Genomic DNA, 55,928 nt, shown 5'->3' with positions numbered 1-55,928 from the left:
AACAAGCAACCCGCTCATCATATCGTGATTTCTTTAGAACGAGGAACTTCGTCGCCAGCAGCGCCGCCGCCCTCGTCAGTGAGCGGACTTATAAGGGAACACCCAGAACATAGTCAACACCAACATCAACAGAAATTACAGAAAAATCGGAAGTGTTTGATTTTATGGGAGAATTTCGGTTTGCCACCAAATGATGGTCAATTCGAGCACTCTGGTGGATAACGCGAACACGCAGTCAGGCCGCAGACCCTTAACTTACGCTCGCGCTAACGATCTTCATTCTCAGGCTCTGCTTCAATCGTCGCTGCATCGGCTCATCGAGATAGCGCGTCAGGAACCAAGCCAGACAGGTCGCAAAAACCGTAAAAGCTATCCCTGCGCTATAAGCCAAGCCCTCGTTTCCAAGCCACGGCATGAGAAACGTGATCCAAGCGAGCAGTGGAATGTGAAGCACATATAGGCCGTAGGACGCCGTCCCGAGAAATGTCGAAATAGCTGCCAGCGATTTGCCCGGCGTGTATCTGCTAGCCACGATCAACAGTGAAGGCCATGCCAACAGGACGATGAAAAGATCGAAGAGCGGGCGAATGTCATCGTCGATAGGAACGAAGAGAACCGCACAGACCAGAGCGAGACAGATACATGGAATTATGCGGTTGAACTGCTGATGACCAGTGTGGAAACGATAGATCAAAACTCCGGCAAAAAACGAAAAGAATACTCGCGCCATTCCGGCATACATCTCATGCCATCTGAAACCTGCGTGCAACTTTCCGAACTGATGTGCCGCTATCGTCAATCCGAGCACGCTAATCACCAATAGGATAGCAATTGCCCGGGTACGAGCGTGAACACCCCACCGAGCATAGACGGCGTTGGCTACCAGTTCGTTGAACAGCGACCATGCCGGGCTGACTAGGAAAAGCGCACCATTAAGAGTAAGTGTGAATGGAGTTGGAAGAAACAGCATGCCCGTCATCAGCGCAAATGCAAGCTCTCCGAGATCGATGTTGCGGTGAAGATCATCTATTGGTGTGGGTAAACCTTCCAGAAAAAGATAGACGAAGAAAGCCGCCATCAACACCAGCGCAACTATGTAAAGTGGGTAAAGCCGGAAAAATCGCGCTACCATGAACCTCACTGGCGATACCGTTCCGTTTTGCAACCGCTTACCGTAGGCATGTGCCAGAACGAAGCCGCTGAGGGCAAAGAACAGATCGACCGCGAGATAGCTCGACGCTTCCGGGCGACCAAAGAAAAACTCTGCATGTCTATGAACGATTGCCACTGCTGCGACACCACGAATTCCGTCCAGCAAAACAAAACGTTCAGGCATCGATCTGGCTGTCATTGAAAAAACTCTGTTTAAAGGCAGTGCCGCCTCAACACATGGCCTCGGAATTGGTTCAGCGCACGATCTAACAAGAGCGCGATTACGCTTTGCTTCGCATCGAAACGCGATACTTCTTGGGCTGAACTGAAAACCTTTCCGTGAATGCCTGATAAAAGCGCGAAACTGAACCGAAGCCGGATTCAAATGCGACGTCGGTTATCGACAGGTCCGTGGCGATGAGCAATGACTGCGCCGTATCGAGCCGATGGCGAATGATCGCCTGATTGATGGTCAATCCCACCGCACGTTTGAAGATCGACATGGCATAATTAGGATGAAGCCCCGCGTCTGCGCCAACGTCTTCAGCGGAAATACTCTCCAATGCATGCTCGGCAATGTATCTTAGCATACGCTCAACATGCTCTATCCGCTCGCTGTCATTGACCCCAAGGCTCGCGATAGCCGATCCCTCCTCTCGCAGATCGCGCCAGCCATCCCGTTCTATGCGAAGAACGCGGGCGGTCAGTTCGTTGCGTACGATCTCGATCAGCCCTTCGTCGCCTGAGCGAAGTTCATCCCGCCATCGCTGAAAAATCTCATGATCATAGGAGCGCAATTCCGTAGCCTCTATCATTGCGCCGCGAAAAACGGCATCGCGAAAGCGTGTCAGGTTGGCCAGCCCCAGAAAGAAAGACATGGGAATATACAGGCAAACGAACTGCGTACCCTCTTCACGGTCAATGACTTGATGCGGAATCATTCCCCAAAACAGGCAGAGACGTCCCTTATCCAGTGTCAGTTCGCGACCATCGAACCAATAGGTCATGTGTCCTTCGAGAACGAAGTTCAGCTCAACCTGGCTATGCATGTGGGGACCCGGCATCACCTGCACATAGGATGCCTCTCCACCACAGAAGCGATGATCTCCAAAAACCACGAGCGGATGGCGTGGATCGTGATCAGGATGCGCCGGAATAGATTCATCTTGGGAAAGCGGTCGAACGTTCGGCATACCTTAGGATTCCGGAAAAAATATCATAAAACGCGGTAGAATATTGCTGTTTTGCCACCAATGATCAAGCCAAGCTGCATTCAGGATGAGGTGGTGGTATTCAATTACCTTTCATTCGGATTTATCAACGGTCATAGGGAGGAACACATGACCCTTTTGAAAAGCCTCAGCGGGCTCGCGCTTTCGGTAGCGATGTTCTCGACCGCCTTCGCAGGCGAGATCACGATCAACTCCGATCACTCCGATCCTGTGCCCAAGAAGGCGATGGAAGAGCTGATTGCGGACTTCCAGAAGGCGAACCCGGATATCACGGTGAAGTGGAATAACTTCGACCATGAGGGTTACAAGTCCGCGATCCGAAACTTCCTGACTGCCGACGCACCGGATGTCGTGGCATGGTACGCGGGCAACCGCATGGATCCTTTCGTAAAATCCAATCTCCTGCTTGATGTCACAGACGTATGGCAGGCGAATGGCCTCGACGATCAGTTGAAGTCTGCGGCTCCCTCGATGACCATCGACGGCAAGAAGTGGGGCGTTCCCTACACTTATTACCAGTGGGGAATTTATTACCGGAAGGACATCTTTCAGCAGCAGGGCATTACACCGCCCAAGACATGGGATGAGCTTCTTGCCGCATCGAAAAAGCTGAAGGATGCTGGCATCACGCCGTTCACCATCGGCACCAAAGCACTTTGGCCGACAGGCGGCTGGTTCGACTATCTCGACCTGCGTGTCAACGGCTACGACTTCCACATGCAGCTGACGTCGGGCAAGGTTCCCTACACCGATCCACGCGTGAAAGCCGTGTTCGAGAAGTGGGCGGAACTTGTGAAGCCGGGCTATTTCATCGAAAACCACGCGGCCATCGACTGGCAGGATGCCGTCCCTCAAATGGTGCAGAGCAAGGCTGCTATGTATCTGATGGGTAACTTCGCAGTTGCCACGTTCAAGAGCGGTGGACTGAAGGAAGAGCAGATCGGCTTCCTGCAATTCCCGGAAATCACTCCTGGTCTCCCTCCCGCCGAAGAGGCACCAACGGATACATTCCATATCCCTGCCGGCGCAAAGAACAAGGAAGATGCCAAGAAATTCCTCGCCTATGTCGCCTCTCCGGAAGTTCAGTCCAAGATGAACGCGACACTCGGCCAGCTGCCTGTGAACAACAAGGCACAAAAGCCAGAAGATCCATTCCTGGAAGTTGGCTTCACAATGCTCTCCAACGCGCAAGGACTGGCCCAATTCTACGACCGTGACGCACAGGCTGAAATGGCCAAGGCTGGCATGGAAGGTTTTCAGGAATTCATGGTCAAGCCCGACAAGATCGATGCGATCCTGACCCGCCTCGAGAAGATACGCGCCCGCGTCTATAAATAGGACTCCGTCCTCCCAACGCCGGATGGCATGAGAGTGATCTTGTGACATCCGGCAACCTTTCCATGACATTTGCCAGAGCGCAAAAACGCTCTGACGTCTGATTTCAACGCATCATCCAGACGCAAGCTGCAACCGCGGTTTTACTGGAATGCCCAAGAGGTGCCGCCATGAGCAACACCGTTTCTTCCGCGCCCGGTTTTTGGAAGCGTAACCAGCAAAAGCTTGCGCCCTGGCTATTTCTTGCCCCCGGCATGCTGATGTTCTTGATCTATGTTCTTATCCCGATCTTCGAATCGATCTGGATCAGCTTTCATGATTGGGATGGACTGGGAGAAAAGGTTTGGATCGGCCTCGGCAATTACGCTGAGCTTTTGAGCGATGACACGTTTTACGTTGCGCTGAAGAACAACGTCATCTGGCTGGTGTTCTATCTGCTATCGATTCCGGCCGGTCTCGCAGTCGCGTTGTTTCTCAATCAGTCGGTTCGCGGTATACGGCTTTACAAATCTCTTTTCTTTTTTCCATTCGTGCTCAGCCAAGTCGTCGTCGGACTGATGTTCACCTGGTTCTACGCACCGGATTTCGGCCTGTTTTCACGATTAATGGAATGGCTGACCGGCGAGCAGATCGCGGTTCTGGCGGATGAGCGCTTCGTGACCTATGGCATCATCATTGCCGGTCTCTGGCCGCAGACTGCCTATTGCATGATCCTTTATCTGACGGGTTTGAACAACATCAATCCTGAACAGGTGGAGGCCGCACGCATGGATGGCGCGCGCGGGCTTAAGCTTCTGTGGCACATTATCCTGCCGCAGCTTGCACCCGCAACCTTCATCGCGATGGTCGTCACCGTGATCGGATCGCTGCGATCCTTCGACCTCGTGTCCGTTATGACCGCAGGTGGCCCTTATGGGTCAAGCCAGGTCTTGTCTTACTTCATGTACGAACAGGCGCTGTCCGAATATGGCTTCCGCATGGGCTACGGCGCATCGATTGCTGTCGTTCTGTTCCTCATCATGATGATTTTCATATCGCTCTTCATCGTTCGCATGCTGAGCCAGGAAAGGAACGCCTGATGTTCCCGGCACCCATCCAAAAAGCCTCTCCGCTGGCGCAAACTGCCTACAAGGCGCTGCTACCCATCGCCCTGCTCCTCTGGTTGCTGCCGCTGATCGGCGTGGCGATCACCTCGGTCCGTCCGGCGGGCGATTTGGCCGCGGGCAACTACTTCGGCATTCCCTCCGGCTTTGCAGGCATCGAAAATTACACCGCCGTCTTTCGGGATTCTCCCATCGGGCTCTACATCCTGAACTCGTTCAAGGTAACGATCCCGACCGTCATCGGTGCGGTGGCACTTTCCTGCCTTACGGGCTTTGCGCTTGCCGTCTACAAGTTCAAGGGCAATCTTGTTCTGTTCTTCCTTTTCGTGGCGGGCAACTTCATTCCGTTCCAGATCCTGATGGTGCCTGTCAGGGATATGACGTTGCGGGCAGGTCTCTACGATACGACCATGGGCCTTGTGCTTTTCCATGTTGCTTTCCAGACCGGCTTCTGCACCCTCTTCATGCGCAATTTCATCAAGGGCCTGCCGTTCGCGCTGATCGAATCCGCACGCGTCGAAGGCGTGTCCGAGTGGCGGATTTTCCGCTACATCGTGCTACCGCTGATGCGTCCCGCCATCGCCGCTCTTTCCGTTCTCGTCTTTACCTTCGTCTGGAATGATTATTTCTGGGCGACGGTTATGGTGCAGGGGCAACATGCCATGCCTGTAACGGCTGGTCTTTACTCCCTCAACGGGCAATGGGTTGCCGCCTGGCATCTGGTTTCGGCTGGCTCGATTGTGGCCGCACTTCCACCTGTCGCCATGTTCTTTCTCATGCAGAAACATTTCATTGCTGGACTTACGCTGGGAGCGACAAAGGGATGAGCGACATCGTAACCATTGGCTCGGACGGTTTTACCCTCAGCCTTCGCCTGCCTACGCTTGGCATGCCGGAAATTCTTTCCTTTGGAAATGATGCCGTTGCTTCGGATGCATTGTTTGAGGTTGAACGATCCAGCCGCGTGAACGGCATGGATGTCGCCGTACCGTCTTCGGTTCTGCTACCAACCGGCGGAATGGGCTTTTTCGGTTGGCCCGCGATTGCCGGGCATCGTCAGGGTCGCGACTTCGTCCTTCAGTTTGGAAACTGGAGCGTGGAGAATAAAGACGGTGCGACCACACTCAGCGGTAATGACGGTATCGCGAAGATCGACATCGCGATCAAACTCAGAGCCCACACTTCGGGTCTTGTTTCCATGGCGACAGTTTTAACGAACCGTAGCGAAACGGAATATCAGTTGGACCGCTGCATGGCAGCAACATTCCTGGCGCCCTCTGGCGACGTGGAATTGACGAGCTTTACCGGCATGTGGGGTCGCGAGTTTCAGACCCGCAAGGAAAAGCTCGGCAATGGCATCTGGTCTCAGGAGAGCAGACGCGGGCGTACCTCGCATGATCGTTTCCCCATGCTTCTTGTCGAGGGTGGTGAGCAGCGTTTCGGTGTAACGCTTGGCTGGAGCGGCAACCATCAGGTGGTCATCGACCGCACGGATGACGGGCAGCGCCTGATACACCTCGGCGAACTTTTCGAGCCGGGCGAAATCATTCTTGCGTCCGGCGAAAGCTATCATAGTCCTGTCGCCTACGCAGGGCCAGACACGAGCGCGTTCCAAACCTTCCTACGCGACGAGCTTCTCGATTGGCCATCCGGCGAAATGCCCCCTCGCCCGGTTACGCTCAACACCTGGGAAGGCAACTATTTCGACCATAAGATGAGTTCGCTGAAGGCGCAGGCGACAGCCGCCGCTGAACTCGGTATCGAACGTTTCGTTCTGGACGATGGCTGGTTCGGAAAACGCGATGACGACACGACGAGTCTCGGAGACTGGGATATCGATGCGCGTAAATATCCCGAAGGCTTGAAACCTCTGGTCGATCACGTCACTGCATCGGGCATGCAGTTCGGCATTTGGTTCGAGCCGGAGATGATTAATCCGGTCTCGGAACTCTACAAAGCGCATCCAGACTGGACGCTGCAGATCGAAGGCAGGCCGCTTCTCCAGTCCCGTACTCAACTTGTACTCGACCTGACACGAAGAGAGGTTTCCGACTACCTCTTCGGAAAAGTCGATGCCGTGCTTTCCAATCACGCCGTCTCCTACATCAAATGGGATATGAACCGAGACCTCACCCATGTCGGTGGGCGCGATGGCAGGGCCAAGACGTCTGCGCAGACCCGTGCGGTCTACGCGTTGATGGACCGCGTTCGTTCAGCGCATCCAGATGTCGAAATCGAAAGCTGCGCATCCGGCGGCGGTCGTATCGATTATGGCGCTCTTAAACGCACACACCGCGTCTGGACTTCGGACTGCACCGACGCTCTGGAGCGGCTGGAAATACAGCGTGGAGCCTCCACCTTCATTCCGCCGGAAATCCTCGGGAGCCACATTTCCGCATCACCGAACCATCAGACAGGCAGACGCCATAGTCTGGCTTTCCGTGCGCTCGTCGCCATCGCCTATCACCTCGGCGTCGAACTCAACCCGCTTGAACTGACCGACGAAGAGCGAGCCGAACTCAAAATCTATATTGAGACCTACAAGCGCCTGCGTGCCCTGCTGCACAAGTCTGGCGCGAATTTCCAGATCGACCCCGTTGATGGCCGATATGCCTGGGGTGCGGCAAGTGCTGAAAAGATCGTCGTAATCGTCGCCCAGGGACCGCAGATGGTGGGCGAACAGCCCGCCCCGCTGAAACTGCCAGAAAGTATCACTAACTTCGGCGGGCTCTGGAAAATCACCAACACACTTCCGGCAGAGCCGGAATTCATTCGAATCTCCGAGGGGCAGAAAAAGCTGCTTTCCGGCGAAATCAGCTTCGAGCTTTCGAGCGTGGGCCTCTCCGGTCTGCCGCTGCCGATGCTGAAACCGGAAAGCGCACTTTTCCTCGAACTGGAACCTGTAAAGGGAGGCACTATCAATGGCTGACGTAAGCCTGCGCAACGTAAAAAAGGAATTCGGCGCGCTCAGCGTCATTAAGGGCGTGGATCTGGATGTCAAGGATGGCGAATTCTGCGTGTTCGTCGGTCCTTCCGGCTGCGGAAAATCCACGCTTTTGCGAATGATCGCGGGGCTTGAGGAAATTACCGCCGGTTCGCTCGCGATCGGCGGGCATGACATGACGAAGATCGGTCCATCCGACCGTGGCGTGGCCATGGTGTTCCAGTCCTACGCGCTTTATCCACACATGAGCGTTGCCGATAATATCGGCTTCGGCCTGAAAATGACCGGCCACTCCAAGGAAGTCATTGCCGAGCGCACCTCCCGCGCAGCGACAATGCTCCAACTCGACGCTCTGATGGAGCGGAAGCCGGGGCAGCTTTCCGGCGGACAGCGCCAGCGCGTCGCCATCGGTCGCGCCATCGTTCGCAACCCGGAAGTCTTTCTGTTCGATGAACCGCTTTCCAACCTCGATGCGGCCTTGCGTGTTCAGATGCGCGCCGAACTTTCAAAACTGCATCAGGATTTGAAGGCAACGATGATCTACGTCACGCACGATCAGGTCGAAGCCATGACCATGGCGGACAAGATCGTGGTCCTGTCTGCTGGAAAGATCGAGCAGGTCGGTTCGCCTCTGGAGCTTTATCACCGTCCCGCCAACCTATTCGTCGCTGGCTTCATCGGTTCGCCGAAGATGAATTTCCAGCACGTACAAGCGTCGAAGGCAGAAGACGGTAGAACCTCCATCACTCTGCCTGGCGGAACTGCGCTTAAGCTGGATGCGGTGTCGCACACCGGGGATTCCACCTTGGGTATTCGCCCGGAACACATCAGTGCTGCCGGCGAGGGTGACGTCATCATCGAAGGGACCGTTCGTCTTGCGGAGTATCTGGGCTCCGAGACGCTGTTCTTTGTTTCACTCGCCGATGGCTCGGAGATTTCGGTGAAGGCGGATGGTCTCGCTTCCGCCAGACCGGGTGACACGATCAAGCTCGGTATCAATCCAAAGGCCTGCCATCTGTTCGATGCGAATGGTCTCGCGGTCATCAATGGGGATCTGACGAAATAATGCTTGGTGTATGCTACTACCCTGAACACTGGGACGAAAATCGCTGGGCAGACGATGCTCGCCGCATGCGCGAGCTTGGAATTTCTTTCGTCCGCATCGGCGAATTCGCGTGGTCGCGACTCGAGCCTTCCCGAGATAATTTCGATTTCGGCTGGCTTGACCAGGCAATGGACGTGCTGACGAAAGCGGGGCTCAAGATCGTGCTCTGCACTCCAACAGCAACCCCGCCGAAATGGCTGGTAGACGAGAGCCCCGATATTCTGCCTTACGATGAAAAGGGTCATGTTCGCGGCTTTGGCTCACGCCGTCATTATACATTTTCGTCCGAGACCTGGTGGCGCGAAAGTGCGCGCATCGTGGAAATCATTGCCAAACGCTACGGTGAGCACCCCGGTCTCGTCGGTTGGCAGACGGACAATGAATATGGCTGCCACGATACGATCCTGTCCTGGGGCGCTGAAGACCTCAAGGCTTTCAAACGCTGGCTCCGCCTGCGCTATCAATCACCGGAACAGTTGAATGAGGCCTGGGGTGCTGTTTTCTGGTCCATGGAAGTCAACAGCTTCGATGAGGTTTTCCTACCCAACCTGACAGTCACCGAGCCCAACCCGGCAACGCGGCTGGATTTCTGGCGCTTCCATTCCGATCAGGTCGCTGCCTATGACAAGATGCAATGCGACCTCATTCGCATGTATTCGCCAGACCGCTGGATCACCCATAATTTCATGGGCTTCGTATCGGATTTCGATCACTTCAAGGTCGCGGATAATCTCGACCTAGCATCGTGGGACAGCTACCCCATCGGCTTTGTGGAAAAGTTCCCCTTTACGGAAGAGGAACGTAACCGCTGGGCGCAAACCTCTCACCCGGATATTGCTTCCTATCACCACGATCTCTATCGCGGTGTCGGACGTGGCCGCTTCTGGGTGATGGAGCAACAGCCCGGCCCGGTAAACTGGGCCCCATGGAACCCCGTGCCGAAGCCAGGTATGGTGCGGTTGTGGACATGGGAAGCACTGGCGCACGGTGCGGAAGTGGTCAGCTATTTCCGCTGGAGGCAGGCACCTTTTGCGCAAGAGCAGATGCATGCGGGCCTCAACATGTCCGGGCTCGATGAACTGTCTCCCGGCGGTCTCGAAGCACAGCAGGTCGCCGAAGAACTCAAGACATTCGGCGCCTTACCTTCGACAGAAAAGGCTCACGTCGCGCTCGTCTTCGATTACCAGAGCTACTGGACGACGATGATCCAGCCGCAGGGCAAAGATTTCCGCTATGAGGAACTTTGCTTCCGATGGTATGAAGGTCTGCGTCGCCTCGGTCTCGATGTCGATTTCGTCCGCCCTGGCGCTTCTCTGGAAGGTTACAAGCTCGTTGTCGTGCCCTGCATGACAGACGTGGACGTTGCCGCAGAAGCGGCACTCAGAAAAGCAACCGGAACGATACTCGTCGGAGCCCGCACCGGCTCGCGCGACCGTAACTTCGTCATTCCGAAGAATCTGCCTCCAGGTCTGCTCGGTGAAAAAACCGGCAACCGTATCATTCAGGTTTCCACCCTGCGCCCTGGCCTTACCGAGGCGGTAACGGGTGCGATCTCAGGCGCTGCCATCCGATGGCGGGAGACGGTTCAGACATCGGCAGACGTGCTCGCTCGTTTTAGCAATGGCGATCCGGCTCTGACCGAAAAAGACAACATGCTCTATCTTGCATGCTGGGCAGATCAAGCACTTCTGTCATCGGTACTGACCCTCGTAGCGGATAAGGCGGAGCTGAAAACAACGCCCGTGCCGGACACTATTCGCATCCGTCGCCGTGGCAACATGACCTTTGCCTTCAACTATGGCACTGAGCCATGGATGTTGCCGGACAACGCCAAGCCTATGCTTGGCACGCGCGAATTGGCACCACAGCAGGTTGCCGCCTGGATCGAGACGGCCGCGTAACGCGGCCTTCTCGTCTCTTCATGCTGCTGATATCGATGAGATGTTTCCTGCAGCTATCTCATCGATTTTGTCAGTTTTGTTGGGGCATCAGGATTTGCAGTTTCACATCCGTATCCCGCGCCTCCACGGCGCGGTCAAATCCCGCAATGCTTTCTTCGAACGGTAAGGTCGCAGAAATTAGTGGCTTGAGATCGACCTTTCCGGACCCTATCAGGGCGATGGCGCGATCATATACATTGGCGTACCGAAAAACGGTTTCTACGCGCAGCTCCTTTGCTTGAAGTCCCACGATATCGACCGGCACCGGATCGACCGGCATACCCACCAGCACGATTGCACCTCCGGGCCGCGCCAATTTGGCCATACCGAGAATTGCCGGAGCGGCACCGGAGCATTCGAAAACGATATCGCATCCCCAACCTTCCGTGGCCTCCGTTATGGCGTCCGGCAGAGAACGTTCCCGGATATTTACGGTCTCAATACCCGCGTAAGCGGCAATGATGTCGAGCTTGGGCTGTGCCAGGTCGGCAACGATGACTTTGGAGCATCCGCCAGCCAGTGCAGCAAGCGCCACCATCATACCGATCGGCCCCGCTCCGGTAACCACGGCGACATCTCCTGGCTGAATGCGCGCTCTCAATGCTGCCTGCATGCCGATGGCGAAAGGCTCCACCATTGCGCCTTCCCCGAAAGAAACATTGTCCGGCAGTTTATAGGTAAACGCTGCCGGATGGATGACCTCTGGCGTGAGGCAGCCGTGGATGGGCGGGGTTGCCCAGAAAGTCACTGCCGGATCGACGTTATAGATACCGAGTTTGGCCGCGCGCGATGCAGGATCGGGAATACCGGGTTCCATGCAAACCCTGTCACCAACCTTCAGATTTGTAACATCGGCACCGGTCTCGATGACCGTACCCGATGCCTCATGTCCAAGCACCATTGGCGCGTTGACAACGAAATGACCGATCTTGCCGTGTGTATAATAGTGAACGTCAGAACCGCAGATTCCGACCGTATGAGTTCGAATACGCACGTCTTTCGGGCCTAGCGCGCCGGGAATATCGAAGTCGCGCAACGACAGTTTCCCTTTTTCCTCCAGAACCAAAGCCTTCATTCAATTCTCCTCCACGGACTGCCCATCGGGAATTACTTATAAGAACGTGATGAAACGGAGTCTTTACGAAATTAAATCCAAATCGCTTGAACTGTTAAGTTTTCCAGCACGATTGAAATATTCACCGGCAACGATTACAGTGCGTTGTGAACGGTTTTTGCCAGCCAGTCCACGAAAACGCGGACCTTGTTGGTAACGTGACGTGTTTGTGGGTATACGATGTATACGGGCATGGTCTCGTTTTCCCATTCCGGCAGCACTTGAATGAGTTCGCCACGTTCCAGAGGTTCACGTGCCATGAATTTAGGAAGCTGCGCCACACCCATACCCGCCAATGCAGCTGTCAGATAGGTGCGGCTGTCATTTGCAGAAATGATATAGTTTGGAGTGAGTTCAACGCTTCTCGCTTTATTGTCAAATGACATTGGGTAGACTTTACCAATCGTGGCGCTGAAATAGCCCACCGCAATATGACTGTCTTGGAGGTCCTCGGGTCGCTCCAGCACGCCGAATTTCTGGATGTAGCTAGGAGATGCGAATGTGGCGAGTTCCAGGTCGCCTACTTTTCGGGCGATCAGCGATTGATCCTGCAATGTCCCTACGCGAAGTGCGCAGTCGACATTTTCGGCAATGTAGTCAACCAGACGGTCTCCCACCCCGAGATCCAGCCTGATTTGTGGGTAACGCAGATGGAAGTCGCACATATTCGGAATGACCATGGTATCGGCAAAGGCACCCGCCATTTCCACGCGCAGTCTGCCCGATGGCTGGACATGCGCGTTTGACATGCTTCCATCAAGCTCTTCTATTTCCGAAAGAATTTGGGACGCCCGTTCGTAATAAAGCGCACCGTCGGTCGTTAACATCACGCGACGGGTCGTCCGGTTCAACAGCGTCGTCTGAAGATGCCCCTCTAGCGCCTGCACCATGTTCGTAACGGTCGTTTTCGGCATGCCAAGCGCAGCGGACGCCCGGCTGAAATTGCCTGTTTCGACGACACGAGTAAAAACTCGCATGGCAGCCAATTGATCCATCTGCGCCTCCGTGTTGCGATTATCCTCTTAATTGGAACAGTGTTTTCAAAATCGACGACTTGATCAATTTTCTCCGAACAATAATATGCATTCCAGATTTTGCAAATGGCTTTCGGGCGTTATGCAACGCAAGGGACACCGGAACGATGCAGACGCAGTGGCAACAGATAGGGAGCGGCACTGGGCCCAAACCGCCCCTGTTGGTGCGTCGGTACGAAGGCGCGCAAACAATGCGAAACCCGCCGGTGGTCCTCTACCTTCGTGGCGGTTCGTTTTTGGAAGAACGTTCGGAATATCCAGAGTTGCCGATTGCGCGCGCATTGGCTGACGAAGGGGTCGTCGTCGTTGAGGCGAATTACAGCAAAGCTTCGGGCAACGAATTTCCGATGGTGATCGATTTCGCTTATGAAGCGCTCGATCATCTGGACAGAGAAAGGAAAACATTCGGCAGCGCCAAGTCGCCGCTTTTCGTGGCGGGTGAGGAAGCTGGCGGCAACGTGGCTGCGGGTCTAGCGATAAAAGCCCGTGACCGGATGCCCGGCAAGCTCGCCGGTCAGGTTCTGTTGTCTCCGATGATCGATCCGATGATGACCACGGAGTCGTTTCGTGATGCAGACCGGATTGGAATGCGCCAACGCTGGGCAGATGGATGGAGCCACTATCTCGCAAAAGCATGTGGTTTCTTTCACCCCTACGCCGCACCCTGCCAGTGCACCAGACTAGACAGGGTTGCGCCAGCCTTGATCTTCACAGCGGATGACGATCCGCTGCGAGATGAAACCGTTGGATATGCCGAACGCTTGAAAGCTTCCGATGTCTGCGTCCGGCAACATACCTTCCCATCCGGCATCGGCTGGACGGGTCTTTATCGTGGAGACGGAGGCCAATGGGTTTCGTCCGTCTGTTCGGAATTCATGACATTCGTCAAAGACTTAAAACATTAACATACCCGTGAAATTCAATTGAGAAACTGATCGGCTCTACCCAAGGAGCCAAGGAGAGATCCATGACGCTGAGTAACAAGCGCCGGGCCCTGACGGGTGCCGGCATAGGGCTTGCTGTGTCCGTTGCAGCAGCAGCATTCCTGTTCGAAATGCCAGGCCACGGCGACGCCACCGCCGCATCCACCCCGGCTGAGCAACCGGCGGTGCCGGTGACGGTCGCAAAAGTCGAGAGCCGTGAAATCATGCGCTGGGAAGAGTTTTCCGGAAGACTTGAGGCTGTCGACCGGGTGCAGATTCGCTCACGCGTTGCAGGCCAGATCAAGGCGGTTCACTTCCGCGAGGGCGCACTGGTCAAGGAGGGCGACGCGCTCTTTACCATAGATCCAGCACCTTATGAGGCAGCGATGGCGGGTGCGCAGGCACAGGTCGCCTCCGCTGAGGCGCGTGTTGCACTCGCCAAGACGGAATTGGACCGAGGCCATCGTCTATCCGACAATCGCACGATTTCGCAAAGCGATCTCGATCAACGGCAGAGCTCCTTCACGGACGCGGACGCCCAGCTGCGTGCTGCGCGCGCAACGTTGAAAACAGCTGAACTGGATCTCGGATACACCGATATCCGCGCTCCCGTTTCGGGCCGTGTCGGCAAGATCGAAATTACCGCGGGCAATCTCGTTGCAGCAGGTTCCGCTTCGCCAGCCCTGACGACGCTTGTATCTGTCGACCCGATCTATGCCAGTTTCAATGCCAGCGAAGCCATCGTGATGCGGGCGCTTTCCGAGTTGCCAAAGACCGATGGAGCTCTTCCCGCTCTCGAAAAGATCCCCGTCGAGATCGGCACACTTGCGGACGAGGGTACGCCGACCAAAGGTACACTTCACCTCATCGACAATCAGGTCGATAGCGCGAGTGGCACAATTGGGGTTCGCGCCGTTTTTGAAAACAAGGACGGCAGGCTGATCCCTGGACAGTTCGTTCGCGTCCGTATGGGCGAACCGCAGACTGAAAGCCGCATCCTGATCAGCGACCGCGCAATCGGCACCGATCAGGACAAGAAATTCGTCTTCATCGTCGATGCGGAGAACAAGGTGAACTACCGACAAATCAAGCCGGGCACGTCGGCTGAAGGCCAGCGTATCATAGAAAGCGGCCTTGAAGTCGGTGACACTATTGTCGTGAACGGTATGCAGCGCATTCGTCCCGGGGCGACGGTGGCCCCGCAGACTGAAGAGAAAGTTGTGACCAACCAGTAACTTATCGGCAGGGCAGCCGAAGAAAACAGTCCGGCGCCCTCCCTTGAAGTGCACAGCAAGGCAAATTCCGGTGGCAACCGCCGCCGGACAGTCCTTCCTATTTCCAGATTTCAGCCGGAGAGGGCTTTGAAATGAACATCTCCAGATTTTTTGTCGACAGGCCGGTCTTTGCCGCCGTGCTGTCGATCCTCATCGTGGTGGCGGGCCTGCTCGGCATGCGCGCTCTACCGATTTCAGAATATCCGGAAGTCGTACCGCCTTCGGTTGTGGTGCGGGCCACCTATCCTGGTGCAAACCCGAAGGTGATCGCCGAAACCGTTGCCACGCCGCTGGAAGAGCAGATCAACGGCGTCGAAGACATGATCTACATGTCCAGCCAGGCAACGTCCGACGGCGTGTTGACGCTGACCGTGACCTTCAAGCTGGGAACCGACCCGGATAAGGCACAGCAGCTCGTGCAAAACCGTGTGTCGCAGGCAGAACCCCGCCTGCCCGCGGAAGTCCGCGCACTAGGCATCACCACCGTCAAAAGTTCGCCAGACTTCATCATGGTAGTGAACCTCGTTTCTTCCACAGATGCCTATGACATCACCTATCTGCGCAACTACGCGACGCTGAACATCAAGGACCGTCTGGCCCGTATCGAAGGCGTCGGTCAGGTGCAGGTGTTCGGCGCGGGCGACTACTCCATGCGCGTCTGGCTCGACCCGCAACGGGTGGCCGAGCACGACCTTGCCGCTGCCGACGTCACGGATGCCATCCGCTCACAAAACGTTCAGGCCGCAGCTGGTGTCATCGGCGCCTCGCCGAGCGCCAACGGGGTCGATCTTCAACTGAACGTCAACGCTCAAGGCCGTCTCTCCACGCCTGAAGAATTCGGCAACATCATCGTAAAAGCCGGTGCGAACGGTGAAATCACCCGCCTGCGGGATGTCGCTCGCATCGAACTCGGCGCTGCCGATTATACGCTGCGGTCGCTGCTCGACGGAAAACCGGCTGTTGCCGTCGCTGTCTTGCAGGCTCCCGGCTCCAACGCTCTAGAAATAGCCGACAACGTCCGCGCCACTATGAACGACTTGCAGCTCGCTATGCCGGATGGCGTCAAGTTCGAGATCGTCTACGACACCACGAAATTCGTGCGCTCGTCCATCGACAAGGTGATCGACACGCTTCTCGAAGCCATCGCTCTTGTGGTTCTTGTCGTGATCCTGTTCCTCCAGACATGGCGGGCTTCGATCATTCCGCTCATCGCCGTTCCGGTTTCGATTATCGGCACGTTCGCGGTGATGTATGCGTTCGGATTCTCAATTAACGCACTTACCCTATTCGGCCTCGTGCTCGCCATCGGCATCGTGGTGGACGACGCCATCGTGGTCGTTGAAAACGTGGAAAGAAACATCGAAGACGGACTTTCTCCGCGTGAAGCGACTTATAAAGCGATGCGCGAAGTCTCGGGCCCGATCATCGCCATCGCGCTCGTCCTCGTCGCGGTGTTCGTACCTCTTGCCTTTATCACCGGTCTTTCCGGTCAGTTCTACCGACAATTCGCACTGACGATCGCCATATCAACCGTCATCTCCGCCATCAATTCGCTGACGCTCTCTCCGGCGCTTTCCGCGCTTCTCTTGAAAGAGCATGGCGCAAAAAAGGATTGGCTGACGCGCGGCATGGACAAGGTCTTCGGCTGGTTTTTCCGTGGCTTCAACCGCGCTTTCGGCTCAGCGTCCAATGGTTACGGAAAGACGGTGGGCGGGCTCGTCTCCCGAAAAAGCGTCGTCATGCTGGTCTATCTGGCATTGGTTGGTGCGACCTACAGCGTGTTTACCGCGGTTCCAAGCGGCTTCGTGCCAAGCCAGGACAAGCAGTACCTGATCGGCTTTGCCCAGCTTCCCGATGGAGCCACGCTCGATCGTACCGAAGACGTCATCAAACGCATGAGCGATATTGCGCTTGAGCAGCCCGGTGTCGTCCACGCTATCGCGTTTCCCGGTCTGTCCATCAACGGTTTCACCACCGGCTCCAACGCAGGTATCGTCTTTGCGGTTCTCGATGATTTCGAAAACCGCAAAACGCCGGAGCTTTCCGGCAATGCCATCGCCATGCAGCTGAACCAGAAGTTCGCTGGCATTCAGGATGCATTTATCGCCATGTTCCCGCCACCGCCGGTCAACGGCCTTGGTCAGACCGGTGGCTTCAAACTGCAGATCGAGGACCGCGCCGGTTACGGATATCAGGCCCTTGATGAGGCCGCCAAAGCGGTCATCGCCAAGGCATATCAGACACCCGAACTCGCTGGAATTTTCTCCAGCTACCAGATCAATGTGCCACAACTCTATGCCGATCTTGATCGCGCAAAGGCAGAGCAGCTAGGCGTTTCGGTTACCGATGTTTTCCAGACCCTGCAGATTTATCTGGGCTCGCTCTACGTCAACGACTTCAACGCATTTGGCCGAACATACAGCGTTCGCGTACAGGCTGACGCGCAGTTCCGCGCGCAGGCAGAAGACATTGGCAGACTAAAAGTACGCTCCTCCAACGGACAGATGATTCCGCTTTCCGCGCTGCTGAAGGTGGACGCAACGACTGGCCCGGAACGCACGAACCGCTATAACGGCTTCCTCGCGGCTGACATCAACGGCGGTCCTGCACCCGGCTTCTCATCCGGTCAGGCAGAGGCGGCTATGGAGAAAATCCTGAACGAAACCCTGCCCGCTGGCGTGGAATTCGAGTGGACGGATTTGACCTATCAGCAAATCCTCGCAGGCAATTCGAGCATCATCGTCTTCCCGCTTGCGCTTCTCCTGGTCTATCTTGTTCTTGCCGCACAATATGAAAGCCTGACGCTTCCGATTGCGATCATCCTCATCGTGCCCATGGGCGTTCTGGCGGCCATGACAGGTGTCTGGCTGACGGGAGGGGACAACAACATCTTTACACAGATCGGCCTTGTCGTCCTTGTCGGGCTTTCCGCGAAAAACGCGATCCTGATCGTAGAATTCGCAAGAGAGCTGGAATTCGAAGGCAGAAAGCCCGTCGCTGCCGCCATCGAAGCCAGTCGCCTTCGTCTGCGCCCGATCCTCATGACCTCGCTTGCCTTCATCATGGGCGTGGTTCCGCTGGTCATTTCGACTGGTGCGGGCGCGGAAATGCGCTCTGCAATGGGTGTTGCGGTCTTTGCAGGTATGATAGGCGTTACATTCTTCGGCATCTTCATGACGCCGGTGTTCTACGTGCTTGTTCGGCTGCTAAGCGGCAACCGACCGCTGATACAGCACAAGACGGAAGAGGCCGCGAATAGCGACTACCACCTCGAAAAAGCCAGCTAAAAGCAAAAAGGGCGCCGGTCAAAACCGGCGCCCTTCCTTTTATATCGTGGCTGACTCAGGCGACTTTTGCCAGATCGCCATGCGGATCGAGAACGAACTTGGTCGCCGCGCCCTGATCGAAGGTTTCGTAGCCCTGTACGGCGTCTTCCAGCGAAATGATCCTGGCGTTGACGATATCGGCAATCGGCAAGCGATCATGCAGAATGGCTTGCATCAGCTGACGATTATATTTCAGCACAGGCGTCTGACCCGTGTGGAACGACTGTGCTTTCGCCCAAGCGAGGCCGAAGCGGAGGGAAAGACTACCCTCCTTTGCAGCAGCATCCACCGCGCCTGGGTCTTCCGTCACATAAAGACCCGGAATACCGATGTTACCGGCAGCGCGGGTGATTTCCATCATCTGGTTCAACACGATGGCAGGCTGCTCGCCGCCAGAATGACCACGCGCTTCGAAGCCGACGGCATCGATAGCGCTATCGACTTCGTTGGTGCCGACGACTTCGGCGATCATGTCGCCCAATCGGTCGCTCTTGGAAAGATCGATAGGTTCAAAGCCGACCTTGGCGGCATGGGCCAGACGATCCTTGTTGAAATCGCCGATCATGACGACTGCCGCGCCAAGAATGCGGGCGGATGCCGCAGCCGCAAGGCCGACCGGGCCAGCGCCCGCAACATAGACCGTCGAGCCAACGCCGACGCCTGCCTTGACCGCACCATGGAAGCCGGTTGGGAGAATATCCGAAAGCATCGTGAGGTCGCGGATCTTGGCCAATGCCCTGTCGCGATCCGGTATCTTCAACAGGTTGAAGTCGGCATAAGGAATGGTGACATACTTCGCCTGTCCACCGATCCAGCCGCCCATATCCACGTAACCATAAGCACCACCCGCGCGGGACGGATTAACGGTCAGGCAGACGCCAGTGTCCTGCGATTTGCAGCAACGGCAACGGCCACAGGCAACGTTGAAGGGTACGGATACGATGTCGCCGATTTCCAGCATCTCGACATCGACGCCTTTTTCGATGATTTCACCAGTGATTTCGTGGCCAAGCACGAGGCCCGGCATTGCTGTTGTGCGCCCACGAACCATGTGCTGGTCGGAGCCGCAGATGTTGGTGGAAACGACCCGGAGAATGACGCCATGCTCGATGCGGCGACCATCCGGGGCTTCAAGCTTCGGATCATCGATATCACGCACCTCTACCTTGCCCGGTCGCAAGTAGACTACGCCACGGTTCCTGCTCATCTGCTTTTCCTCCTGTGTCATGCCATCGATAGAAAATCCACGGCAACTGAAATCCAGCCGCTCCTTCGGCTGTGCAAAAAAGGATCGGAAGGTAGCGACGACCTCAACTCAGGGAATCTGCGACTACGCCTCCATCGCACCGGTTGCGCATACGACCGGGGCGTCCTCTTCGGTTACAGAAGACCATGGAATGATGGCGCACATCATCGGAAATACGACGCCATCTGGACGGGTGGCGACAGAGTATGCTGGCCACTCAAGACAACGCGCTGCAACCGGCATTATCGGAGACTGTGACGATGCCAGATCGCCAACCGTTGCAAGCTATATCTGCTGAAGCGTGATGGTGAGGGAGGCTAAACAACCGGCTTGAAAATAGCCCCTCAATGATCGCTTACCGTTTAGCAGCACTCTCTTTAACGAAGTCGAAACCTAGCACAGCCGCTCCTACAATTCCGGGCTCTATGCTGCATTCAGCCTTGACGACAAGTGGTCGTTGAAAACGTCTCAACACGCGTTGGCGCACCGCTTCATCCAGAGCGGTAATCAGTGGCAACGAATTGGAAAGCCCGCCACCAACAGGAATGATGGTGGCGCCTACGGTGTTGACTACGAGAGCAAGCGGTCCAGCGAGGATTTCAACATAGAATTCAACGGTTCTTCTGGAGGTTTCATCACCGGAACACCAGCCCTCAAGAATGCCCTCGGCGGACAGGTCAACGCCGGTGAGATGACGGTGCAGCTTTTCGATGCCTCGCGCGCTTCCGATGGCGTCAAGGCAACCATCTAGACCACACCCACAGCGGAATCGGGGTAATTCGACGGGTGGCTTGCCGACCCGCGTGGCGGCAATAGGTCCATGGCCCCACTCTCCCGCAAAACCGCCAGAAGCGTTGATAAGTTTGCCATTGATGACAAGACCTCCACCAACGCCTGTCCCGAGGATAGCTCCAAAAACAACGGAATGCCCCCTGCCCGCTCCAGCACCGTATTCAGCCAGCGCACAGCAATCGGCGTCATTGGCAATCAGCACCGGTCGCTTCAATGCGGCCTCAAGATCATCTTTCAACAGCCGACCATGCGCACAGGGAATATTGGCGATGACCGCCCGTTGCGTGTCAGTGTCGACGACCCCGGCAATCGATATCGATACGCAGTCAGGAGTTTGACCTATCTCCTCAATGACCGACCGCAATACATTCACGAAAGCGTCGAAGTCGTGAACAGGCGTGCTTCTTCGGGCAACGGGACGGATGTCATCGATCGACCAGGCTCCTGCACCCTTGATGGTCGTTCCGCCAATATCAAAACAAACGATCACGCCTGCTCTCCCGAACCGAATTTTCCAACACGTTTTCTATGACCGGACTTCGCTGGCTTTACCAGCCATTACAGCACCTTGCTTCGTAAAAGAACCAGCAGGACACCGTCACCTAGCCCTACCCCAACGGGACCAGCCGAGAACGTGTTTGACAAGATTTGGAAACATGTCTAAACATGTCTGACATATATAGCGAGACATGCTATCACATTCAGGAGGAGCGAGCCGATGATCATAACCGACGTGGAGGTGCGGGTTTTCCGCACGACGACACGACGCCACTCGGATAGCGCCGGTCATGCGCATCCGGGCCCTGCTCATCAGGTCGAGCAGGCGATGCTGACCATCCGCACCGAAGACGGGCAAGAAGGCCATTCCTTCACCGCGCCAGAAATCGTCCGTCCTCACGTCATCGAAAAATTCGTGAAGAAAGTTCTTATCGGCGAGGACGCACGCGACCGCGAGCGTCTTTGGCAGGATCTGGCCCATTGGCAGCGCGGTTCCGCAGCACAGTTGACGGACAGAACGCTGGCCGTGGTCGATTGTGCATTGTGGGACCTTGCAGGTCGTGCGCTCAACCAACCTGTCTACAAGTTGATTGGCGGTTATCGCGACAAGGTTCTAGCTTACGGCTCCATCATGTGTGGTGACGAATTGGAAGGCGGCCTTGCAACACCTGAAGACTACGGTCGGTTTGCTGAAACGCTCGTCAAGCGTGGCTACAAGGGCATCAAACTTCACACCTGGATGCCGCCGGTGAGCTGGGCGCCGGACGTGAAGATGGATTTGAAGGCATGCGCTGCCGTTCGCGAAGCGGTCGGCCCGAATATTCGCCTGATGATCGACGCGTTCCACTGGTATTCCCGCACAGACGCTCTTGCATTGGGCCGTGGCTTGGAAAAGCTGGATTTCGACTGGATCGAAGAGCCGATGGACGAGCAGTCTCTTTCATCCTACAAGTGGCTTTCCGACAATCTCGACATTCCCGTCGTGGGTCCGGAAAGTGCGGCTGGCAAGCATTGGCACCGTGCCGAATGGATCAAATCCGGCGCATGCGACATTCTCAGAACCGGCGTCAACGATGTCGGCGGTATCACACCTGCTCTCAAGACCATGCATCTTGCCGAAGCATTCGGCATGGAGTGCGAGGTCCACGGCAACACCGCCATGAACCTGCATGTTGTTGCGGCGACGAAGAACTGCCGCTGGTATGAACGCGGCTTGCTGCATCCGTTCCTTGAATATGACGATGGTCACGATTACCTGAATTCGCTTTCCGATCCGATGGACAAGGACGGCTTCGTGCATGTGCCCAATCGTCCTGGCCTTGGCGAAGACATCAATTTCAACTTCATCGAAAACAATCGGGTACGGTGATCGTCGATGAAAACTATCCTGGCTTTCGGCGATAGCTTGACGTGGGGCGCAGATCCGGCAACGGGCTTGCGTCATCCGATAGAAAGCCGCTGGCCGGAAGTGCTGGAGCAGGAACTCGGCGGCTTCGCAAAAGTAATCCCCGAGGGTTTAGGCGGGCGCACCACCTGCTATGACGATCACACTGGCCCTGCGTGCCGGAATGGTTCGAAGGCGCTGGCGGTTTCACTTGCAAGTCACATGCCGCTCGATCTCGTCATCATCATGCTGGGAACGAATGACCTGAAACCAATGCATGGCGGTGTCGCAGAAGTCGCGATCTCCGGCATGCGGCGGCTGGCACAGATCATCGAAACTTTTCCCTACAAGCCGAAGGGTGCACAGCCGAAACTGTTGATCGTCGCACCTCCGGCATGTGTGGAAGGTCCGAATGGAAAGCCCGCAGCCGGACGACGCATTGCGGAGTCCGAGCGGCTATCGCCCCTTCTTGCTGCGCTGGCGCGCGAGGTAGACGCAGCATTTTTCGACGCGGGTACCGTGGCGAAATCTTCTGCCATCGACGGTGTCCATCTGGCGCCGGAAGAAACGGCAGCAATTGGACGGGCGCTGGCAGCACCGGTTCGCAGCATTCTGGAATAAAGCCGGAAGCCCCACGGAGGAATGGGGTGAAATCTAACTAGCAAGGGCGTTGCTGAAACAGCGTCCACATGGGAGGCAACATGAAAAAGTTTTTTGCATCCGCAGTATTCGCCGCTCTTTTGATCGGCGTGGCTCCTGTCGGTGTCATGGCGGAAACGCCCAAGGACCAGTTGGTGGTGGCAACCACCATGAGCAATATCCTTACACTTGACCCCGCCGCCATCACCGGTCGCGAAACGGTTCAGGTTCTCAACAACGTCTACGACACGCTGGTCGAGCTTTCCGCCAAGGATCGCAGCGTGCAGCCACGTGCCGCAGAAAAGTGGGAAATCGCGGAAGATCGCATGTCGATCCGCTTTCATCTGCGCGACGGCCTGAAATTTGCGTCCGGCAATCCGGTAACTGCCAACGACGTGGCATGGAGCCTTAAACGTCTGCTCGCTCGCAATCTCGCTCAGTCGTCCTTCCTCAAAACGCGCGGCTACAAGCTGGAGGATGCGGACAAGCTGTTCGTAGCTGAAGATGAACGCACATTTGTTCTCAAGCTCCCCAAGCCGGATGACCCGAACCTGCTACTGATGATCCTGGCCCAGAATGGCCCGGGCACCATCATCGACAGCAAGACCGCGCTTGAAAACGAGAAGGATGGCGATCTTGGTGCTGGCTGGCTCACGCTGAATTCCGCAGGTTCCGGCCCCTATAACCTGACCCAGTGGAAGTCGAACGAATACATCATTCTGACTCGTAACGACGATTACTGGGGTGAAAAGCCAGCGATGAAGCGCGTGTTGATGCGCCATCTGCCTGAATCGCAGTCCCAGCGCCTCATGCTGGAAAAAGGTGACATCGACGTCGCCTATTCGCTTCAGGCACCTGATCTGAAGTCGCTGGAAGCAGACAAGGGCGTCAGCATCGAATCCGTTCCCGGTTCTGGCTTCTATTACCTTGCGGTCTCCATGAAGGACGAGCGGTTTGCCAAGCCGAAGGTTCGTGAAGCGCTGCGCTACCTCATCGATTATGAAGGCCTCGACAAGGCTGTGATGCCTTACTATGGCAAGCTGCATCAGCGCCCCATTTCCACCGGCTTTCTAGGTGCCTTGCCTGACGAGGGCTTTAAGCTCGACGTGGAAAAAGCCAAAGCGTTGCTTGCTGAAGCGGGTTATCCGAACGGCTTCAAGACGACACTCCGTGTCCTCTCCGAAGACCCGTTCATGAAAGCAGCGACGGCGATCCAGAACACGCTCGCACAGGCAGGCATTCAGGCCGATCTGATCAGCGGTTCGGGCGACCAGATTTACGGTGCAATGCGTGACCGTAAGTTCGAGCTTCTGGTTGGCCGCGGTGGCGGTGGACAGCAGCCCCACCCTGACAACAACCTTCGCTCCATGGTTTACAACCCCAACAATGCCGATGAGGCAAAGTTGACCAACTATCAGGGATGGCGCACCAGCTTCTACGACGAGAAGCTGAACAAGATGATCGAAGATGCGCTCGTTGAGCGTGACCAGGCGAAACAGGCCAAGGCTTACGAAGATATCCAGCATTACATGGATGACGTCGTGATCTCGATCCAGCCGTTTTCCGAAGTCATCGATACAGCCGGTTTCCGCAGCGACGTCAAGGGGTTGATCGTTAGCCCATGGGTCACGCGCTTCGAAGAAGTGACAAAAGAAAGATAGTCTCCCAGGACTGAACATGTGAGGGGCGGGTTGAACAACCCGCCCTTATATCTTTAAAGCGCAATGCGTCCTGCCGCATTCTAAAAGCGGCACTGGGCGCGGTGCGCGAGATGCTTGCAATATTTTTTGCATCCACTAACATGCCTGACAACTTCGCGACATGTGGGAGCGCCAATGCAAAAGGAAAGCCTTTTGGACAATCAGCATGTTGGTTCGCTTGCCTCCAAAATCAGCATGGCACTCAAGCGCGATCTGGCGGAAGGCGTCTTCCAGCCGGGAGACAGGCTGCCGAGCGAGAGCGAACTGACCAAGGAATATTCGGTCAGCCGAACGGTCGTGCGCGAAGCCATCGCTATTTTGCGGGCAGACGGGTTGGTGCAGGCACGCAAGGGTGCTGGCGTCTATGCGCTGACACCGCCTCAAAAGCACGACCTCCCCTTCACCAACCTCAAGCTGGAACGCATTTCCTCGGTCATCGAACTGCTGGAATTGAGAACCGTATTCGAGGTGGAATCAGCCGCATTCGCAGCCGCCCGGCGCTCTGCCGCTCAGCTTGAAACGATTCTGGAAGCGCATCACCGTATTGGCGAATGTCTCAGCAATGGCAGCTCGACGCGGGATGCCGACTTCGATTTTCATCTGGCAATCGCACAAGCCACCCAAAACGCCCGTTTTCCGGAGTTTTTGCAACTCATTCGTTCCGGCATCATCCCGCGTGGCGAATTGCAGGGCGCGGCGCCCGGTGCGCGGCCCAAGGATTACAACCTGCATCTTCAGGAAGAACACGGGAACATTGTCGATGCGGTTCTGGAGGGCGACCCTGAACGCGCCCGCGAAAGCATGCGTGCTCATCTTCGCGGCAGCCTCGACCGTTACAAGGCACTTCTGAGATCGCAGTCGGTTCATTCCGATACCGTGCCCGCTGGCTTGAAGCCCTAAACACGGCTTGCGCTGCTTTTGGGGCACTAGTTGGCGCCCCCAAGACTCATTGAGCGTAGCGGGATGGCGAGGTTTGAAGAACATTAAATTTTTCTCAACAAGCTCCATACGCCTCCGATTGCTTGACAGCATGACGCTCTTGTGACAAGTTCGCCAAACTTGTCAGACAAGGAGTAGGAAGCTCCACCGCTGACGAACGGAGGAAATCATGTCGATACGGCGTCTGCGCTTCGGTAGCGCAGCCGGGCAAGCTGGCACCATTGCCATTACGCTGCTCGGTTTGCTTCTGCTCACATTTTTCATAGGTCGGCTTATGCCCGCTGATCCTGTCCGCGCCATCGTCGGCGAAGACGCGACACGCGAAACCTATGAACAGGTTTACCGTTCGCTGGGTCTTGATCGCCCTATCTGGGAACAGTTCTTCTATTATCTGAGAGATGTTTTCACCGGCAATTTTGGCGTATCGATCCGCACCGGTCAGCCAATCATCCAAGACATCCTGCATGTGATGCCCGCAACGATTGAGCTGGCGACCTTCGCCATCATTATCGGCGCGGGCCTTGGTGTGCCGCTCGGCGTGTTCGCAGCCGTCAATAAGGATAAGTGGCAGGACCACGTTGTTCGCGTCTTCAGCCTGTTCGGCCATTCCATGCCGATCTTCTGGACCGGTATGATCGCACTGATCGTCTTTTATGCTCACTTGGGCTTGGTCGGTGGCAGTGGCCGTATGGACCAGTTCTATATTGGTCTCGTGGAAGAGCACACGGGCTTCCTACTTATCGACAGCCTCATTGCAGGCGACATGGATGTATTCTGGTCGGCGATAAACCATCTTATCCTGCCCGCTTCCCTGCTCGGTTATTCCTCCTCCGCCTACATCACCCGAATGACACGCAGCTTCATGCTGGACCAGCTGGGTCAGGAATATGTCACCACCGCACGGGTCAAAGGACTGTCCAGCAGACAGACGATCTGGCGTCATGCATTTACCAACATCCGCGTTCAGCTCGTCACGATCATTGCGCTGGCCTATGGCTCGCTACTCGAGGGTGCCGTTCTCATCGAAACCGTGTTCGCATGGCCGGGCTTCGGTCAGTATCTGACAAGCAACCTGATCATCGGCGACATGAACGCCGTGATGACCTGCGTACTCATTGTCGGTGTCATCTTCATCGGACTGAACCTGTTGTCTGACATCCTGTACCGAATCTTCGACCCGAGGACACGCTGATGACTGCGAAAACCGAAACAATCCGCCTTCCGGCTTCGCTGAATGCCCTGAAGAACATCGTGCTGTTCCTGCTGAAAAGCCCGACGTCCACTTTCGGTCTGGCCGTTCTGTTGCTGTTGATCATCACCGCTATTTTCGCGCCGTTAATCGCCACACACGATCCCTATGTGCAAAGCCTGACGAATACGCTTCAGGCACCGGGCAACGGCCACTGGTTCGGCACGGACGAGCTAGGCCGCGATATCTTCAGCCGGCTCGTCTATGGCGCGCGCATCACGTTGACGATCATCTTCCTCGTCTCGATCGTGGTCGGACCGATCGGCCTCATCATCGGCACCGCGTCCGGTTATCTTGGTGGCAAGTTCGATACGGTCATGATGCGCATCACCGATATCTTCCTGTCGTTCCCGAGCCTCATCCTGTCGCTCGCCTTCGTTGCGGCGCTGGGGCCGAGCCTCAACAACGCGATCATCGCCATCGCGCTCACCTCCTGGCCGCCGATTGCGCGTCTAGCCCGCGCTGAGGCCATGACGTTCCGCAATGCGGATTATATTGCCGCCGCACGGCTTCAGGGCGCATCCTCGACACGCATCATCGTCAAGTCGATCATGCCCATGTGCCTGCCTTCGGTCTTGATCCGTCTGACATTGAACATGGCGACTGTTATTCTGACCGCAGCAGGCCTCGGCTTCCTCGGCCTAGGCGCACAGCCGCCGCTGCCGGAATGGGGTGCGATGATTGCGACCGGCAGACGCTACATGCTGGACAACTGGTGGCTCGTCACCTTCCCCGGCGTTGCGATCCTTTCCGTCAGTCTCGCATTCAACCTGCTGGGCGATGGTCTGCGCGATGCGCTCGATCCGAAACAGATGAACCGGAGATAAGCCATGGAACAGTCGATCCTCGACGTCAAAAATCTCCGCATCCGCTATGGCGGCTCGCCTGTGGATGCCGTGCGCGGTGTTTCCTTCACGCTTGGCCGTGAACGTCTCGGCATTGTCGGCGAAAGCGGCTCCGGCAAATCGACGGTGGGACGGGCGCTGCTACGCCTTCTTCCCGGTGCGACGATTACTGCCGATACGCTTCGCTTCGAAGATACAGAGCTTCTGTCGCTGACGGAAAAGCAGATGCTCAAGGTTCGCGGGCGCCGCATGTCCATGATCCTTCAGGATCCGAAGTTCTCGCTCAACCCCATCAAGAAAGTTGGGGATCAGGTTGCGGAAACTTATCTCCGCCACTTCAGCTGCCCGAAGAGCGAAGCGAAGGCGAAAGCCATCGCCATGCTGGAAGCGGTTAAAATTCGCGATCCGGAGCGGGTCTTCAACCAATATCCGCATGAGATTTCCGGTGGCATGGGTCAGCGTGTCATGATCGCCATGATGCTTCTTGCCGATCCCGATCTCGTCATTGCCGACGAACCGACATCGGCGCTCGATGTGACCGTGCGTTTGCAGGTTCTCAATATTCTGGATGATCTTGTGCGCAATCGCGGCATCGGCCTCATCATGATCAGCCATGACTTGAACCTCGTGCGCAATTTCTGTGATCGCGTGCTGATCATGTATGCGGGTCAGGTTGTTGAAACCCTCTCCGCGAAAGAACTCGACAAGGCGCAGCATCCCTACACGCGCGGCCTGCTGGCTGCACAGCCACGCATCGGTGGCACCCGTGCGCCGCTCGCCGTACTCGACCGCCGTCCCGAATGGCTGGAGGAGAAAGTCTGATGTCAGTTTCCGTCGATATCAAAGATCTGTCGATCACCTTCGGGGAAGGCCCTGCCGCAGTAAAAGTCCTGCCCAGCGTGTCGTTCTCAGTCGCGCCCGGCGAATGTTTCGGCCTTGTTGGCGAATCCGGTTCGGGCAAATCCACCGTGCTGCGTTGCGTCTCCATGCTCACGGACATCTGGGAAGGCGAAGTCAAGATCGCTGGGAAATCGGTGCGCGACATGCCGCTGATCGAACGTTGCCGCACGCTTCAGATGGTGTTTCAGGACCCTTATGGATCGCTTCATCCACGCCAGTCCGTTCGCACGGTTCTCAGTGAACCGCTGACGATCCATAAGCTGGGTGACAAGGAAGATCGCATGAAGAAGGCGATCACGGATGTGGGCCTGCCGATTTCCTTCCTCGACCGTTTCCCGCATCAGCTTTCCGGTGGTCAGCGTCAGCGTGTGGCCATTGCCCGCGCGCTCGTTCTGGAGCCATCGCTGCTTCTGCTCGATGAGCCAACCTCCGCGCTCGACGTTTCGGTTCAGGCCGAAATTCTTAACCTGCTCCAGCGTCTGCGCGACGAACGCGGCTTCACCTACATCATGGTGACCCACGATCTGGCCGTGGTCGATCACATGTGCGACCGCTTTGCCGTGATGCTGCGTGGTGAAGTGACGGAAATCCTTCCGCGCGATGCCATTCCCGGCAACAAGGCAACGCATCCATACGCACGAGAGCTTATCGGCGCATCGCTGGAGTATGAAGGCGCGCTTTAAGCGGACGCCTGAACGGACAGAAACAAAGCCGTCGCTCTCAAAAGCGCCGGCTTTGAGCTTTTTATTCTCCTAAAATACACAAAACCGTGACATTCGGCCTTGAATACGCGGCCCTAAAGCGTGAAAAGCACTGATCTTTATAGAGAATACCCGGAGATCAGTATCATGGCGCGTGTAACCAATGTCGGCTTCCAGCCGGAGGTCACGACCTTTTCCATCATCGCTGCCGCCAGCTTTTGCCATATGCTCAACGACATCATGCAATCGCTGCTGACCTCGCTCTATCCTTTGCTGAAGGCCAATTACTCGCTCGATTTCATGCAGATCGGCCTTCTCACCTTCGCCTTTCAGGTAACGGCGTCACTGTTACAGCCAGCGGTCGGCATTGCGACAGATAAGTGGCCCATGCCATTCTCCCTGCCGGTCGCGATGCTGTCCACCTGCACCGGCCTTCTGACGCTCGCCTTCGCACACAGCTTCCCGATCCTGATTATTGGCGCATGTCTCATTGGCATCGGCTCGGCCATTTTCCACCCGGAAGCATCGCGTGTTGCGCGTGTGGCATCCGGCGGGCGGCATGGCCTGGCACAGTCTTTCTTCCAGGTTGGAGGCAATACCGGCACCGCAATCGGGCCGTTGCTCGCCGCCTTTATCGTCATTCCACGCGGACAGGAAAGCCTCAGCTGGTTCTCGCTGATTGCTCTGGCGGGCTTTGCTGTTCTGTCATGGGTCAGCGTCTGGTACAGCCGCCACCGCCGCAGCACCGTTGGCCGCGCACCGGTCAGCAAGGCTTTTCCGTTGCCGCGCAGCAAGGTCATGACGACCCTTGCCGTTTTGATCGTTCTGACCGCAACGAAGAACGCCTATCTCGCCAGCATCTCCAGCTACTTCACCTTCTTCACCATCGAGAAGTTTGGCCTGTCCGTCCAGCATGCGCAGGTTCTCCTGTTCCTGTTTCTCGGAGCCTCTGCCGCTGGCGTTTTCTTTGGCGGACCTATCGGAGATCGTTACGGCTCTCGCGTGGTAATCTGGTTCTCAATTCTCGGCGTCATTCCTTTCGCGCTTTTGCTGCCCTATGCCAACCTGTTCTGGACATCCGTCCTCGTCGTTCTGATCGGCTTCATCTTCTCTTCCGCCTTTTCAGCAATCGTCGTCTTTGCGCAGGAACTGGTGCCGGGTCGAGTCGGACTGATCGCCGGCCTGTTCTTCGGCTTCGCTTTTGGTTTTGGCGGTATTGGCGCTGCCGTTCTCGGCATCTTTGCCGACCGGGAAGGCATTGAATTCGTTTACCGCATCAGTTCGTACATGCCGCTTCTCGGCCTGTTGACGGTGTTGCTGCCGAAGCTGCCCAAACGTCGGTAACGTGTTAGAAAACCGGCAAAATACCTAGCATCTTGCGCGATAGGAAAAATATGATTAAGTTTGTCATAATACTCCTTTCGCCCTTGGTACAATCTTCGCAGACGACACTCTTGCCCGGTTTCTCCGGCAGCTAGTCTTTGCGCTGAACCGATGGGCATCCGCTCACGCAGAATGCCGATGACCTATCTCCATTCCATGACCAGCTACACGACCGGCATCCGGGCTCTACAGCCCGCCAAATGGCGTGGGCTGGACGGCGTGATGAGCGTGTTCTGGGATGCCGAAGGGCAATCAGGGGCAACGGGCTACTACCTGTCACCAGATCCCCGGATCGTCATATTCTTCAATGACGTCTCCGCGCACATCCGAATGACCAATCAGGACAACGGTGCGGCAGAGCGGTATCGCCCGATGACACGTGTGGTCTATGTACCTGCCGGTATGCCATTATGGACGCGGTTCGATACTTCGCATCGTTTTTCTCACCTCGATCTTCATCTTCACAAAGACCGGTTGGTCCGGTTTCTTACCGGTCATGTCGGCGCATCCTCGGCAACGGCCGCGATACGCCGTCCAGTCGAAGTCGAGGAGGTGACGGCGATTGAAACGCTTGCAAGCCTGCTGGTAGCGGAAATTTCGGCACCGTCCAAACACCCCGCCTTTGCGGAAAGTCTTGTCGGCAGCATTGTTGCCGGATTGCTGGACATCAAAGGCGAAGAGCAGGAGCAGATCAATAGCCGCCTCACACAGGCGCAGATGAACAGGCTCATGGCGTCCATCAACGCGTGCGGCGACTTCAAGATGACTGTCGGGGAGATGGCCGCAACAGTTGGTTTGTCGGAAAGTTGGTTCGCCAACGTCTTCAAGCAGACAACCGGTAAGACCCCATTGCAGTGGCAACTTGGCAAACGGATCGAACTTGCCCAGAAGCTTCTGGCCGAAAGCGATCTGGCCGTTGCAGAAATAGCGGCGCAATTGGGCTTTTCGGATCAGGCACACCTGACGAAAGCATTCCGCCAGATTGCCGGAGACACTCCGGCATCCTGGCGTCGTTTACGCACCGTAGGTCGCTGAGAAACTCCCACCCTGTTCGATGGATGGAATGAAACCTCACCAGGTTTGGCGCAGGGTTGCATAAATCGCCCGGCCCGGATTGTAATACTGGCCCCCGCCATCCTGGTTGGCGATGTGCTTTTCATCAAACAGATTGCTGGCATTGAGTTGGAGCGTCGTGTTCTCCTTGATCTTGTAGGAGAATGCAGCGTCGAACAAGATTGCGCTTTCTGATGTAAGCGTGTTCGCAAGATTGGTAAAATAGTTATCCGTGTAGCGTGCACCGAGACCGAACGTCATGTCACCGCGTGCGCCTTCACCTTGAAGGGTATAGGTTGTCCAAACAGACGCCAGATGCTTTGGAACACGCATCAGCCTGTGGCCATTGTTTACACCACCCGGTTCATCAATATTGGAGTCGATGTAGCTGTAGGCCGCAACCAGATCGATGTTGTCCGTCAACTCCGCCTTTGCCTCAAGCTCCAGTCCACGATGGCGAATTTTTTCTACAGTCGTCGGGACATAAGTCACATACATGGAGTCATAGACGGAGAAGTTTTCTTTGGTCAGATCATACAGCGACGCTGTGAATGTCGCTGGCAAAGCATCCGGCTGGTACTTTACACCAACTTCATACTGCTTTCCGGTCGTCGGTTCGTTGCCAACAGCAGGGGGCGCTACCGACTCCGAGTAACTTGCAAAGGCTGCAAGTTCCTCGGTTATCTTATAGCTAACGCCGATTTTTTTGCTGAATTCACTATGGTTTTCGGAAGTCCGCGCACCGGAAGACAAAGCAGTTTGGCTTAGATCAAGCCAGTCGTTACGCAGACCAAGGCTTACGGTCAACCTATCCCAAAAAACCAAATCCTCTTGAAGATAAATCGCCTTTGTTACCTGATCATTGCCATTGCCGGGTGTTAGTCCAGCGCCGGGCCCACCAGAATAAACAGGGTTCGTAGCGTCTATCTGAGGCGCATTGAGATACAGGCTACTTTCCTTGGATTTGAAGTTGTTATATTCGACGCCCACAAGCGACCGGCTTTCGACATTTTCGAAGCTTTTCTCATAAATTAGGTTGGCGTCGATGACGAACTGTTCTGAAGATTTCCCGCTGCCGAAGTAGTAGCGATTAAGAGGGTTCGCGCCGGGCGCATTTGTCAGGCCAAGAAAAGTGCCGCCAAATCCGGTTTTCGTCTTCGCATATCGCGCATTCGAGCCAAAGCTCAGACCATTACCAAAATCGTGGTCGAACATGAGGCTGTAAGTGTTGCGATTCGTATCGTTGAAATAATAGTCCGGCTCACCGAAAAATTTGCTTCTATCGAAGTCCGAGCCGAAGGGATGGCCGCCACTACCAGGAACACCATCCTTATTGAGGTGATCGAACACGAAAGACAGGCTCGTCAGATCGGTAGGTCGCCATGTCAGGCCGCCCATGATGAACTTTTCGTTGTCCTTCGAGTAATCGTATTCGGCATCTGCATCTTGGAACTTTCCAGTCAGTCGATAGGAAAGCGTATCGTCTTCGGTAATGTTGTCACCGAAATCCAGTCCAACTTCCTTGTGATTGAACGACCCGCCAGTCACATAGGCTTCGCCAAATCGCTCGCTTTTCGGCAATTTCGTTACATAGTTGACTGCCCCGCCCGGCTCCGCTGACCCAAAGCTGCCGGAACTGCTTCCCTTGAGGACCTCAATGCGTTCGAACGCATAAGGCTCCTCCCGAACTCCCCCAAACGTCCTGCCGATCGCGAGACCATCACGATAGGTATAAGGGTTAAAGCCGCGAATATCGAAAAAATCCCAGCGGTCGTCAGAGCCATAAAAATCAGTAACGACGCCAGCGGTGTACTGAACCACTTGTTCAACGCTCGTCGCGGCACGCTCCTTGATTTCCTTGGCCGTGATCACGGAAACCGAGGCGGGTGTCGTCAGGATTTCACCAGGCATCTTACCGGCACCCGTCGTCTGTCGCGTAACAATCGATCTTTCGTCATTATCCGTGCCGCTGCCCTGCACGACAATCGTTTCCAGAACGGTCGAACCATTCGATTGTGCCTGCTGCGCCGAAACCTGAATAGGGGCAAAACCGACGAGAGCTGTGCAGCCAAGCAGAATCGCGTCGCGATAGCTGCGCTGCTTATCATTGCGCTGTTCTTCAGGTGTCTTGAGTATCATTTCACGATCCAGATGCAGATTGCCGCTGTGAGAACCGTGTGAAACGGCCCATGCCAGCCTTCAAAGATGATCCGCGCTTGCCATTTGGATGAGGATAAATTCCCCTCTCCTTCCCATGCAATGAGCGAAGCGCAGTTGATCGCGTATAACTTGAGAAACTTTGTCCGGTATTGTATTTTTCCACGGTTTTGTACGAAACCACGGAAACTTCGCGTCCATAACGATCTGAAAGCGACATCGGACTTGACCCGGATGAGTGAAGCTGAGAGTTGAGGTCAACTTTAAACATCCAGAAAGCGTGCCCATGAACCGCTTCATCCCGACCCTGTTGTCCCTTCTTGCAGGGTTGTTGCTAGTATTCGCCAATGCGGCTGCGGAAACGACATATCCAATCGTTATCAACCACGCATTTGGCACAAGCACGATCGAGAAGAAGCCGTTGCGGGTTGCGACTGTCGCCTGGGCCAATCACGAGGTTCCCCTGGCACTTGGGGTCGTGCCGGTCGGGATGGCGGCAGCCAATTTTGGCGACGACGATGGGGATGGGCTTCTGCCGTGGGTCAGCGACAAGTTGAAGGCGCTTGGCGCGGAAAAACCCGTGCTTTTCGACGAAGGCGACGGCATCGACTTCGAAGCGGTTGCAGCAACCGAACCGGATGTCATTCTCGCGGCATATTCCGGCCTCAGCCAGGCAGACTACGACACACTCAGCCAGATCGCGCCCGTTGTCGCCTATCCGGAATCTCCTTGGGCCACTGACTGGCGGGATATGATCCGTCTCAACAGCTTAGGCATGGGAGAGGCGGAAAAAGGTGAGGCACTGATCAAAAAGATCGAGAGTGAAATGGCAGAGGTTGCCGCTGCCCATCCCGATCTCAAAGGCAAAACTGCCATGTTCGTGACGCATCTGGACACGACCAACCTCAGCATCGTCAATTTCTACACGGGTAACGACAGCCGTGTCAGGTTCTTCGCCGATCTTGGGCTGAAATCTCCCAAAAGCGTTCTGGAGGCGACCAAGCTGGGCCAGTTCGCATCAGCCGTCAGCGCGGAGCGCGTAGATACTTTCGATGATGTCGATATCATCGTCACCTACGGCGGACAGGAGTTGCTCGATGCCGTTCGCGCCGATCCTCTGCTGTCAAAAATGCCTGCGGTCCAGCACGATTCCATCGTCATGCTCGGGCGCAATCCCGTAGGCACCGCCGCGAACCCCACGCCATTGTCTATTTCCTGGGTCCTCGGCGATTATGTCGAACTGCTTTCAAAAGCTGTCAAGAAATCGACCGGACAGCCTTGATGCATTCTGGAAGCCAACCGTCTCGCCCCATGCGCGTTGCAGCCGATCGTGATGCTGTGCGGTTCGGATGGTTGCTGGGGCTTATCGCCGTTCTCGGCTTAATGACCGCCATGTCCATCGCCACAGGAACACGCAATGTCAGCTTCGCCGACATTATCTCTGCCTTGCAGGGCAGGATGGAGACAATCGAGCAGGCAGCTGTGGCGGTGCGCATTCCACGGACCATTCTTGCAATCCTCGCTGGCGCAGCACTCGGACTTTCCGGCGCGATTATGCAGGGCATCACGCGCAATCCGCTGGCCGATCCCGGCATTCTGGGCGTAAATATGGGTGCATCGCTTGCAGTGGTCATCGGGATCGTCTGGTTCGGCATCGCTTCAGCGAGCGCTTACATCTGGGCAGCCATTTTAGGCGCTGGCAGCACGGCCGTTTTCGTCTACACCATAGGATCTCTCGGTCGCGGCGGTGCAACACCGTTGAAACTCGCTCTTGCCGGAGCAGCAACCTCAGTTGCTTTCGCGTCGCTGGTCATAGCCGTCGTGCTACCCCGTAACGACATTGCAGGTGGCATAAGGTCCTGGCAAATCGGCGGCGTCGGCGGCGCGACATTCGAGCGTATGTATTACGTCCTGCCGTTTCTCGCCGTGGGTTTCATCGTCAGCCTCCTTTCCGCCAGAAAACTCAACTCCCTCGCTTTAGGAGACGAACTTGCCGCGGGACTAGGTGAACGGGTTGCCATGGCTCGCGCCGTGGCCGCTTTCGGTGCAATCGTATTATGCGGCGCGACGACCGCGATTTGCGGGCCGATAGGCTTCGTGGGGCTTGTCGTTCCGCACCTCTGCCGCATTCTGGTTGGCGTCGATCATCGCTGGCTCCTGCCTTTATCAGCCATCAGCGGTGCATGTCTCCTGCTGGCTTCGGATATCGTCGGGCGCATGATCGCCCGCCCGGCCGAACTCGACGTCGGCATCGTCACGGCGCTGATCGGAGCACCCTTCTTCATCTGGATCGTCCGCAGGCAGCGGGTCCGGGAACTCTAAGCATGTCGCTGACCATCACCAAAGCCATAGCGGATCAACGCCGCCAACGTGCGCGTAAAAGCCGGTCCATCATCCTTTTTATGGCACTGCTGGTCGTTCTACTGTTCGCGATAACACTCGTCATCGGGCAATCGGTAACACCTGTGAACGAAGTGCTTCGCGTCCTGATGGGAGAGGCAGTACCCGGCGCATCCTTCGCCGTTGGTCAGTTGCGGCTTCCCCGCGCCGTGCTTTCAGTTCTTGCGGGCATAAGCTTCGGTCTCGGGGGCGTTGCCTTCCAGATCATGCTTCGAAATCCACTCGCCAGCCCTGATATCATCGGCATCAGTTCCGGTGCCAGCGCGGCGGCCGTATTTGCTATCGTCGTGCTGTCGATGTCCGGACCCATGGTCTCCGTTTTTGCCGTTGTCGCAGGACTTGGAATAGCCATACTGGTTTACGGCCTCGCGTCCCGCAACGGTGTTGCCAGCACACGCCTAATACTGGTGGGGATCGGCGTCTCGGCCATGCTGGAAAGCGTCATCGCCTACATTCTTTCAGGCGCTCCTGCATGGACGCTTCAGGAAGCGATGCGCTGGCTGACCGGCAGCGTCAACGGCGCACGGTTGGATCAATCGATACCGCTTATTTTCGGGCTGATAGCGTTTGGGACACTGTTGATCGCCAAACGGCGAGACCTTGAACTGTTACGCATGGGCGACGACACGGCGGCGGCTCTTGGCGTGCGCGTTGGCCTTACCCGCATCATGATCATCATCGCCTCCGTGGGGATGATTTCCATTGCTACGGCAGTAGCTGGGCCGATTGCATTCGTCGCTTTCCTGTCTGGCCCCATCGCGGCGCGGATCGTGGGGAGCAACGGCTCGCTTCTCATTCCTGCCGCACTGACCGGCGCGATACTCGTTCTCGCTGGAGATTATCTCGGGCAATTCATGCTTCCCAGCCGATATCCCGTTGGCGTCGTCACAGGTGCGCTCGGCGCCCCCTATCTCATTTACCTGATTGTGCGCGTCAACCGCGCGGGAGGCTCATTATGACCGTCCACTCGCTGACCGCAGAAGCCCTGTCCGCTGGCTACGGGGATACGTTGATTTTCGACAAGCTCGATCTCGAAGTTCCTCCGGAAAAAATATCGGTGATCGTGGGTGCGAACGCCTGTGGGAAATCTACCCTTTTGCGCGCGATGTCCCGGCTGATTGCCCCCAAGGACGGTCGCGTGCTTCTGGATGGCAAATCAATTCATCATACGCAGCCAAAGGAGCTGGCCCGCACTCTCGGCCTCCTTCCTCAGTCTCCGGTCGCGCCGGAAGGAATAACGGTGGCTGACCTTGTCAGCCGGGGCCGCAACCCTCACCATGGCGTCTTTTCCCGCTGGACGAGGTCAGATGATGAGGCTGTTTCCGACGCTCTTATCGCCACGAAAACGGAGACACTTGCAGAACGACCTGTGGACGAGCTTTCAGGCGGACAACGGCAACGGGTCTGGATCGCAATGGCATTGGCGCAGCAGACGGACGTTCTTTTGCTGGATGAGCCGACCACCTTTCTCGACATTAATCACCAGATCGATGTCCTCGATCTTTTGACGGACCTCAATCATTCACGAGGGACGACTGTGGTCATGGTCCTTCATGATCTGAACCTTGCCGCACGATATGCCGATTATCTGATTGCAATGGCAAACGGCAGGATACAGTTTCGCGGGACGCCAAAGGAAGTCCTCACGGAAAAGACCGTGCAAGACGTATTCGGCCTTCAGAGCCGTGTCATACCGGACCCTTTAACAGGTCGTCCCATGATGCTGCCGATCGGTCGCCACAGGATTTCCTCGACACTTGCCGAAACTTGAAGGCATCACAAATCCGAGAGTTTGGAGAATTGCGGAAACGGGATGTTCCCAGCCTAGTTAAGGGTTCTCAACCCCAACGAGGAAACAGACCCATGATCTTGACCAGACGAGCCGTTCTCGCAGCAAGTGCCGCTTCTGCCGCGGCAGCAGTCCTGTCCACTCCTTCGATCGGTAGAGCGGCGACCCCTTTTACACAGCCCGCTTTGCCATTCGGCGAGGATGCCCTGGCTCCCCACATCTCCCAAAAAACCGTGAGCCTTCACTACGGAAAGCACCACAAGGCATATTTCGACAAGCTGAACACGCTTGTGAAGGACACTCCCTATGCGGAAATGGACCTGGAGGCGATCGTCAAGGCATCCTACGGCAAGGACGCTGACAAGAAGATCTACAACAACGCCGCTCAGGCCTGGAATCACGTGGTTTACTGGGATCAGTTTGTACCGGGCGGCCCAAGCAGTCCTGACGGTAAGGCCGCCGATGAAATCAACGCTGCTTTCGGCGACTACGGCAAATTTGTCGATAAAGCCGTAGCGACGTCAGATGAGGTGTTCGGTACGGGATGGGTGTGGCTGACAAGAGGCGACGACAACAAGCTTGCGCTTATCGGCTACGAGGATGGCAACAACCCGGTAGCGGTTGGTCGTCCAGCATATCTCGGTATCGATATATGGGAACACGCCTATTATGTGGATTACGAGAACCGTAAACCAGAGCACATCAAGGCCGTTCTGGAAAACATCGTCAACTGGCGCGTTGTCGGAGACAAAATAGCGCAGGTATAAGCATCTGCGCATCCACTCTCGCAAGCGCCCTTGCCTCACAGGGCGTTTTTCAAGCACTGTACTCGATAAATCCTGTCAGGTTCACTCGTGCGTTTGGAGACATGACATTCTATCCGATGCGCCCAAATTAGCATCACTTCGCAAAAAGTTGAATATTTGGTCAAAAATCATCTGAATCGTTGAAGCACTCCGCTTGAGTATGTGATGAGTTTCTTATAACCACGATTGGTCGGCACTCGCGGGACAAGCGGGCCGGTTACAAAAAATTGGGAGCTCAACGATGAGATATAAAATTGGCCTGATCGCCGCCGCGTTGCTATCTGCGACCTGCTTCGCCTCTGCTGCAAGCGCGAAAACTTTCGTGTTCTGCTCGGAAGGCTCGCCTGAAGGCTTCGATCCCGGTCTTTACACGGCTGGCACCACGTTCGATGCTGCTGCGCACACCGTTTACAGCCGCCTTCTGGAATTCGAACCTGGCACCACCAAGCCGGTCGCTGGCCTGGCCGAGAGCTGGGAAGTTTCTGAAGACGGTACAGTCTATACGTTCAAGCTGCGCAAGGGCGTCAAGTTCCAGACCACCGAATTCTTCACCCCGACCCGCGAGTTGAACGCCGATGACGTCGTGTTCTCCATCGAGCGCCAGATCAAGACCGACAATCCATGGCACCAGTATGTTCCCGGCACGTCCTGGGAATACGCCGCTGGCATGGGTTTCCCTGAACTGATCAAGTCCGTCGAAAAGGTCGACGACATGACGGTCAAGTTCACGCTGAACCGTCCGGAAGCTCCTTTCCTCGCCAACATCGCCATGCCGTTCGCTTCGATCGTCTCGAAGGAATACACCGACAAGCTCGCAGCTGAAGGCAAGCAGGCGCAGTTGAACCAGATGCCGGTCGGCACGGGTCCGTTCACCTTCGTTGGTTATCAGCAGGATGCAGTCATCCGCTATACCGCCAACAAGGACTATTGGGGTGGCGCACCGAAGGTCGACAACCTCGTCTTCGCAATCACCACCGACGCTGCCGTTCGTTACCAGAAGCTCAAGGCTGGCGAATGCCATCTGATGCCTTACCCGAACGCTGCCGACGTGCAGTCCATGAAGTCTGATCCAAGTCTTCAGGTCATGGAACAGGAAGGCCTCAACGTTGCCTACCTCGCCTACAACACCACGCAGGCTCCATTCGACAAGATTGAAGTTCGCAAGGCGCTGAACAAGGCTATCAACAAGAAGGCAATCGTCGACGCAGTCTTCCAAGGCATGGCAACGCCTGCCAAGAACCCGTTGCCGCCGACCATGTGGTCCTATAACGACAAGATCGAAGACGACTCGTACGATCTCGACGCCGCCAAGAAGATGCTCGAAGAAGCAGGCGTGAAGGACCTTTCCATGAAGGTCTGGGCAATGCCGGTTTCGCGTCCATACATGCTGAACGCCCGCCGCGCTGCTGAAATCATCCAGGATGATTTCGCGAAGATCGGCGTGAAGGTTGAGATCGTCTCCTACGAGTGGGCCGAATATCTCGACCGCTCCAAGGCAAAGGACCGTGACGGCGCCGTCATGCTCGGCTGGACGGGCGACAATGGCGATCCGGACAACTTCCTCGACACCCTGCTCGGCTGCGAAGCCGTTGGCGGCAACAACCGTGCGCAGTGGTGCAACAAGGAATTCAACGATCTGGTGAAGAAGGCCAAGGTCACGACCGACCAGGCCGAGCGCACCAAGCTCTACGAAGAAGCTCAGGTTGTCTTCAAAAAGGAAGCACCTTGGGCCACCATCGACCACTCCCTGTCCATCGTTCCGATGCGCAAGGAAGTGACCGGCTTCGTTCAGAGCCCGCTGGGTGACTTCACGTTCGAAAACGTTGATATTGCCGAGTAACAGTCGGAAGAATACAAAAATGCCGCGCGTCTTGATCCAAGGCGCGCGGCACTTGCGTTCTGATACACACAACAACAAGAAGCAGACCGAAAAGGTCGCTACTACCCGCGCATAGGTTCCTTGAAGGAACAGATCGAAGGTTTCTCATGATTGGCTTTCTCGTACGGCGCATTGCCGTGCTCATCCCCACATTCATCGGGGTTTCCATTATCGCGTTCCTGTTCATCCGGCTTCTGCCGGGCGATCCGGTCGCTCTTTTGTCCGGCGAACGCGTGATGTCGCCAGAGCGCCATGCGCAGATCAGCGCCGCGCTCGGCATGGATCGTCCACTGGTCATCCAGTATTTCGATTACCTGAAGGGCGTCCTGAGTGGTGATTTCGGCACATCCATCGTGTCCAAGTCACCCATCATCGATCAGTTCTTCGCGCTCTTCCCGGCAACGGTCGAACTGTCCTTCTGCGCGATCATCCTCGCCGTCTTCATCGGCATTCCCGCAGGCGTCATCGCCGCCATCAAGCGCGGGTCGATCTTCGATCAGGGCCTGATGGGCATTGCCCTCGTCGGCTATTCCATGCCGATCTTCTGGTGGGGCCTGCTGCTGATCATCCTGTTTTCCGGCATCCTGCAATGGACACCGGTTTCGGGCCGCATCTCGCTGATGTTCTTCTTCCCGCCGGTCACCGGCTTTATGCTGATCGACTCGCTGCTTTCCGGCCAGAAGGGTGCATTCACCTCCGCGCTTAGCCATCTGGCGCTGCCCTCCATCGTGCTTGCGACCATTCCGCTCGCCGTCATTGCGCGCCAGACTCGCTCGGCGATGCTGGAAGTGCTGTCGGAAGATTACGTCCGCACCGCACGCGCCAAGGGTCTTTCTCCCTTCCGCGTCATCGGCATCCACGCGCTGCGCAACGCCATGATCCCGGTCATCACCACTATCGGTCTTCAGGTCGGCGTCATGCTGGCCGGTGCCATCCTCACCGAAACGATCTTCTCCTGGCCGGGCATCGGCAAGTGGATGGTCGATTCCGTCTTCCGTCGCGATTACCCGGTCATTCAGGGTGGTCTGTTGTTGATTGCGGGCATCATCATGGTCGTCAACCTCATCGTTGACCTCCTGTACGGCCTGATCAATCCACGCATCCGGCACTAAAGGGAGATCCGTTTCATGGCCGATACCGCCATTACCAAAACCGCCGCTCCGGTTTCCTCTGCCGCAATGCGCAAGCAGATGCTCAAGGAATTCTGGTTCTATTTCTCCGAAAACAAGGGTGCCGTCATCGGCCTCTACGTCTTCGTCGCACTGGTCATCGTCGCGGTCTTCGCGTCTTTCATCGCCCCGCATTCACCGTTCCAGCAATATCGTGACGCAGTTCTTCTGCCACCGGCCTGGATACAGGGCGGAAACATGACGCACATTCTGGGCACGGACCCGGTTGGCCGCGACATCCTCTCGCGCCTGATTTATGGTGCGCAATATTCGCTGTTCATCGGTGTTTTCGTCACCACGCTGTCGCTCACGACAGGCGTCGTCATCGGCGTTATCGCAGGCTATTACCGTGGCTGGCTCGATACGGCGATCATGCGTCTGATGGATATCATCCTCGCCTTCCCGTCGCTGCTTCTGGCGCTCGTGCTCGTCGCCATTCTCGGCCCGGGCCTCACCAACGGCATGATTGCGATTGCGCTGGTTCTCCAGCCGCATTTCGTGCGCCTCACCCGCGCTGCCGTCATGGCTGAAAAGACGAAGGAGTACGTCACCGCCTCGCGTCTGGCCGGTGCCGGTCCGCTGCGCCTCATGTTCCGCACCATCCTGCCGAACTGCACCGCACCGCTCATCGTTCAGGCGACGCTGTCCTTCTCCAACGCCATTCTCGATGCGGCGGCTCTGGGCTTCCTCGGCATGGGCGCTCAGCCGCCCGCTCCCGAATGGGGCACCATGCTTGCCGAAGCGCGCGAGTTCATTCTGCGCGCCTGGTGGGTCGTTACATTCCCCGGTCTTGCCATCCTCATCACCGTTCTCGCCATCAACCTGATGGGCGATGGTCTGCGTGATGCGCTCGACCCGAAACTGAAGAGGTCCTGATATGGCACTTCTGCAAATCGATAATCTCACCGTCGAATTCGAAACCGCAAACGGCTGGTTCCGCGCCGTTGATGGCGTGTCGCTTTCCGTCGATGCGGGTGAAGTTCTCGCCATCGTCGGCGAATCCGGCTCGGGCAAGTCCGTGTCCATGCTGGCCGTCATGGGCCTGCTGCCATGGACGGCGAAGATCACCGCCGACCGCATGTTGTTTCAGGGCAAAGACATCCAGAAGCTTGAGGGCTCAGAACGCCGCAAGCTGATCGGCAAGGATGTCGCCATGATCTTTCAGGAGCCGATTGCAAGCCTCAACCCTTGCTTCACCGTCGGCTTCCAGATCGAGGAAGTCCTGCGCATTCATATGGGCATGGATAAGAAGACGCGCCACGCACGCGCCATCGAGCTGTTCAAGCTCGTCGGTCTGCCGGACCCGGAAGAGCGCCTGAAGCACTTCCCGCACCAGATGTCCGGTGGCCAGTGCCAGCGCGTCATGATCGCGATTGCCATTGCCTGCAATCCGAAACTCCTGATTGCCGACGAGCCGACGACCGCGCTCGACGTGACGATCCAGAAGCAGATCCTCGATCTGATCATGCGTCTTCAGACTGAGACCGGCATGGGCCTGATCATGATCACCCATGACATGGGCGTGGTTGCGGAAACGGCTGACCGCGTCGTGGTGCAATATAAGGGGCGCAAGATGGAGGAAGCCGACGTGCTGACCCTCTTCGAAAACCCCAAGAGCAACTATACGAAGGCGCTTCTGGCAGCGCTGCCGGAAAACGCGACGGGTGATCGCCTGACCACCGTTTCGCAGTTCTTTGACGGCACGCCGACACCGGCCCCAAGCGCTGCGGGAGAAACGGCATGACCGATAACAAAACCATGCTCGAAATCCGCAACATGAAGCGGGACTACGAAATTCCCGGCGGGTTCATGAAGAAGGGCAAGACGGTTCACGCCGTCAAGGGTGTATCCTTCAAGCTCGAAACCGGCAAGACGCTGGCCATTGTCGGCGAAAGCGGCTGCGGCAAATCTACCCTTGCCCGCATGCTCACTTTCATCGATGAGCCGACCTCGGGCGAGCTCTTCATCGATGGCGAGAAGATGGATACACGCCCCGGCCACCTGACGCCGGAAATGCGCCAGAAGGTGCAGATCGTGTTTCAGAACCCCTACGGTTCCCTCAACCCGCGCCAGAAGATCGGCGATGTGCTGGGTGAATCGCTCCTCATCAACACGAAGATGTCTGCTGCGGAGCGCCGCGAAAAGGCAACCGACATGCTGGTGCGTGTCGGTCTCGGCCCTGAGCATTACAACCGCTACCCGCACATGTTCTCCGGCGGCCAGCGCCAGCGCATCGCCATTGCGCGTGCGCTGATGATGAACCCGAAGCTGCTGGTACTGGACGAGCCGGTCTCCGCGCTCGACCTTTCGGTGCAGGCTCAGGTGCTGAACCTGCTCGCAGACCTTCAGGACGAATTCGGCCTAACTTACGTCTTCATCAGCCACGACCTCTCGGTCGTGAAGTACATCGCTGATGAGGTCATGGTCATGTATTTCGGTGAAGCCGTGGAATATGGCACCCGCGACGAGGTTTTCTCGAACCCGCAGCACAGCTACACCCGCACCCTCTTCGCCGCGACCCCGAAAGCCGACGTGGAATCCATCCGCGCCCGCATGGCGGCCAAGGCCATGGCGAAAGCCGGTTGAGTTGTCAAAGCCCCGGAGCGATCCGGGGCTTTTTTGTATGACCCGTGCCTCCAAACGACCTCCTTCAAAAATCATTGTGAAATCGCCTAAGCGTCCATATCTTCGCTTCGGGAAAAAAGCGTGCGTCCAAATCATTGGGTGATGCGTTTCGGTTTCAGACATCGAAACCGCAGCTAAGGAGAAGTGCATGTCGGAGGGAAAGACCCTGAAGGATTGGGAAGCGCTGGCCGAAAAGGAATTGAAGCGTTCACCCGAAACTCTCATCTGGGAGACACCCGAAGGCATCGACGTCAAGCCGCTTTATACCGCCGAAGATATCAGCGGCATTTCCCATCTCGACAGCCTGCCCGGATTTAAGCCGTTCGTTCGTGGCCCGCGCGCCACCATGTATGCCGGGCGGCCTTGGACGATCCGCCAATATGCGGGGTTTTCGACGGCAGAGGAATCCAACGCGTTCTACAAGCGTAATCTCGCAGCAGGCCAGAAGGGCCTTTCGGTCGCCTTCGACCTTGCCACGCACCGAGGTTATGACAGCGACCACGAGCGCGTGGTCGGCGATGTCGGCAAGGCGGGCGTTGCAATCGATAGCGTCGAGGACATGAAAATCCTCTTCGATGGCATTCCGCTGAAGGAAATGTCGGTTTCGATGACCATGAACGGCGCGGTGATACCGATCCTTGCGTCGTTCATCGTTGCGGGTGAAGAGCAAGGCTGCTCCCGCGCCGAGCTTTCCGGCACCATCCAGAACGATATTCTCAAAGAGTTCATGGTGCGTAACACATATATTTACCCCCCAGAACCTTCGATGAGGATCATCGCCGATATCATCGAGTACACGGCAAAGGAGATGCCGCGCTTCAACTCCATCTCGATCTCCGGCTACCATATGCAGGAGGCAGGCGCGACGCTGGTGCAGGAACTAGCCTTCACGCTGGCTGATGGGCGCGAATATGTGCGCGCCGCCCTCAAAAAAGGCCTGAACGTCGATGATTTCGCCGGTCGCCTGTCCTTCTTCTTTGCCATCGGCATGAACTTCTTCATGGAAGCGTCCAAACTGCGCGCCGCACGACTTTTATGGTCGAAGATCATGGAAGAGTTCGAGCCACAGAAAGCATCGTCCATGATGCTGCGAACACATTGCCAAACCTCGGGCGTGTCGCTCCAGGAGCAAGACCCTTATAATAACGTGATCCGCACCGCATATGAGGCCCTGTCGGCGGCACTGGGCGGCACCCAGTCGCTTCATACCAATGCACTCGATGAAGCGATGGCATTGCCAACGGATTTTTCTGCCCGTATTGCCCGCAACACCCAACTCATTCTCCAGCACGAGACTGGCGTGACGAAGGTGGTGGACCCACTTGCAGGCTCCTATTACGTCGAGAGCCTGACCAATGAGCTTGCCGAGAAGGCATGGGCACTGATCGAAGAAGTGGAGGCCCTTGGTGGCATGACAAGCGCTGTTGCAAACGGCCTGCCAAAACGTCTGATCGAGGAAGCAGCAACGAAACGTCAGGCCGCGGTGGATCGTGGCGACGAAATCATCGTTGGCGTCAACAAGTTCCGCCTGGAGAACGAAGACCCTATCGACATTCTCGATATCGACAACTCGGCGGTTCGCGCGTCGCAGATAAGGCGACTGGAAACCGTGCGCCGCCAACGTGATCCGTCAGCAGTCAAAAAAGTGCTGTCTCGCCTTATCGAAGTTGCAAGCTCGGGCACAGGCAATCTGCTTGACGCCGCTGTCGAAGCGGCACGCGCAAGGGCGACCCTTGGCGAAATTTCCGACGCTATGCGCAGCGTTTTCGGTGACCACGAAGCCGTGCCGGAAGTTGTTCACGATGTTTATGCCGCAGCCTATGGCGATGACCCGGAATACGCGACGTTGAAAAACCGCTTAAGTGAGCTTTCCACACATGTCGGATCTAGCCCGAAGATGATGATTGCGAAGCTGGGGCAGGATGGACACGATCGCGGCGCGAAAATCATCGCCTCTGCCTTCGGCGATATCGGTTTCGATATCGTAGCTGGTCCCCTTTTCCAGACACCCGAAGAAGCAGCAGAACTCGCCATTGAGAACAAAGTCCATGTCGTCGGCATGTCCTCTCTTGCGGCCGGACACAAGACCCTTGCCCCCCAACTTGTCGAGGCGCTCAAGGCGAGCGGGGCTGAAGATGTCATCGTCATCGTGGGCGGGGTGATACCGCGTCAGGATTACCAGTTCCTCCTTGACCATGGAGTGGCCGCCGTATTCGGCCCCGGTACCAACGTATTGGAAGCGGCGCGCGCCGTTATCGACCTTATGCAAGGCAGGCTTCGCAACGCATGATTTCCTAATAGACCGCAAAAAAGCAAAAGCTGTTTGGAATATATGTTCCAAATTGCTAGAGTGACGTTTCACATGCGGGAGGATATTCATGCAGGATGTAGCCACACCGGAAACGGTGAAGGAGTTCGAGGAGAGACTGGTCGAAGTTTCGCTCAAGCTGCCAAAAAGATTGCGGCAATGCGCCGATTACGTCGCCGCCAATACTGATCGAATTGCAGTTTCCACCGTCGCCGAAATGGCCGAGGCTGCCGGTGTGCAGCCCTCCGCTTTCATGCGGTTTTGCCAGATCCTCGGCTTTTCCGGATTTTCGGAAATGCAGCGGCTTTTTAAGGAGAGCTATTCCGGACGCTGGCCGGACTATGATACCCGTCTGACAAACTTGCGCGACAAGGGAGAGGACAGCGGCGCGCGGCTGTTGGCGGAATTCGTGGAGGCTGGTCGCGCTTCCCTGGAAAACCTGCTGAAAACCGTTGATCCATCGGCATTCGAGACAGCTATACAGGTACTTTCCAAGGCAGAGATGATCCACATTGTCGGCTTGCGCCGCTCCTTCCCGGTGGCGAGCTATCTGGCTTACGCCTTTGAAAAGATGCAGGTGCCTGCCATGCTCCACGCCTCCGTGGGACAGTTGCAGAGCGCCAGTGCGGTTAGGCGAAACGACGTGGTTTTGGCGATTACATTTGCGCCCTATTCTGCAGAAACAATCGATCTCGTGTCTTCAAGCTGCGCCCGCAACATTCCGGTGGTTGCCATCACCGACGCGGCTGTGAACCCTCTGCGACAATTCGATGCCACCATACTCGCGGTGTCGGAAGTCGACTTCGGCGCATTCCGCTCACTCTCGGCCACGCTCTGCATGGCGATAGCGCTTGCCGTCGGAATAGGTACACATCGACAAATTTGAATATTTGTGTTGAAAATGAAAATAATGGAATTTATAGTCCAAATCTGACGCAGGGGGAACGATGGTGGAGTGTCGTTCCGAGGCGGAAAATGCGTGAAAGCGCGGAGGAGGAGGATCGTGAAAACACTCGATCTCATCACGATCGGCCGTTCGTCGGTCGATCTTTACGGCGCACAGGTTGGTGGACGGCTGGAGGATATGTCCTCCTTCAACAAATACATCGGCGGCTCTCCCACCAACATCGCGGCAGGTGCCGCACGACTGGGATTGAAGAGCGCAGTCATTACCCGCGTGGGTAATGAGCACATGGGCCGCTTCATCCGCGAGCAACTGATACGCGAAGGCGTGGATGTACGTGGCGTGTGGACTGATGAGGAACGCCTGACGGCGCTCGTCATTCTGGGCATACGTGATCAAAATCAGTTCCCTTTGATCTTCTATCGCGAAAACTGTGCCGACATGGCGCTGTGCGAAGATGACATCGACCCTGCGTTCATTGCCGAGGCGGCCTGCGTATGTGCTACAGGAACGCATCTTTCCCACCCTCGCACCGAGGCTGCGGTGCTGAAGGCGCTACGCATTGCCCGCGAGAACGGCGCGAAGACGGCGCTGGATATCGATTACCGCCCTAACCTCTGGGGTGTTGCCGGTCACGGCGATGGCGAAAGCCGCTTCGTGGAATCCGCCAAGGTAACGGAAAAGCTGCAATCCACCCTCAACCTCTTCGACCTGATCGTTGGGACGGAAGAGGAGTTCCACATCGCCGGTGGCTCGACCGATACGCTGCAGGCGCTGCGCGCCGTGCGCAAGGTTTCGAAAGCGACGCTAGTCTGCAAACGCGGCCCGATGGGTGCGGTCGTTTTTCCGGGTGATATTCCGCAAAGTCTGGATGATGGGGAAAGCGGCGAAGGCTTTCCAATCGAAGTGTTCAACGTACTGGGCGCGGGAGATGGCTTCATGGCCGGTCTGTTCCGTGGCTGGCTGCGCGGCGAAGACTGGCCGACGACCCTGAAATACGCTAACGCCTGCGGCGCTTTTGCCGTGTCTCGACACGGCTGCACACCTGCTTACCCAAGCTGGGAAGAGCTGCAATATTTCTTCCGCACCGGCATTCGCAACAGGGCGCTGCGCAAGGATGAAGCGCTAGAACAGGTGCATTGGGCGACCAACCGAAAAGGCGACTGGAACACGATGCGGGTGTTCGCCTTCGACCATCGCATGCAGCTGGAAGCCATTGCCAGCGAAATGGGCGTCGATGACAAAAAGATCGGCGAGTTCAAGGAGCTTTGCCTGAAAGCCGCGCATAAGGTGGCCGGTGGCAATGATGGATACGGCATTCTTTGCGACGGACGACTTGGCCGCGATGCACTGTATCAGGCAGCGGGATCGGGCCTGTGGATCGGACGTCCGGCGGAGTGGCCGGGCTCCCGTCCGCTGACGCTGGAGCCGGATCTCGGGCCTGATTGCGGTGCTTTGGGTGAATGGCCGACCGAGCATGTGGTGAAGGTGCTTTGCTTCTACCACCCCGACGATGACGCGGCGATGAGGCAGAGCCAGGAGGAGACGGTATCGCGTCTGTTCACGGCTTCCCGGCGCAACGGGCTGGAATTCCTGCTGGAAGTTATTCCTTCCAAAGTGGCCGCGACAGATGACGAGACAACCGCGCGCATCATCGACCGTTTCTACGAGATCGGCGTCTATCCAGACTGGTGGAAACTGGAGCCCATGAAAACCGAAGCGGCATGGCGGCAGGCGACCGACGCAGTGAAGCGCAACGACCCTTATGTGCGCGGCATCGTCGTCCTGGGGCTGGAAGCGCCGCATGCCGAACTGGAGGAAAGCTTCAAACTGGCGGCTGGCTTCGATCTGGTCAAAGGATTTGCCGTCGGCCGCACGATTTTTGCCGATGCCGCACGCGGCTGGCTTTCCGGCAAGATCAGCGATGAGCAGGCAGTTGCGGATATGGCGGAACGCTACGATGCTCTTTGTCGCGTGTGGGACAAAGCGCGCGCCGAAAGCAAAAAGGGAGAGGCAGCGTGAATACGATACGTTTGACGGCGGCACAGGCGCTGGTGCGCTATCTGGCCGCCCAGCTGAACGATGATGGCGAGACCTACATTTCCGGCGTCTGGGCGATTTTCGGCCATGGCAATGTGGCCGGTCTCGGCGAAGCGCTCTACGGTATACGCGAAGAGTTGCCGACCTATCGCGGCCAGAACGAGCAATCCATGGCGCATGCGGCTATCGCCTACGCCAAGCAGCTTGGTCGTCGCCGCGCCATGGCGGTCACCTCCTCCATCGGTCCCGGCGCTACCAATATGGTGACGGCGGCGGCACTGGCCCATGTCAACCGCCTGCCCGTACTACTGATCCCCGGCGACGTCTTCGCCAACCGCGGGCCCGACCCTGTGCTGCAGCAGATCGAGGATTTCAACGACGGCACAGTATCGGCCAATGATTGCTTCAAGCCGGTCAGCCGCTATTTCGACCGGATTACGCGGCCCGAGCAGCTTCTGACCGCCCTGCCCCGGGCATTCCGCACCATGACGGACCCCGCCGACTGCGGCCCTGTGACGCTGGCTTTCTGCCAGGATGTGCAGGCGGAAGCTTTCGATTATCCGACAAACTTCTTCGAGAGAAAAGTCTGGCGGCAACGCAGGCCGGAGCCTGATCAGGTAGAGTTCGAGGAAGCTGTTGCAGCACTGAAGGCGGCGAAGAACCCTATTATCGTTGCGGGCGGTGGAGTGCACTTCTCGGGCGCGACCGAGACGCTAAAGGATTTTGTAGAGCGCCACTCCATTCCCGTCATCGAAACGCAGGCGGGTAAGTCGGCTTTGGCCTGGGATAATGACCTGAATTTCGGACCTGCGGGTGTGACAGGTTCTTCCAGCGCCAATGCCATTGCTGAGAAGGCCGATCTCGTATTCGGCATTGGCACACGCTTTCAAGACTTCACCACCGGCTCCTGGGCACTGTTCAAGAACCCGCAGCGCAGGTTGCTGGCGCTCAATGTGCAGCCTTATGACAGCGCCAAACATGACGCGATCAGCCTGACGGCGGATGCGAAGATCGGGCTGGAGAAGTTGTCCGAAGCTCTCGGTAGCCACCGTTATGCCGCGCCAGATGCCCGCCTGAAGCAGGACTGGTTTAGCAATGCCGATGCCGTAACCGCAGCACCTGAGGAAGCCAACAGCCTACCTACAGATATGCAGGTGATCGGTGCGGTGCAGCGTGCGTCACGCGACAACACCGTGGTAATGTGCGCTGCCGGCACGATGCCGGGAGAATTGCATCAGCTGTGGAAAGCAAAGCTGCCACTTTCCTACCACATGGAATACGGCTTCTCCTGCATGGGTTACGAGATTGCCGGTGGGCTTGGCATCAAGATGGCCGAGCCTGACCGCGACGTGATCGTGATGGTGGGCGACGGCTCTTACATGATGATGAATTCCGAGCTTGCGACCGCCGTTGCCATGGGCGTGAAGATCACCCTCGTCATTACCGACAACCGCGGCTATGGCTGCATCAACCGGCTGCAAATGGGCACCGGCGGCGCCGAGTTCAACAACCTCTACGCCCACACCAACCAGAAGAACCCGATTGCCATCGATTTCACTGCCCATGCTGCCAGCATGGGCGCGGATGCGCATAAGGTCTCCACGATTGCCGAGCTTGAAACGGCGCTCGATGCGGCGCGCAGCGCAGAGGTCGTAACGGTCATCGTCATCGATACCGACCCCTACCCCACGCCGGATGCCGGAGGATATTGGTGGGATGTCGCCGTCCCTGAGGTCTCCGAACGAACCGAAGTCAAAAATGCTCGTGTGGCTTACGAAGCTGCACTCAAAGAAAGACGCTGATCATGATTCTTTACGGTACCAACCCAATCGCCTGGAGCAATGACGACGACCGGTCGCTCGGTGCCCATATCAGTCTCGAACAGTGCCTGGACGAGACGTCCAGCATCGGCTTCGATGGGATCGAAAAGGGCCATAAGTTTCCGCAGGAGCCGGAGGGGCTGAAAGCGGTTCTCGATCCGCGCGGCCTGCGCTTCGTATCCGGCTGGCACTCGCTCAACCTTTTGACCAACTCAATCGAAGACGAGAAGGCTGCGATGCAGCCCGCGCTCGATCTGCTCAAGGCCATGGGCTCCAAGGTCATCATCGTTTGCGAAACGTCAAACGCAATCCATGGCGACGATTCCAAGCCGGTCAACGACCGCCCAAAGCTGGCCGACAGCGAATGGAAGAGCTTTGGCGAGGGCGTGGAAGCGCTGGCCAAATATGCCGCAGATCAGGGCATTGCGCTGGTTTATCACCACCACATGGGAACGATCGTCGAGAGCGAAGACGAGATCGACCGCCTGATGGAAAATACCGGGCCGCACACAAAACTCCTGCTCGATACCGGCCATACCCTGTTCGGTGGCGGCAACCCGCAGAGTGTAGCCAGAAAACATATGCACCGTGTCGGGCATATCCACGCCAAGAATGTGCGCCCCGTTATTGCTGCGCAGGTGCGTAACGAAAAGCTGTCTTTCCTCGAAGGCGTGCGCCGTGGGGTCTTCACCGTTCCGGGTGACAGCGAGGGCGGTGTCGATTTCCCATCCGTGCTGAAGATTGCTGCGGAACATGGCTATAGCGGTTGGCTGGTTATCGAGGCCGAACAGGACCCGGATGTGCGCAACCCGTTTGAATATCAAAGCCTTGGCCTGAAATCGCTTCGCGCTTTCGCTAGGGAAGCCGGGCTGGACAAGGGCTGAAACAAGGAGGCCTGAGAGATGGCAAATCTGCTTCGCAAACCGACAGGTAAAAGCGGCAAGGTCCATGACATTACGCCGGAAAGCGCCAATTGGGGCTATGTCGGCTTCGGTCTGTATCACCTGAAGCCCGGCGAAACCGCCAATGAAAACACCGGCGAGACGGAGGTCATTCTGGTGCTGGTCGAGGGCAAGGCTGAGGTAGCCAGCGAGGACAAAAAGTTTGGCGAACTTGGCGACCGGATGAATGTGTTCGAGCGCAAGCCCCCGCACTGCGTCTACATCCCCGCTGGTTCATCCTGGTCGGTCGAGGCGACGACGGATTGCACGATTGGCGTCTGCACAGCCCCCGCCAAGCCGGGACGCGAAGCGCAGGTGATCGGGCCGAATGGCATCACGCTTGCCGAGCGAGGAAAGGGCGGCAATACGCGCTACATCTTCCCCATTGCCATGGAAGACCGCGACGTGGCCGACAGCCTGCTGGTCACGGAAGTGTTCACGCCATCCGGCCACTGGTCCTCTTATCCACCGCACCGTCATGACGAGGATAACTATCCCGACATGACCTATCTGGAAGAGACCTATTATCACCGGCTAAACCCGGCGCAAGGCTTTGGCTTCCAGCGCGTTTTCACCGATGATGGCTCGCTGGACGAAACCATGGCAGTTTCAGACGGCGATGTCGTTTTGGTCCCCAAAGGGCATCACCCCTGCGGTTCACCCTATGGCTACGAGATGTACTACCTCAATGTCATGGCTGGCCCTTTGCGCAAATGGCGTTTCCAAAATCACCCGGATCACGACTGGATTTTCAAGCGCGACAATCCCTGATCCTGCACCTCTACATCTATTGCTCCCTGGGAGGAAAATATGAAAAGTCTGGGCGTTGGCCTGATTGGCACTGGCTATATGGGCAAGTGCCATGCACTCGCATGGAATAACGTAACGAGTATTTTCGGCGATGTGCCGCGACCTCGGCTAGTGACGCTTGCGGAAGTGAACTCCGAACTTGCAGCCAAGAAGGCGCAGGAATTCGGATTCTCCAAATCTACCGCGAACTGGCGTGATCTTCTCAATGATCCAGAAATCGATGTGATATCGGTTACCACACCTAACGCATTTCATCCGGAAATGGCGATTGCCGCGCTCGATGCAGGCAAACATGTTTGGTGCGAAAAGCCTATGGCACCATCCTTTAGCGACGCGATCAAAATGCGCGATGCCGCACAGAGCTCCGGTCGCGTTGCGGCCATGGGCTACAATTACATACAGAACCCTGTCATTCGCCACATTAAGTCGTTGATCAAGGACAATGTGATAGGGGATGTGAACCATATCCGCGTCGAGATGGACGAGGATTTCATGGCCGACTCCAAGGCGCTTTTTTACTGGAAAAGCGAAGCCTCGTCGGGTTATGGGGCCTTGGATGATTTCGCGGTTCACCCGTTGTCTTTGATCTTCAGTCTGTTCGGCCACGTCGATAAGGCCATTTCGGATATGGTCAAACCCTATCCGACACGACCATTGAAAGACGGAACCGCGCGCGACGTCGAAAATCACGATCTTGCCAGCGTTCTTTTCAAGCTGGAAAGCGGAATTTCGGGTGTTCTAATGGCAAACCGCTCCGCATGGGGACGCAAAGGCCGTATCGCGTTGCAGATATATGGTTCGAAAGGATCGATCCTCTACGATCAGGAGCGAATGAACGAGTTTCAGCTCTACACCACTGACGGTCGACCGGAAGAGCAGGGTTTCCGCACGGTTCTCACTGCTCCACATCATCGTCCCTATGACAGGTTCATTCCTGCTGCTGGTCATGGCCTCGGCTTCAACGATCTGAAGGTCATCGAATGCCGGGAGCTGATAGCCGCTATCGAAGGATTGCCTGCAAACATCATTACCTTCGATGAAGGCATCGGGATAGAAAGAAGCGTTCACGCCATGGCCCGTTCATTCGACGAAAAGCGATGGGTTGAAACCAAAGAAATCGGCAACTGACAAACCATCCTCCTCCCCAACTAAAACGCCCGCATTTTTTAAAATGCGGGCGTCTTTTTTTATCGAAGGAGATCAGGCTTTCAGGCGACCTCGACAGGCTTTCCTGTTTGCCAGCTGACAGTCGCGGCATCCGCCAGCTTCTGGGCCTGTAGACCGTCGAAGCCGCTTGGACGCGGCGAAGTGTTCCCAGCATCCACGGCGCTGATGAAACTGTTGATTTCGTTTGCATAGGCCTGAGAATAACGTTCAATGAAGAAGTGCTGAACAGGGTCGCCCGCGAGGCCGTCCGCATTCCACAACTCTACGCTCGAGCTCTGGATGTTGCGCGCCTGGAGCATGCCCGTGGAGCCGTGGACTTCGATACGCTGGTCATACCCATAGGTGGCGCGGCGGGAGTTGGTAATGACGGCGATCCGTCCTGATGCGGTTTGCATCTGCACGGCGGCCGTATCGACATCGCCTTCCACACCGATCGCCTTGTCTACGAGTGCTGAACCAAGCGCGTTGACCACGATGAATTCCTCACCCATGAGGAAACGCGCCATATCGAAATCGTGGATCATCATATCGCGGAAGAGGCCGCCGGAGGATTTCACATATTCGGCAGGCGGCGGAGCTGGATCGCGGCTGATGATGGTGACGATTTCGATTTCGCCCACATCGCCACGACGTAGACGGGACTCGACGGTGGAGAAATTTGGATCGAAGCGGCGGTTAAAGCCGATCATCAGCGTCGACTTGTTTTTTTCGACCACGTCCAAGCATTGATTGATGCGATCAACCGAAAGAGAGACCGGCTTTTCACACAAAATATGCTTGCCAGCCTTGGAAGCAGCCTCGATGAGATCGGCATGGCTGGGCGTTGGTGTTGCTATGAGCACGGCATCGACATCGCTCGAAGCGATAATTTCTTCCACACTTGCAACTTTGGCACCCGTCTGCGCGGCAAGCTGCTCAGCGGCTGCGGGGAAGGCATCGGCAACATAGGCTAGTTTCGCCTTCGGGTTGGCGGCGATGGTGGCTGAATGCACCTTGCCGATACGGCCCGCACCGAGCACTCCAAACCTAATCATGTCATTCACTCCATTGGTATCAAGCTATTGGATTTGTGGGAAGAATCATATTGTTCCGTTGAGGTCTTTCGAAAGTGTCTGGAGTTCTTTTCCTCCTGCCATGAGGTTTTGGACGTCCTCCATGGAGATTTCGGATTTGCCGAATGTGCCCAGCGTCTGGCCCCGGTTGAGGACGGTGAAGCGGTCACCGACGGCATAGGCATGGCGGACGTTGTGGGTGATGAAGATGACGGCGAGGCCCTTCTGCTGCACCTGGTTGATGTATTTC

Annotated in this window: 45 protein-coding genes and 1 pseudogene; 37 read left to right on the top strand and 9 right to left on the bottom strand. The window is 56.5% G+C overall.

What is annotated here, in order from left to right; all coding sequences use genetic code 11:
- The coding region (locus G6L28_RS22785) for a hypothetical protein (protein ID WP_210265775.1) at nucleotides 1-222 on the top strand (222 nt) is incomplete at its 5' end.
- A 28-nt stretch (nucleotides 223-250) separates the two neighbouring features.
- On the opposite strand, the gene G6L28_RS13235 is transcribed toward G6L28_RS22785, so the two are convergent.
- Both G6L28_RS13235 and G6L28_RS13230 read right to left on the bottom strand, forming a co-directional pair.
- Nucleotides 251-1,351 (bottom strand): acyltransferase family protein, encoded by a 1,101-nt coding sequence (locus G6L28_RS13235; protein WP_174064296.1) that lies wholly within the window; start codon nucleotides 1,349-1,351, stop codon nucleotides 251-253.
- 82 nt (nucleotides 1,352-1,433) lie between these two features.
- On the bottom strand, nucleotides 1,434-2,345 hold the full coding sequence (locus G6L28_RS13230) for a helix-turn-helix domain-containing protein (RefSeq protein ID WP_174064295.1): 912 nt from the start codon (nucleotides 2,343-2,345) through the stop codon (nucleotides 1,434-1,436).
- A 147-nt stretch (nucleotides 2,346-2,492) separates the two neighbouring features.
- Between G6L28_RS13230 and G6L28_RS13225 the strand changes: the two genes are divergently transcribed.
- From G6L28_RS13225 to G6L28_RS13200, 6 genes are all read left to right on the top strand, one after another.
- The gene (locus tag G6L28_RS13225; protein WP_174064294.1) at nucleotides 2,493-3,722 is read left to right on the top strand and encodes an extracellular solute-binding protein; all 1,230 of its coding nucleotides are present in this window, start codon (nucleotides 2,493-2,495) and stop codon (nucleotides 3,720-3,722) included.
- A gap of 167 nt (nucleotides 3,723-3,889) precedes the next feature.
- Complete coding sequence (locus G6L28_RS13220) at nucleotides 3,890-4,798, top strand: carbohydrate ABC transporter permease (RefSeq protein ID WP_174064293.1); 909 nt, start codon at nucleotides 3,890-3,892, stop codon at nucleotides 4,796-4,798.
- Nucleotides 4,798-5,649 (top strand): carbohydrate ABC transporter permease, encoded by an 852-nt coding sequence (locus G6L28_RS13215; RefSeq protein ID WP_174064292.1) that lies wholly within the window; start codon nucleotides 4,798-4,800, stop codon nucleotides 5,647-5,649. Before G6L28_RS13220 ends, G6L28_RS13215 begins: the two co-directional genes overlap by 1 nt.
- Nucleotides 5,646-7,751 (top strand): alpha-galactosidase, encoded by a 2,106-nt coding sequence (locus tag G6L28_RS13210; protein WP_174064291.1) that lies wholly within the window; start codon nucleotides 5,646-5,648, stop codon nucleotides 7,749-7,751. Before G6L28_RS13215 ends, G6L28_RS13210 begins: the two co-directional genes overlap by 4 nt.
- Complete coding sequence (locus tag G6L28_RS13205; RefSeq protein WP_174064290.1) at nucleotides 7,744-8,832, top strand: ABC transporter ATP-binding protein; 1,089 nt, start codon at nucleotides 7,744-7,746, stop codon at nucleotides 8,830-8,832. The genes G6L28_RS13210 and G6L28_RS13205 overlap by 8 nt, the downstream gene beginning before the upstream one ends.
- On the top strand, nucleotides 8,832-10,772 hold the full coding sequence (locus G6L28_RS13200; protein ID WP_174064289.1) for a beta-galactosidase: 1,941 nt from the start codon (nucleotides 8,832-8,834) through the stop codon (nucleotides 10,770-10,772). The genes G6L28_RS13205 and G6L28_RS13200 overlap by 1 nt, the downstream gene beginning before the upstream one ends.
- Nucleotides 10,773-10,842: 70 nt before the next feature.
- On the opposite strand, the gene G6L28_RS13195 is transcribed toward G6L28_RS13200, so the two are convergent.
- Together G6L28_RS13195 and G6L28_RS13190 are read right to left on the bottom strand one after the other, a co-directional pair.
- The gene (locus G6L28_RS13195; RefSeq protein ID WP_174064288.1) at nucleotides 10,843-11,886 is read right to left on the bottom strand and encodes an NAD(P)-dependent alcohol dehydrogenase; all 1,044 of its coding nucleotides are present in this window, start codon (nucleotides 11,884-11,886) and stop codon (nucleotides 10,843-10,845) included.
- A 134-nt stretch (nucleotides 11,887-12,020) separates the two neighbouring features.
- Nucleotides 12,021-12,920 (bottom strand): LysR family transcriptional regulator, encoded by a 900-nt coding sequence (locus G6L28_RS13190; protein WP_174064287.1) that lies wholly within the window; start codon nucleotides 12,918-12,920, stop codon nucleotides 12,021-12,023.
- Nucleotides 12,921-13,066: 146 nt separating this feature from the next.
- On the opposite strand from G6L28_RS13190, the gene G6L28_RS13185 reads away from it, so the two are divergent.
- From G6L28_RS13185 to G6L28_RS13175, 3 genes are all read left to right on the top strand, one after another.
- Nucleotides 13,067-13,864, top strand: coding sequence for an alpha/beta hydrolase fold domain-containing protein (locus tag G6L28_RS13185; protein ID WP_174064286.1), 798 nt, complete (start codon nucleotides 13,067-13,069; stop codon nucleotides 13,862-13,864).
- 62 nt (nucleotides 13,865-13,926) lie between these two features.
- On the top strand, nucleotides 13,927-15,117 hold the full coding sequence (locus tag G6L28_RS13180) for an efflux RND transporter periplasmic adaptor subunit (RefSeq protein WP_174064285.1): 1,191 nt from the start codon (nucleotides 13,927-13,929) through the stop codon (nucleotides 15,115-15,117).
- Nucleotides 15,118-15,248: 131 nt separating this feature from the next.
- Complete coding sequence (locus G6L28_RS13175; protein ID WP_174064284.1) at nucleotides 15,249-18,443, top strand: efflux RND transporter permease subunit; 3,195 nt, start codon at nucleotides 15,249-15,251, stop codon at nucleotides 18,441-18,443.
- 55 nt (nucleotides 18,444-18,498) lie between these two features.
- Here G6L28_RS13175 and fdhA read toward each other — a convergent pair whose 3' ends face one another.
- Nucleotides 18,499-19,689, bottom strand: a complete 1,191-nt coding sequence (gene fdhA / locus G6L28_RS13170) for a formaldehyde dehydrogenase, glutathione-independent (protein ID WP_174064283.1) — start codon at nucleotides 19,687-19,689, stop codon at nucleotides 18,499-18,501.
- Between the two features lie 394 nt (nucleotides 19,690-20,083).
- Nucleotides 20,084-21,010: an ROK family protein gene (locus tag G6L28_RS13165; RefSeq protein ID WP_174064282.1), complete on the bottom strand. Its 927-nt coding sequence runs from the start codon at nucleotides 21,008-21,010 to the stop codon at nucleotides 20,084-20,086.
- A 228-nt stretch (nucleotides 21,011-21,238) separates the two neighbouring features.
- Here G6L28_RS13165 and G6L28_RS13160 point away from each other — a divergent pair, with 228 nt between their 5' ends.
- From G6L28_RS13160 to G6L28_RS13115, 10 genes are all read left to right on the top strand, one after another.
- Entirely contained in the window at nucleotides 21,239-22,387 is a 1,149-nt protein-coding gene (locus tag G6L28_RS13160) for a mandelate racemase family protein (RefSeq protein ID WP_174064281.1), read from the top strand.
- A 6-nt stretch (nucleotides 22,388-22,393) separates the two neighbouring features.
- Complete coding sequence (locus tag G6L28_RS13155) at nucleotides 22,394-23,023, top strand: SGNH/GDSL hydrolase family protein (RefSeq protein ID WP_174064280.1); 630 nt, start codon at nucleotides 22,394-22,396, stop codon at nucleotides 23,021-23,023.
- 80 nt (nucleotides 23,024-23,103) lie between these two features.
- Nucleotides 23,104-24,702 (top strand): ABC transporter substrate-binding protein, encoded by a 1,599-nt coding sequence (locus tag G6L28_RS13150; protein ID WP_174064279.1) that lies wholly within the window; start codon nucleotides 23,104-23,106, stop codon nucleotides 24,700-24,702.
- 174 nt (nucleotides 24,703-24,876) lie between these two features.
- A complete protein-coding gene (locus G6L28_RS13145; RefSeq protein ID WP_174064278.1) occupies nucleotides 24,877-25,641 on the top strand; it encodes a FadR/GntR family transcriptional regulator in 765 nt (254 codons plus the stop codon).
- Between the two features lie 208 nt (nucleotides 25,642-25,849).
- Nucleotides 25,850-26,872: an ABC transporter permease gene (locus G6L28_RS13140; protein WP_174064277.1), complete on the top strand. Its 1,023-nt coding sequence runs from the start codon at nucleotides 25,850-25,852 to the stop codon at nucleotides 26,870-26,872.
- Complete coding sequence (locus G6L28_RS13135) at nucleotides 26,872-27,756, top strand: ABC transporter permease (RefSeq protein ID WP_174064276.1); 885 nt, start codon at nucleotides 26,872-26,874, stop codon at nucleotides 27,754-27,756. The genes G6L28_RS13140 and G6L28_RS13135 overlap by 1 nt, the downstream gene beginning before the upstream one ends.
- Nucleotides 27,757-27,759: 3 nt before the next feature.
- Nucleotides 27,760-28,596 carry an ABC transporter ATP-binding protein gene (locus G6L28_RS13130; RefSeq protein ID WP_174064275.1) on the top strand — a complete coding sequence of 279 codons (837 nt, stop codon included), beginning with the start codon at nucleotides 27,760-27,762 and terminating at the stop codon, nucleotides 28,594-28,596.
- A complete protein-coding gene (locus G6L28_RS13125) occupies nucleotides 28,596-29,357 on the top strand; it encodes an ABC transporter ATP-binding protein (protein WP_174064274.1) in 762 nt (253 codons plus the stop codon). Before G6L28_RS13130 ends, G6L28_RS13125 begins: the two co-directional genes overlap by 1 nt.
- Nucleotides 29,358-29,522: 165 nt before the next feature.
- Entirely contained in the window at nucleotides 29,523-30,719 is a 1,197-nt protein-coding gene (locus tag G6L28_RS13120; RefSeq protein WP_174064273.1) for an MFS transporter, read from the top strand.
- 177 nt (nucleotides 30,720-30,896) lie between these two features.
- Nucleotides 30,897-31,793, top strand: coding sequence for a helix-turn-helix domain-containing protein (locus G6L28_RS13115; protein ID WP_174064272.1), 897 nt, complete (start codon nucleotides 30,897-30,899; stop codon nucleotides 31,791-31,793).
- A gap of 36 nt (nucleotides 31,794-31,829) precedes the next feature.
- Here G6L28_RS13115 and G6L28_RS13110 read toward each other — a convergent pair whose 3' ends face one another.
- On the bottom strand, nucleotides 31,830-33,950 hold the full coding sequence (locus G6L28_RS13110; RefSeq protein ID WP_174064271.1) for a TonB-dependent siderophore receptor: 2,121 nt from the start codon (nucleotides 33,948-33,950) through the stop codon (nucleotides 31,830-31,832).
- A 304-nt stretch (nucleotides 33,951-34,254) separates the two neighbouring features.
- On the opposite strand from G6L28_RS13110, the gene G6L28_RS13105 reads away from it, so the two are divergent.
- The 17 genes from G6L28_RS13105 to G6L28_RS13025 all read left to right on the top strand — a co-directional run bounded on the left by G6L28_RS13105 (nucleotide 34,255) and on the right by G6L28_RS13025 (nucleotide 54,587).
- A complete protein-coding gene (locus G6L28_RS13105; RefSeq protein ID WP_174064270.1) occupies nucleotides 34,255-35,250 on the top strand; it encodes an iron-siderophore ABC transporter substrate-binding protein in 996 nt (331 codons plus the stop codon).
- Between the two features lie 29 nt (nucleotides 35,251-35,279).
- Nucleotides 35,280-36,290: a FecCD family ABC transporter permease gene (locus G6L28_RS13100; RefSeq protein ID WP_234902563.1), complete on the top strand. Its 1,011-nt coding sequence runs from the start codon at nucleotides 35,280-35,282 to the stop codon at nucleotides 36,288-36,290.
- Between the two features lie 2 nt (nucleotides 36,291-36,292).
- Nucleotides 36,293-37,327: a FecCD family ABC transporter permease gene (locus G6L28_RS13095; protein WP_174064268.1), complete on the top strand. Its 1,035-nt coding sequence runs from the start codon at nucleotides 36,293-36,295 to the stop codon at nucleotides 37,325-37,327.
- Nucleotides 37,324-38,139: an ABC transporter ATP-binding protein gene (locus tag G6L28_RS13090; RefSeq protein WP_174064267.1), complete on the top strand. Its 816-nt coding sequence runs from the start codon at nucleotides 37,324-37,326 to the stop codon at nucleotides 38,137-38,139. Before G6L28_RS13095 ends, G6L28_RS13090 begins: the two co-directional genes overlap by 4 nt.
- A gap of 92 nt (nucleotides 38,140-38,231) precedes the next feature.
- Nucleotides 38,232-38,924, top strand: coding sequence for a superoxide dismutase (locus G6L28_RS13085; protein WP_174064266.1), 693 nt, complete (start codon nucleotides 38,232-38,234; stop codon nucleotides 38,922-38,924).
- Between the two features lie 280 nt (nucleotides 38,925-39,204).
- Nucleotides 39,205-40,803, top strand: coding sequence for an ABC transporter substrate-binding protein (locus G6L28_RS13080; RefSeq protein ID WP_174064265.1), 1,599 nt, complete (start codon nucleotides 39,205-39,207; stop codon nucleotides 40,801-40,803).
- Nucleotides 40,804-40,949: 146 nt separating this feature from the next.
- Complete coding sequence (locus G6L28_RS13075; RefSeq protein WP_174064264.1) at nucleotides 40,950-41,954, top strand: ABC transporter permease subunit; 1,005 nt, start codon at nucleotides 40,950-40,952, stop codon at nucleotides 41,952-41,954.
- A gap of 15 nt (nucleotides 41,955-41,969) precedes the next feature.
- Nucleotides 41,970-42,887: an ABC transporter permease subunit gene (locus G6L28_RS13070; RefSeq protein ID WP_174064263.1), complete on the top strand. Its 918-nt coding sequence runs from the start codon at nucleotides 41,970-41,972 to the stop codon at nucleotides 42,885-42,887.
- A 1-nt stretch (nucleotide 42,888) separates the two neighbouring features.
- Complete coding sequence (locus tag G6L28_RS13065; protein ID WP_174064262.1) at nucleotides 42,889-43,755, top strand: ABC transporter ATP-binding protein; 867 nt, start codon at nucleotides 42,889-42,891, stop codon at nucleotides 43,753-43,755.
- Nucleotides 43,752-44,597, top strand: a complete 846-nt coding sequence (locus G6L28_RS13060) for a dipeptide ABC transporter ATP-binding protein (RefSeq protein WP_174064261.1) — start codon at nucleotides 43,752-43,754, stop codon at nucleotides 44,595-44,597. The genes G6L28_RS13065 and G6L28_RS13060 overlap by 4 nt, the downstream gene beginning before the upstream one ends.
- A gap of 187 nt (nucleotides 44,598-44,784) precedes the next feature.
- Nucleotides 44,785-46,926, top strand: a complete 2,142-nt coding sequence (scpA, locus tag G6L28_RS13055) for a methylmalonyl-CoA mutase (protein WP_174064260.1) — start codon at nucleotides 44,785-44,787, stop codon at nucleotides 46,924-46,926.
- Nucleotides 46,927-47,014: 88 nt separating this feature from the next.
- Nucleotides 47,015-47,830 carry a MurR/RpiR family transcriptional regulator gene (locus tag G6L28_RS13050; RefSeq protein ID WP_174064259.1) on the top strand — a complete coding sequence of 272 codons (816 nt, stop codon included), beginning with the start codon at nucleotides 47,015-47,017 and terminating at the stop codon, nucleotides 47,828-47,830.
- Nucleotides 47,831-47,944: 114 nt separating this feature from the next.
- A complete protein-coding gene (locus G6L28_RS13045) occupies nucleotides 47,945-49,870 on the top strand; it encodes a bifunctional 5-dehydro-2-deoxygluconokinase/5-dehydro-2-deoxyphosphogluconate aldolase (protein WP_174064297.1) in 1,926 nt (641 codons plus the stop codon).
- Nucleotides 49,867-51,690, top strand: coding sequence for a 3D-(3,5/4)-trihydroxycyclohexane-1,2-dione acylhydrolase (decyclizing) (gene iolD, locus G6L28_RS13040; RefSeq protein ID WP_174064258.1), 1,824 nt, complete (start codon nucleotides 49,867-49,869; stop codon nucleotides 51,688-51,690). Before G6L28_RS13045 ends, iolD begins: the two co-directional genes overlap by 4 nt.
- A gap of 2 nt (nucleotides 51,691-51,692) precedes the next feature.
- Nucleotides 51,693-52,592 carry a myo-inosose-2 dehydratase gene (iolE, locus tag G6L28_RS13035; protein WP_174064257.1) on the top strand — a complete coding sequence of 300 codons (900 nt, stop codon included), beginning with the start codon at nucleotides 51,693-51,695 and terminating at the stop codon, nucleotides 52,590-52,592.
- 18 nt (nucleotides 52,593-52,610) lie between these two features.
- A complete protein-coding gene (gene iolB, locus G6L28_RS13030; protein WP_174064256.1) occupies nucleotides 52,611-53,420 on the top strand; it encodes a 5-deoxy-glucuronate isomerase in 810 nt (269 codons plus the stop codon).
- A gap of 39 nt (nucleotides 53,421-53,459) precedes the next feature.
- On the top strand, nucleotides 53,460-54,587 hold the full coding sequence (locus G6L28_RS13025) for a Gfo/Idh/MocA family protein (RefSeq protein WP_174064255.1): 1,128 nt from the start codon (nucleotides 53,460-53,462) through the stop codon (nucleotides 54,585-54,587).
- Between the two features lie 80 nt (nucleotides 54,588-54,667).
- Here G6L28_RS13025 and iolG read toward each other — a convergent pair whose 3' ends face one another.
- Both iolG and G6L28_RS13015 read right to left on the bottom strand, forming a co-directional pair.
- Nucleotides 54,668-55,660, bottom strand: coding sequence for an inositol 2-dehydrogenase (iolG, locus tag G6L28_RS13020; protein ID WP_174064254.1), 993 nt, complete (start codon nucleotides 55,658-55,660; stop codon nucleotides 54,668-54,670).
- Nucleotides 55,661-55,705: 45 nt separating this feature from the next.
- Nucleotides 55,706-55,928 (bottom strand): annotated as a pseudogene (locus tag G6L28_RS13015) (sugar ABC transporter ATP-binding protein); the annotation flags it as partial.

The sequence above is a fragment of the Agrobacterium larrymoorei genome (genome assembly GCF_013322225.1).
Lineage (GTDB): Bacteria > Pseudomonadota > Alphaproteobacteria > Rhizobiales > Rhizobiaceae > Agrobacterium > Agrobacterium larrymoorei_A.
This window is presented reverse-complemented; position numbering and strand designations above follow the sequence as displayed.

Bases quoted from the DNA above. Each gene is read 5' to 3' on its own strand.
- G6L28_RS13235 (WP_174064296.1), bottom strand. From the start codon at position 1,351: ATGACAGCCAGATCGATGCCTGAACGTTTTGTTTTGCTGGACGGAATT.
- G6L28_RS13230 (WP_174064295.1), bottom strand. From the start codon at position 2,345: ATGCCGAACGTTCGACCGCTTTCCCAAGATGAATCTATTCCGGCGCAT.
- G6L28_RS13225 (WP_174064294.1), top strand. From the start codon at position 2,493: ATGACCCTTTTGAAAAGCCTCAGCGGGCTCGCGCTTTCGGTAGCGATG.
- G6L28_RS13220 (WP_174064293.1), top strand. From the start codon at position 3,890: ATGAGCAACACCGTTTCTTCCGCGCCCGGTTTTTGGAAGCGTAACCAG.
- G6L28_RS13215 (WP_174064292.1), top strand. From the start codon at position 4,798: ATGTTCCCGGCACCCATCCAAAAAGCCTCTCCGCTGGCGCAAACTGCC.
- G6L28_RS13210 (WP_174064291.1), top strand. From the start codon at position 5,646: ATGAGCGACATCGTAACCATTGGCTCGGACGGTTTTACCCTCAGCCTT.
- G6L28_RS13205 (WP_174064290.1), top strand. From the start codon at position 7,744: ATGGCTGACGTAAGCCTGCGCAACGTAAAAAAGGAATTCGGCGCGCTC.
- G6L28_RS13200 (WP_174064289.1), top strand. From the start codon at position 8,832: ATGCTTGGTGTATGCTACTACCCTGAACACTGGGACGAAAATCGCTGG.
- G6L28_RS13195 (WP_174064288.1), bottom strand. From the start codon at position 11,886: ATGAAGGCTTTGGTTCTGGAGGAAAAAGGGAAACTGTCGTTGCGCGAC.
- G6L28_RS13190 (WP_174064287.1), bottom strand. From the start codon at position 12,920: ATGGATCAATTGGCTGCCATGCGAGTTTTTACTCGTGTCGTCGAAACA.
- G6L28_RS13185 (WP_174064286.1), top strand. From the start codon at position 13,067: ATGCAGACGCAGTGGCAACAGATAGGGAGCGGCACTGGGCCCAAACCG.
- G6L28_RS13180 (WP_174064285.1), top strand. From the start codon at position 13,927: ATGACGCTGAGTAACAAGCGCCGGGCCCTGACGGGTGCCGGCATAGGG.
- G6L28_RS13175 (WP_174064284.1), top strand. From the start codon at position 15,249: ATGAACATCTCCAGATTTTTTGTCGACAGGCCGGTCTTTGCCGCCGTG.
- fdhA (WP_174064283.1), bottom strand. From the start codon at position 19,689: ATGAGCAGGAACCGTGGCGTAGTCTACTTGCGACCGGGCAAGGTAGAG.
- G6L28_RS13160 (WP_174064281.1), top strand. From the start codon at position 21,239: ATGATCATAACCGACGTGGAGGTGCGGGTTTTCCGCACGACGACACGA.
- G6L28_RS13155 (WP_174064280.1), top strand. From the start codon at position 22,394: ATGAAAACTATCCTGGCTTTCGGCGATAGCTTGACGTGGGGCGCAGAT.
- G6L28_RS13150 (WP_174064279.1), top strand. From the start codon at position 23,104: ATGAAAAAGTTTTTTGCATCCGCAGTATTCGCCGCTCTTTTGATCGGC.
- G6L28_RS13145 (WP_174064278.1), top strand. From the start codon at position 24,877: ATGCAAAAGGAAAGCCTTTTGGACAATCAGCATGTTGGTTCGCTTGCC.
- G6L28_RS13140 (WP_174064277.1), top strand. From the start codon at position 25,850: ATGTCGATACGGCGTCTGCGCTTCGGTAGCGCAGCCGGGCAAGCTGGC.
- G6L28_RS13135 (WP_174064276.1), top strand. From the start codon at position 26,872: ATGACTGCGAAAACCGAAACAATCCGCCTTCCGGCTTCGCTGAATGCC.
- G6L28_RS13130 (WP_174064275.1), top strand. From the start codon at position 27,760: ATGGAACAGTCGATCCTCGACGTCAAAAATCTCCGCATCCGCTATGGC.
- G6L28_RS13125 (WP_174064274.1), top strand. From the start codon at position 28,596: ATGTCAGTTTCCGTCGATATCAAAGATCTGTCGATCACCTTCGGGGAA.
- G6L28_RS13120 (WP_174064273.1), top strand. From the start codon at position 29,523: ATGGCGCGTGTAACCAATGTCGGCTTCCAGCCGGAGGTCACGACCTTT.
- G6L28_RS13115 (WP_174064272.1), top strand. From the start codon at position 30,897: ATGACCTATCTCCATTCCATGACCAGCTACACGACCGGCATCCGGGCT.
- G6L28_RS13110 (WP_174064271.1), bottom strand. From the start codon at position 33,950: ATGATACTCAAGACACCTGAAGAACAGCGCAATGATAAGCAGCGCAGC.
- G6L28_RS13105 (WP_174064270.1), top strand. From the start codon at position 34,255: ATGAACCGCTTCATCCCGACCCTGTTGTCCCTTCTTGCAGGGTTGTTG.
- G6L28_RS13100 (WP_234902563.1), top strand. From the start codon at position 35,280: ATGCGCGTTGCAGCCGATCGTGATGCTGTGCGGTTCGGATGGTTGCTG.
- G6L28_RS13095 (WP_174064268.1), top strand. From the start codon at position 36,293: ATGTCGCTGACCATCACCAAAGCCATAGCGGATCAACGCCGCCAACGT.
- G6L28_RS13090 (WP_174064267.1), top strand. From the start codon at position 37,324: ATGACCGTCCACTCGCTGACCGCAGAAGCCCTGTCCGCTGGCTACGGG.
- G6L28_RS13085 (WP_174064266.1), top strand. From the start codon at position 38,232: ATGATCTTGACCAGACGAGCCGTTCTCGCAGCAAGTGCCGCTTCTGCC.
- G6L28_RS13080 (WP_174064265.1), top strand. From the start codon at position 39,205: ATGAGATATAAAATTGGCCTGATCGCCGCCGCGTTGCTATCTGCGACC.
- G6L28_RS13075 (WP_174064264.1), top strand. From the start codon at position 40,950: ATGATTGGCTTTCTCGTACGGCGCATTGCCGTGCTCATCCCCACATTC.
- G6L28_RS13070 (WP_174064263.1), top strand. From the start codon at position 41,970: ATGGCCGATACCGCCATTACCAAAACCGCCGCTCCGGTTTCCTCTGCC.
- G6L28_RS13065 (WP_174064262.1), top strand. From the start codon at position 42,889: ATGGCACTTCTGCAAATCGATAATCTCACCGTCGAATTCGAAACCGCA.
- G6L28_RS13060 (WP_174064261.1), top strand. From the start codon at position 43,752: ATGACCGATAACAAAACCATGCTCGAAATCCGCAACATGAAGCGGGAC.
- scpA (WP_174064260.1), top strand. From the start codon at position 44,785: ATGTCGGAGGGAAAGACCCTGAAGGATTGGGAAGCGCTGGCCGAAAAG.
- G6L28_RS13050 (WP_174064259.1), top strand. From the start codon at position 47,015: ATGCAGGATGTAGCCACACCGGAAACGGTGAAGGAGTTCGAGGAGAGA.
- iolE (WP_174064257.1), top strand. From the start codon at position 51,693: ATGATTCTTTACGGTACCAACCCAATCGCCTGGAGCAATGACGACGAC.
- iolB (WP_174064256.1), top strand. From the start codon at position 52,611: ATGGCAAATCTGCTTCGCAAACCGACAGGTAAAAGCGGCAAGGTCCAT.
- G6L28_RS13025 (WP_174064255.1), top strand. From the start codon at position 53,460: ATGAAAAGTCTGGGCGTTGGCCTGATTGGCACTGGCTATATGGGCAAG.
- iolG (WP_174064254.1), bottom strand. From the start codon at position 55,660: ATGATTAGGTTTGGAGTGCTCGGTGCGGGCCGTATCGGCAAGGTGCAT.